This window comes from Lacticaseibacillus sp. 30, from assembly GCF_053819265.1.
The window spans coordinates 1-55,846 of record NZ_JBSOQX010000013.1 but is presented as its reverse complement, the minus strand read 5'-3'; the positions used below and the strand labels follow the sequence as shown (position 1 = coordinate 55,846).

Below are 55,846 nucleotides of genomic sequence, written 5' to 3'. Positions count from 1 at the left end.
ATGAAGATCGTCTCCTTAGCGCCCGAAGTACTTTAATCATTCTGACCAAATAGGAGGTGCGATACATGAAGTTCAAAACTGGTGACAAAGTGCGGGTCATGCGCGGCAAAGATGCCGGCAAAGAAGGCCAGATCACTAAAGTCTTGAAGGACGCTGATAAAGTTGTCGTTGAAGGCATTAACATGATCAAGAAGCACCAAAAGCCTAACAATGCTAATCCGCAAGGCGGTATTATCGATAAGGAAGCACCTATTCACGTGTCCAATGTGATGCTTCTTGATCCAGATACCAATAAGCCGACACGGATCGGTTCTGAAGTTAAAGATGGCAACAAAGTGCGGATTGCTAAGAAGTCTGGCACCGCAATCGATAAATAATAGGGAAGGAGGACAAACTTTTTCATGGAGAATCGTCTTGAAGAACGTTATAGCAAAGAAATCGCTCCTGCATTGGTAAGCAAGTTTAACTACAAGAGCACCATGCAGGCACCGAAGATCGAAAAGATCGTTTTGAACATGGGTGTTGGTGATGCGACTCAGAACGCCAAATTGCTGGATGAAGCAGTTGACGAACTGACCCTGATCTCTGGTCAACATCCACTGATCACCAAGGCTAAGAAGAGTATCGCTGGCTTCCGTCTGCGTGAAGGCATGCCAATCGGCGCAAAGGTTACCCTGCGCGGCGAACGCATGTATGATTTCTTGGATAAGCTGATCAATGTCTCCCTGCCGCGTGTGCGTGACTTCCATGGTATTTCCCCCAAGTCCTTCGATGGTCGCGGGAACTATACCTTGGGTGTTAAAGAACAACTGATCTTCCCAGAAATCGATTACGATAAGGTTAATCGTGTTCGTGGGTTGGATGTTGTCATCGTTACAACGGCAAATACTGATGAAGAAGCTCTCGAATTGCTGACGCAAGTCGGGATGCCATTCGCCAAATAAGGGAGGTCCGCTACTTGGCTAAGAAGTCAATGATCGCTAAGAACAATCGGCCTGCAAAATTTGCAGTCCAGGAATATACGCGGTGCCAACGTTGTGGCCGTCCACATTCCGTTTATCGTAAATTCAAACTCTGCCGGATTTGCCTTCGTGAGTTAGCACATGCCGGCCAAATTCCAGGCATGCGCAAAGCTAGCTGGTAATCACTAGACAAAGGAGGTTAAATCAATGGTCTTGACCGATCCAATCGCAGATTACTTGACCCGGATCCGTAACGCCAACATGGTGCGTCACGAATCCTTGGTCGTACCTGCATCTAAGATGAAAAAAGACATTTCTGAGATTCTGAAACGTGAAGGGTTCATCCGTGACTATGAAGTTATTGATGATGACAAGCAAGGCGTTATCCGCATTTTCTTGAAGTATGGTAAGAATAATGAACGGGTTATCTCTGGCTTGAAGCGGATTTCCAAACCGGGTCTGCGCTCATACGTTAAAAGTGATGCTGTTCCTAAGGTCTTAAACGGCTTAGGGATTGCTATCATCTCAACTTCCGAAGGTGTTATCACCGACAAGGAAGCTCGTGCCAAGAACGTCGGCGGCGAAGTACTCGCCTACGTTTGGTAATTCAATATATCAAAAAGGAGGTGCCGATAAGTGAGTCGTATTGGTTATAAAGTCATTAAAGTCCCAGCCGGTGTCACCATCACAAAAGATGGCGACAACATTACGGTTAAGGGCCCGAAAGGCGAATTGACCCGTCATTTTGCCCCGGAAATCGAAATGCACCAGGAAGGCGACGAGATCAACTTCACGCGTCCTGATGATTCCTACAAGGCTGTCCACGGAACAATGCGGGCCAACTTGAACAACATGGTCGTCGGGGTTACCGAAGGTTACAAGAAAGAAATGAAGTTGGTCGGTGTCGGCTATCGTGCACAAAAACAAGGCGAAAAGCTTGTTTTGAACGTTGGCTATTCCCATCCAGTTGAAATGACCGCGCCTAAGGGTGTCACTGTTGAAGTTCCAAGCACCACTCAGATCATCATCAGCGGGATCTCGAAACAGGTTGTTGGCCAGTTTGCAGCCGTTGTTCGTTCCGTCCGTGCACCTGAACCTTATAAGGGTAAGGGGATTCGTTACGTTGACGAACATGTCCGTCGTAAGGAAGGTAAGACTGGTAAGTAGTCTTAACCTTCAACAAATTTAACAAGAGGTGAACATTGTGATTTCTAAGCCAGATAAGAACAAGACTCGGCAACGGCGTCACGCCCGCGTACGAGGCAAGATTTCTGGTACGAGCGAGCGCCCACGCTTGAACATTTTCCGTTCGAATAAAAACATCTACGCACAATTAATTGATGACGTAGCGGGTGTGACGCTAGCAAGTGCCTCCACTCTTGATAAGGACATTAAAGATCCTGAAAACAAGACTGCTGCTTCTGCACAAGTTGGCGCGTTGATCGCCAAGCGTGCTGTTGCTGATGGTCATAAAGTTGTGGTCTTTGACCGTGGTGGTTATCTGTACCATGGTCGCGTTGCTGCGTTAGCTGAAGCAGCACGTGAAAATGGCCTCGAATTCTAGAAAAAAGGAGGATAACCAACACATGGCATCATTTATCGATCCAAACCAATTGGACTTAGAAGACCAAGTCGTTTCCATCAACCGTGTCACGAAAGTTGTTAAAGGTGGACGTCGTCTGCGTTTTGCTGCGATCGCGATCGTCGGTGATAAGAATGGTCACGTCGGCTTTGCAACTGGTAAGGCCCAAGAAGTTCCTGAAGCGATCCGTAAAGCTGTTGACGCGGCCAAGAAGAGCTTGATCGAAGTACCGATTGTCGGCACAACGATTCCTCATGAAGTTATCGGCCATTTTGGCGCCGGCGAAGTTTTGCTGAAGCCTGCTGAAGAAGGTTCTGGGGTTGCTGCTGGTGGCGCTATCCGTTCCGTCATGGAACTTGCCGGCATTGCTGATATTACCAGCAAGTCACTCGGCCGTAACACCCCGATCAACATGATCCGGGCAACGATGGACGGGTTGACACAACTGCGTACCCGTGAACAAGTTGCTGAATTGCGTGGCGTTTCTGCGTCATCATTAGAAGACTAGGAGGTAAACACATGGCTCAATTGAAGATTACTTTGACCCGTAGTGCTGCCCACCGTCTTCCTAAGCAACGTAAAATTGTGAAGGAATTAGGCTTAGCTCGAGTAAATAGCTCAGTGATCAAGCCTGACAACGCAGCCACTCGTGGTGCGATTTTCCAGATTTCACACTTGGTTTCCGTTGAAGAAATCAAGGATTAATAACATTATTTCGACAAGGAGGTGCCCAAGAGTATGCAATTGCACGAATTAAAGCCGAGTGTCGGCTCCCGTCATTCCCGCAAGCGTCTGGGCCGTGGTACTTCTAGCGGTCAAGGTAAGACAGCTGGTAAAGGGACAAAGGGTCAATTGGCACGTCAGGGCGGCAAAACGCGTCTTGGCTTCGAAGGTGGCCAGATGCCATTGTTCCGGCGTATGCCAAAACGCGGTTTCAACAACATTAACCGCAAAGAATATGCTGTTGTTAACCTTTCCGATCTTAACCGCTTCGACGATGGCGCCGAAGTAACCCCAGCAGCCTTGATCGATGCTGGTATCGTTAAGAACGAAAAGAACGGCGTCAAGCTGCTGGCAGACGGCAAGCTTGAGAAAAAACTGACCATTAAGGTAGCAAAGGCTTCTGCTGCAGCGAAGGCTGCTGTTGAAGCAGCTGGCGGTTCGATTGAGGTGATCTAATGCTGAGGACCCTGAAAAACGCGCTCAAGGTTAAAGACATCCGTAACAAGATCCTCTTCACTTTAGCGGTTTTATTGGTCTATCGATTAGGTACACTGATCGCAGTGCCCGGGGTCAATGCAAAGGCGCTGCAATCAATCGGTTCGACAGGCCTGATCTCACTGCTGGATACTGTCAGTGGTGGCGGACTGGCCCAGTACTCCATCTTCTCGATGGGGGTCTCACCGTACATTACGGCACAGATTGTGGTTCAGCTGCTGCAGATGGATATCGTTCCGAAGTTTGTTGAATGGAGCAAGCAAGGGGAAGTTGGTCGGCGTAAGCTGAATCAGGTGACTCGTTACTTAACCATTATCTTCGGGTTCTTTCAGGCAATTGGGATTACGGCCGGCTTTCAAACGTTAAGTTCGATGGGCTTGGTCAAAAATCCGTCTGTTAGCACCTATATCACGATCGGGATCATCTTGACCGGCGGCACCATGTTGCTGACTTGGATGGGTGAACAGATCACTGATAAAGGTCTTGGTAATGGGGTTTCCTTGCTGATCTTTTCCGGGATCATTGCTCGCTTGCCTTCTGGCCTTCAAGAGCTATACCGCGATAACGTTCAGGTATACTCTGGTGCCGAAATCTGGAAAGGGATTGCCTTCATGGCAGCCTTAGCCATTATCGTGATCCTAGTGATCACGTTTGTCACATGGGTACAGCAAGCGAATTACAAGATTCCGATTCAATATACCCGGCGTGTCACCAGCGCAGGCAGCAACAGCTACTTGCCTTTAAAGGTCAACGTGGCCGGCGTTATTCCAGTTATCTTTGCGAGTTCCTTCATCGTAACTCCGCAAACAATTCTGATGGCTTTTCAAAAGAATCATAGCGGTGATGGCTGGTATCAAGTCATGACCAACATCTTCAATATGCAAAAACCTGCCGGGACTGCGATCTACACGCTTCTAATCATTCTTTTCACGTTCTTCTATGCGTTTGTTCAGGTCAATCCCGAAAAGGTCTCTGAGAACTTAACCAAACAAGGCAGTTACATTCCAGGCGTTTGGCCAGGAAAAGAAACCGAGAATTATATCTCGCGTTTACTGATGCGGTTATCAACCGTCGGGGCATTGTTCCTTGGCCTGGTTGCATTGCTGCCACAGTTAGCTGCCAACATTTGGGGCTTGCCACAGTCAATCGGACTGGGCGGCACAAGTCTCTTGATTGTCGTCATGACAGCGATTGAATTGGTTCGTCAGTTAGACGGCTTACTCATGAAACGCGAGTATATCGGTTTCATTCGCGGAGACTTGATTAAAGGCGACAGTAAAAAATAAACGTCATTTAAACAGAACGTGAGTCAGCTTGATTAGAGTCCAATGTGTAAGCGAATCTGAGTATGATGACCGGGTTCGGTTATTGTGTTTAAGAGCGTTTATACGTCAGGTTCTAGTCTGGCGAGCGCGTTTAGAGGAGGATGCAACGTGAATCTCATTTTAATGGGACTTCCCGGTGCAGGGAAAGGTACTCAAGCAGAACGGATCGAAGACACTTATCCGATTGCACATATTTCAACCGGTGACATGTTCCGAGCTGCGATGGCTGCTGGTACCGCATTAGGTAAAGAAGCGAAAGGTTTCATTGATAAGGGTCAACTCGTACCGGACTCGGTCACGAATGGCATTGTCAAGGAACGACTCGCTGAATCTGATACCGATGCTGGTTATATGCTTGATGGCTTCCCGCGCACCATCCAACAAGCAGAGGCACTCGAAACGATTACAGCCGATCTGAAGAAACCGTTAGATGCTGTCATCAATATCGATGTTGCACCTGCAAAATTAGTCGATCGTTTGTCTGGCCGTTTTATTTGCAAGACATGCGGCGCGACTTATCACAAAATCTACAACCCGCCAAAGGTTGCCGGCACTTGTGATCGTTGCGGCGGTCATGAATTCTTCCAGCGTGAAGATGACAAACCGGCAACGGTTAAAAATCGGCTCAAGGTAAACATCGAAATGAACACACCGCTGTTGGACTTCTATGAAAAGAAGGGCCTGCTTCACACGGTTAATGGCGACCAGGACATTGATAAGGTGTTTGCCGAGATCAAAGCGATTTTGGCTGCTGTGGCAAAGTAAGTGCTTGGACGATTGCACGCCCCTCATGACTGTTTTCAAAGTCGAAGAATTATGGTACAATATCGCGGTATGCGGTGAGTGCCAATCGGCCTCACCCTTTTCGCGCGTTAATAGAACCAATAATTTTTAGGAGGAAACACTTCGTGGCAAAAGACGATGTAATTGAGATCCAAGGCACCGTGACGGATACCTTACCCAACGCGATGTTCAAAGTCAAACTTGAAAACGGCGCAGAGATCCTCGCCCATGTTTCCGGTAAAATTCGCATGCACTATATCCGGATTTTACCAGGAGATAAGGTAACGGTGGAGCTCTCCCCATATGATCTGACCAAAGGCCGAATCACTTACCGTTTCAAGTAGTTGCCAACTCAAGGAGGCTAAATTCTCATGAAAGTACGTCCATCTGTTAAAAAGATGTGCGAGCACTGCAAAGTGGTCCGTCGTAAAGGCCGGGTCATGATTATCTGCTCTGCAAACCCAAAGCATAAGCAACGTCAGGGATAATACAAACTAATTCAATAGGAGGTGTCATTGTACATGGCTCGTATCGCAGGTGTCGACTTACCACGTGGTAAGCAAATCGTCATTGCCTTAACCTATATTTATGGTGTTGGCAAGACAACCGCTCAAAAGGTCCTCAAGAATGCCGGTGTTCCGGAAAACGTTCGTCAAGATGACCTGACCCCAGAACAAGAAGACAAGATTCGTGCAGCCTTAGACTCCGTTAAGGTTGAAGGTGACCTTCGTCGTGAAGTAAACCTGAACATCAAGCGATTGATGGAAATCGGTTCATATCGCGGCATCCGTCATCGTCGTGGCTTGCCAGTTCGTGGGCAAAACACCAAAAACAATGCTTGCACCCGTAAAGGGAAGAAAGCAAGCATGGCAGGTAAGAAAAAATAATTAAAGGAGGTCATTGATCGATGGCAGGTAGAAAAACTACGCGGAAGCGCCGTGTCCGCAAGAACGTTGAATCTGGCGTGGCTCATATCCACTCAACATTCAACAACACCTTAGTAATGATCACGGACCCTCGCGGCAATGCGATCGCTTGGTCCTCTGCTGGTGCACTCGGCTTTAAAGGCAGTCGTAAGTCGACGCCTTTTGCTGCGCAGATGGCTGCTGAAGCTGCTGCAAAGGAATCAATGGAACATGGCATGAAGTCGGTTGAAGTTGCGGTTAAGGGCCCAGGCTCTGGCCGTGAAGCTGCGATCCGTTCACTTCAGGCAACTGGTCTTGAAGTTACTGCGATCCGTGATGTTACACCGGTTCCGCATAACGGTTCTCGTCCTCCAAAGCGTCGTCGTGTTTAATTGTTACCCTTCGGCCGCTTTAACGGTCAGGCAGACAAATCTTCACTTCTCGTTTTGAAAGGGGTACAAACTAGATGATCGAATTCGAAAAGCCGAACATTACCAAAGTTGACGAAAGCACCAACTATGGCAAGTTTGTGGTTGAACCGTTGGAACGCGGCTACGGTACTACTTTAGGTAACTCGTTGCGGCGGATCCTTCTTTCTTCATTGCCTGGGGCAGCTATCAGCAGCATCCAAATCGACGGGGTACTACATGAGTTCTCCACGATTGACGGTGTGCTGGAAGATGTGACCCAGATCATTTTGAATATCAAAAAATTGGCACTCAAAATGAACACTGATGAAGACAAGAACATCGAAATTGATGTCAACGGTCCGGCTAAGGTAACTGCTGCTGATATCGTCGCTGATCCTGATGTTGAGGTCTTAAATCCTGAACAGTATATCTGTACTGTTGCAGATGGCGGGCACTTCCATGTACGTATGACCGTTAAAAAGGGTCGCGGGTATGTGGCAGCTGACCAAAACAAGTCTGATGACATGCCAATCGGTGTTTTGCCGATCGACTCGATTTTCACCCCGATCAGCCGGGTTAACTATCAAGTTGAAAGCACCCGTGTTGGCCGTCGGAATGATTTCGACAAGTTAACGCTGGATGTATGGACTAATGGCTCAATCTCACCACGAGAAGCCATCAGCTTAGCAGCGAAGATCCTGACAGAACACTTGGACATCTTCGTCAATTTGACGGATGAAGCCAAGAACGCTGAAATCATGGTTGAAAAAGAAGAGACTCACAAGGAAAAGATGCTTGAGATGACTATCGAAGAGCTTGACTTGTCCGTTCGTTCTTACAACTGCTTGAAGCGTGCTGGGATCAACACAGTTCAGGAGTTAACCAACAAAACAGAAGCCGATATGATGAAAGTACGTAATTTAGGTCGTAAGTCACTTGAAGAAGTTAAAAACAAGTTGGCAGATCTCGGCTTAGGATTGCGTAAAGAAGACTAATTTCGAAAAGGAGGCCAATCCATGAGTTACCGTAAATTAGGGCGGACCAGCTCACAACGTAAGGCATTGTTGCGCGACCTGACCACTGATCTTTTGATCAATGAACGGATCGTCACGACTGAAGCCCGCGCTAAAGAAGTTCGTTCAACTGCTGAAAAGATGATTACTTTGGGCAAACGCGGCGATTTGCACGCCCGTCGCCAAGCAGCAGCTTACGTTCGCAATGAAATCGCGAGTGTCGAGGAACAAGATGACAACAGTGTTGTTGTGAAGTCCGCTTTGCAAAAGCTGTTCAGTGACTTGGCACCAAAATACGCAGATCGCAAGGGCGGTTACACCCGCATCTTGAAGACTGCGCCACGTCGCGGTGACGGTGCACCAATGGTTATCATTGAGCTCGTCTAAACACAGTTAAAAATGGATGGCCCACGCGGTCAACCAACTTTGATCATTTGATCGATGGAGCGTTACGATGATGGCAGGCCCAGTTCCTGCTTAGTCTAGCTTGAGAGCACCGGGCAACCGGTTGTCTCCATCATTAAATGATTTTTTTTGTGGAAGCGCGAGCCAGCCCGGGTAGAAACCGGAGTGTAAGTGGCTTTGGTCGTGATGGCTGGGTTTTGGCCATTGCGACCAAAGTCCTTACACGTAGGTTTCTGCGACTGCGAGCGCGTTATAGAACGCGCAGAAGCTCAATGGTATTGTCAAGGATAGAACATTCCTACAATAGCATGAACCACAGAAAACCTGAAAAACCTCGCAGAAAACCGCCAAAATTGGCGGTTTTTCCTGTATACTGCAAAATAACGGAGGTTAACAACATGCACAATTGGCTTAAACAAAGAGCACCATGGCAGATTGGATTATGTGTCATCGGCATTTGGTCACTGATTGCCATTGTTTGGGTTCTCCTGTTGGTCTTGTTAACACCACCAAATGGCAGCACAGGTGGTTTATTGATGCCGGGAGTGGATCACCTTGCTAACGGCAGCGTTACTGTGCAATGGCTGTCATATGCTTGGCTCATATCGATGTTAAGTGGTTATCTGACGGGACGACAATATCGCAAGCAAAAACTACCCCCTGCATTGCCCAAAACACTTATACCACTAACGATTTTCTGGGTCATCATTTTGCTTCTTGCTCAATGGTATCCACTGTCTTGGTTGACGAAACCACACTCACTTGACGGCTTTCTGCTGCTGGCAATGCTTAGTTTTGTTGTCATTATGCCAGTCGGGATCGGCGCCGCATATGCAGGACTGTTTGTGAACGGTTCTCGGTATTTAACAGTCATTTTCCTTGTGCTTTTGCTGATGACAATGCACACTAATCAATTGATCGTGAATGGTAACAGTCAATTTGGCATGGTGATGTTGAATGCGACTCCGATGCGTGTACAAGCTTGGATGTTATTAATAGGTGGTTTGATATTAAGCACTTTTTTTGCACTTCTAAGTACCAAGCTCGACATCGTTAAAAAAAGTTTCTAACAAACCTGTTTTTCATGTGTGTACGATTTTCACACATGCTGACATTGCCGAGTAACTGCAAGACAAGGGGAGCCTAACTCCCATCGGCTAAGTAAAATATGGTATCATTATCCGGTATACAAAGCGTAGGAAGAAGGGGCATCGTGGGCAACGTCATTCGTGTTCAACATTTGAATTACACTTATCCTGAAGCCAAACAGCAAGCGCTGACGGATGTTTCATTTGATGTGGCCAAGGGTGAGTGGCTGGCGATCATCGGGCACAACGGCAGTGGGAAGAGTACCCTTGCCAAAAATCTAAATGGTTTGCTGGCACCGGAATCCGGTACTGTGCAGGTAGCAGGCATGACGTTGAGTGAAGAAACCGTTTGGGATATTCGCGCCAAAGTCGGCATTGTTTTTCAGAATCCTGATAATCAGTTTGTCGGTGCGACAGTCGCAGATGATGTCGCTTTTGGCTTAGAGAATCGTGGCGTCCCGCGACCGGAGATGATTAAGCGAGTTGACGAGGCCTTGGATCGTGTTGGCATGACGGCTTTTGCCGATCGGGAACCGGCACGGTTGTCTGGCGGTCAAAAACAGCGGGTTGCCATCGCTGGCATCGTGGCTCAGCGACCGGAAATTATTATTTTAGATGAATCCACATCAATGCTGGACCCAGCTGGTCGGCAAGAAGTATTGGGTGTTATTCGGGAATTGAAAGACGAACTTGGGTTGACGGTTCTTTCAATTACACATGATATTGATGAAGCGGCGGAAGCGCACCGGATTATTCTCTTGAATGATGGCAAAATTAATGAGATTGGTACCCCAAGCGAGATCTTTTCGCATGGGATGGAATTATTACGACTGGGATTGGATGTTCCATACTCGGAGAAGCTGAAAGATGCTTTGGCCCAGCGCGGCATTGCGATGCCAAAAGACTATATGGACAATGAAAGGTTGGTAGACTACCTGTGGACATTACATTCGACCATGTGAGCTTTACCTATCAGGCAGGTACGCCTTTCGCTGGTGATGGCATTAAAGATGTGAGCGGGGTTATTCGAGACGGCAGCTATACGGCAATTATCGGTCACACCGGTTCTGGCAAATCAACCATTCTGCAACATCTGAACGCGTTGTTGAAACCAACTTCCGGCACGGTGACGATTGGCGACAAGGTCATTACCAATGAAACTAACAATAAGAACCTCAAGCCGCTACGGCAAAAAGTCGGGATGGTTTTCCAATTTGCGGAAAATCAGTTGTTTGAACAAACAGTCGCTAAGGATATCGCTTTTGGCCCCCAAAATTTTGGGGTTAGCGAAAAAGATGCCTTAGCTTTGGCCGATAAAATGGTCAAAATGGTTGGCTTACCGCATGATGTGTTGGAAAAGTCGCCGTTTGATCTGTCTGGTGGTCAGATGCGTCGTGTTGCGATTGCAGGCGTGTTGGCGATGCAGCCGGAGGTATTAGTACTGGACGAGCCAACGGCGGGCCTGGACCCCTCAGGACGCCATGAGATGATGCAAATGTTTGAACAATTGCACCGCGAGCAAGGACAAACGATCGTGTTGGTGACACATCAAATGGATGATGTGGCAGACTATGCGGATACAGTTTGGGTCATGGCAGAAGGCAAGTTAATCAAAACAGGAACACCGCGAGAGATTTTTGCTGACCCAGCTTGGTTAAAAGCTAATCAGCTAGGGCTGCCAAAGACGGCGCAACTGGCGCAACAATTAGCAGCTAAGGGGTTCCACTTTGATCCACAACCGCTAACTGAAAGCGAGTTGGCGGATCAATTGGTGCCGCAAATTGGAGGTGGCCAGCGTGGATAAATTACTGCTAGGCCGCTATATTCCCGGCGACTCGTGGGTTCATCGATTAGATCCGCGAACCAAACTTATCGCCAGCTTCTACTATATTGGGATTGTCTTTTTAGCCAATAATTGGCAGACATACCTAATGATGTTTGTAGCGACACTGTTCATGATTTGGCTATCAGGTATCAAAATCGGCTTCTTCCTTAAGGGGGTTCGCCCACTGATTTGGCTGATTTTGTTTACGGTTGTGCTGCAGGTGCTATTCGTTCGTGGTGGTACGGTTTACTGGCATTGGGGCTGGTTATGGATTACTGAATTTGGTCTGATAAACGGAGCCTTTATCTTTGTCCGGTTTGTGTTGATCATTTTCATGTCCACTTTGCTCACCTTGAGTACTCAGCCGCTGTCGCTAGCTGATGCGGTGGAAAGCCTGTTGAAGCCACTGCGCGTCATCCGCGTACCAGTAACCGAGCTGGCTTTGGTTTTGCAGATTGCCTTGCGCTTCGTACCCACGCTGATGGATCAAACGACCAAAATCATGAATGCGCAGCGTGCCCGTGGTGTTGATTTCGGTGAAGGTAACATTTTCCAGCAGATGAAGGCTGTTGTACCGTTGCTAATTCCACTATTTGTCTCAAGCTTTACGACTGCCGATGAATTGGCTACTGCTATGGAAGCGCGTGGCTACCAAGGCGGCGATGACCGAACGAAGTACCGTATCCTACGCTATCATCGGCGCGACTGGGTTGCAGCAGGCGGGATGCTTGCTTTAACCGGTCTGTTGCTGTTGTTGCGTGCTTAATAGAAGGGACATCATGACGCATTACAAGGTAACACTGGCCTATGATGGCACCAACTTTGCTGGCTATCAGGTTCAACCAAAACAGCGCACAGTCCAAGGTGTGCTGCAAAAAGCTTTAACCAAAATGACGAAGGGGCAGCTAGTGCATGTCGATGGTTCAGGCCGAACTGATTCTGGTGTTCACGCTTTAGGTCAGGTGATCAGTTTTGATTACCCGGGAAATATTCCGGCTGAGTCGATGCTGAAAGCGATGAATTCGTTGATGCCATTAGACATCGAAATTCTTAAAGCTGAAATCGTTGATGCCGATTTTCATGCCCGCTATTCCGCTAAAGGCAAACGGTATTTGTACCGAGTGGCTCGTGGTTACTATACAAATCCGTTTAACCGCCTATATACTGGTCATTATCCTTACAAACTTGATGTGCAACGAATTGAAGTGGCATTGAAGGACCTAGTCGGCACACACGACTTTACAAGCTTTGCGGCCAGTGGCGGCGTGATTGTCGATAAAGTTCGGACGATTTATGAGGCAACTGTTCGAGAAGATCCAGTGACAAACGAAATTATTTTTGAATTCTATGGCAATGGCTTTCTTTACAACATGGTTCGGATTCTCGTTGCGACAGCGCTTGAAATTGGTAATGGGCGGCGTGATGTTCACGACTTTCAGCGTTTGTTTGCAGTCAAAGATCGTCAACAAGCACGCGGCACCGCACCAGCATCAGGGCTGTACTTGAAGGAAGTTTATTATTAGAGGCTGACGCTGCGGCGTTGGCTTTTTTTGCTTTAGCTAGATAGCTTTACAACATAGTGAACACATGCTACTATCTAGTTAGTAAAACAACCTAGTTATGCGAGGTGTAAATTGAAGCAAAGCCAGTTATTGAAAGGTGTCCTCGAAGGATGTGTTCTTGCCATTGTGGCTAAAGGAGAGATATATGGCTACGAGTTGATTCAAGCGTTACAGCAGGTTGGATTCAATTCGGTTATGGGTGGTACAATCTATCCTTTGCTAGCAAAGCTTGAAAAAAATGGTGATCTAGCCAGTCGCATGCGTCCTTCGCCTGAGGGCCCAGACCGAAAATACTATCATGTCACTGAGCAAGGTAGAACAAGCCTTGCTGCCTTTGAGCGACAATGGCAGCAGTTGGTTGTGCAGGTGGCTACAGTTTTACATAAAGGGGATGACGCTGATGAGTGAACACAGTTCGCAGTGGTATCGTGATCAAACAAATCAATTAATACAGTCCTTGTCAAAAAATGATCAACAATACTTTGAAGATTTACAATTATATTTAGTCACTAAAAAGGCCTTTTCACGCGATGAGCTGGCAATTCAAAAATCACTTTATACAATGGCACAGGATCTGGTGGATGCTTCAAAAGATGGCATCTCAGCGTCAAATTTTTTTGGGAAAAAGCCCAAGAAAATGGCCGATGAGATGCTCACGCAAATGCCGAAGATTAGTTTGCGGGAGCGCCTTGAACTAATCGGGATTGTTGTCGGCATTTCTTGGCTATATCTCTTCTTGAGTGGCGGTAATGGGCGCGATGATCAAGCCATGATTCTGAACCCCTGGAAGTATTTGGGAGTTGCCTTTATTGAGGGAATCTGTTTAGCACTAATTTTATGGATAGTCAATTTCTACACCGTGTCGACAACTCATCGATCTTGGAAGCGATTCTCGGCTGGTATTTTAATGGCGTTGGTGTTTGCAGGTGGGGCCGCTGCTTGGATTTGGCTAGAGGAAATACCAAGTCAATTTGGTATCAAAATTTTATATCCATGGGATGTGGGGCTAATTGTTCTTATCACAATTCTTGGTGCATTGTATTTTTGGGTTAAAATGCCGTCAGAGTTTCGCTTAATCGCTTTGGTAACGGTGGTTATGGGGATTGGCGTGATACTTCAGCGATTGGCGTATGCAGGGGTTGTCGTCTACACAAAAATGGGACGTGTTATCTTCGCAGTGGCGGTGGTCATGACCATTGTGATATTAGTCGTATGGAATATTTATATCGTACGTAAAAAAGAATCATCCTAAATCTAAGCCAAAGAAAAAAGCATCAAAGCATGTAACACAAACGCTTTGGTGCTTTTTGACGAATCAATCAGGTAAGGCAGAACATCATTGTGATTACCGCGTATAGTGCCGCACAATCGCATTTAACGTTTCAGCCGCCCCGGCTTTGCCGGTGCCGTCTTCGTAATACTTGCTAAATCGTGGATCGGAAACATACATCGCAGCTAAACCGCGATGAGCTTTTTGTGAGTATTGTTCAGAAGGCCAGGTCATTTGTAGAAATTGTTTGTGCAATTTGAAGACGCGTTTTGCCTCCGGGGTATTGAAATCGGTGGTGCCAACTACCGGCTTTAAGGCATCCAAAATTTCCTGCTGTAGGGCAGTTAGTTGCGCGACCTGCGCCTGTGACATATCGCGGAACTTTTTGTTGCTGGCTTCGACAATATCATTCCCATATTGTTGCCGGATTTCTTCACCATATTGTTGTTCGTTTGCTTTGATGGATTGATCTTTAAAAGCGGCAAATTTTTCGTCATCAGTCATTGTATCGACTCCTTTTTCTAAAGTTTGATCAAGGGTAGTGAGCAGTAAGCTTAGTTGATCGCGTTTGGCAGTGATGCGTTTGCGTTGTTGCTTGAGAGCGGCGGTTAAGTTTTCAGCAGGACCGTCTAGCAGCACCTTCACTTGGGCAAGTGGCATCTCAAATAATTGTAAGAAGCGGATGGTTTGCAGACGATCAACCTCAGCCTGGGTATAAACGCGATACTGATTATCAGGATCACGTTGCGTTTTCAGCAAGCCAATCTTGTCATAGTAGCGCAATGTTCGTGGTGTCACACCAGCCAAATCGGCTAGTTGTTTTGTAGAATAGGTCATCACTTGCCTCCTAAACGCGCTCAACCAGACACTTCCAAGGGCAATGGCCAAGACCCGGCCGATGTCCTTGAAGTCGCTTATACGCCGGTTTCAAACCGAGTTGGTTCGCGCGCTCCCTTAATCAACTATAACAATAAACCGTGACGTAAGGTCAGGGTCAAGCGCAAAAGAAATTAATTATTTGGCGGGGAGGACTTCCTAAAATTTGCAAAAAAAGAACCGCGACCCGATAGTGCGATCCGCGGTTCATGATATTCAGTTGTTTGACGATGGTTACTTCTTGAGGACCTTTTCGGCCAAAGCTTTGACTTCGTCGTCGGACATATCTAAGACTGGCTTCATTTCTTCTTCAGTCTTAATGGTGTCGCGGCTGTTCTTTTCCATGTAATAATCCCACAGCGCATCACGTACAGGTGCTTCGCTGTCGCTCCAGTCAAATACCTTGTTCATTGGTTCATCGAGAAACAATGTCTTTTCAGGATCTACTGATGCCATAATGATTACCTCCATGATTTATACTCATTTTTGATACAAGTTCATTATAATCCTTTTACTAGGAGATGGTGCAAATTTTTAGCACTGTTTTTAATTGAGTGCTAATTTTTGGGGTGTTTCTTCGTTGCTAGCCGCTAGCTGGTAACAGTCAGCGCGTTTACGACATCACCTTTTAGATGGCACTTGCCTTTATTTTCCGCATTCCTTCGTCAGTTAACGTCTTTAAACGACCGTCGCGCATTTCATAAACGGTGTCGACAGCATCAAGTAAGCGTGTATCATGGGTAATCATCATAACGCCGCGTTGAGAATGGTGTGCGATATCTGCTAACAACTGAACGACCTGCAAAGCGCGCTTAGTGTCGAGACTGGCAGTTGGCTCGTCGGCGAGGATGATCGACGGATCGTTGTACAATGCTCGCGCGATGGCAACGCGTTGCCGTTCGCCGCCAGATAAAGCTGCAGGGTAACTAGTAACCAAGTCGCTAATGCCAAGCATGTCAAAAAGTGCCGACATGGTTGTTTCATGCTTATGATGATGATTGAACCGATCAACTAAGGTGAGCTGATCTTTGACGGTTAAAAAAGGAATCAAATTGCTAGCTTGTAGAATAAAACCAAACGTATTGAAGCGTAAATTGGTTCGTTGGCCTTCATTCAAATGGGTGGTGTCTTGATGATTGACGATAATCTGACCGTTGCTTGGGCGTTGCAGGTTGCCGATAATCGTCAGCAAAGTTGTTTTGCCTGAACCTGAAGGGCCAATGATGGCCGCAAATTCACCGGCCTTTAAAGTGAAATCGGTCGGGTACAGAGCTGTGACCGCGGTATGGCCAGTACCGTAAGTTTTACTAACTTGTTTCAACTGAATAAGAATTGCCATCTCATTCGCCTCCAATCGCTGCTAATGGATCAATTCGTAAAATGCGTCGAAGTGAAAATAGTCCACCAATAAGCGACATGACGATTAACGCCGTCGCAATGCTGAAAAAGAGGATACTATTGGCATAAAATGGCATTGTTTTGGGAAGTATCAGCTCAGTCAGCATCAACAAGCCTGCCCCCACCGCAACGCCTACCACAGCGAGCATTAGGATTTGCCAGAATAATGCGGCGATGATGGCACGCGTTCGGATACCTTGCGCCCGCATGACGCCATACATCGAGATTTTTTGGATCGTCAAGATGTACATGAAAATCCCGATAATGAGCAACATAATGCCAATCATGGCACCAATCATCAAGGCAAACGTCGAAGTTTCGGCGGTATAACCGGGGATGTTGTTAATCAACGTTGCCCGGGTGACTTGCTCCATTTTGGCGGGCACCTTTTTGAAGGCGTGCGGGCTAATCAAAACCGAAACGTTCTGGATACGACTTTGGCCGTATTTTAATTGCCGAAAAGTCGTTAAAGTTGTGTAGAATACAGGTACAGTGTAAAAAAGGCGATCATGGGTGAGCCCGACAATGTGATACTTTTGATCGCTGCCATTGAGCGTGATATGGTCACCTTGATGGAGGCCGTAATGAAGAACACTGTCGTCAGCCAGTACCTCATTGCTGTGCTCGGGCATTCGGCCGCTGGTGACAGGTGGCTTCAACTTGCCACTAAGATTGACACCAAAAATATTACTGTTCACCTTTTGATTCGTCTTGGTGTTTTCGGCGACAACGGACACTTGACCAAGCAGCGCTGCCTGATGAGTGTCTGCTTGGTCGACTTGTTGCTTAGTGACAGTCGAGCTTAACAGATTTTTATTTGCGTATTTTGACATGAGCACATAGTTACCTGCTAAGGCATCAATCGCGGTTCGGTTGTTCCGCGCTAAACCGGTTGCTAGGCCAGTCAGAAAGAAAACTAGGTAGGAAATCAGTACAAAGGTTACCACCACCAAAAGGTAACGGGCCTTGTTGTGCGTAATCTCTTTGTAGGCAAGGAACATCTTGTTCACCTCCAGATTTGATTTTGCACAATTATAATATCACTCATTTATCGAATGATAAACGAAAAGGACTTAAAAAATGAATCAACGTGAACTGCAGAAAAAAGCAACCATGCAACGCATTTTGACGACAGCACAAACTTTATTCATGACGCACGGTTATGCTGCGGTCACAACGCGGATGATTGCCGACGCTGCTAGTGTCCAGCAACCGTTGCTTTACCACTATTTCAAGACTAAAGAGGCCTTGTACCTTGCTGTTGTCATGCATGTAAGTGAAGCAATGGCCGCAAAAATCGTGCATGAACAAACAGATAGTCAACATTTTGTCGCCAACGTCAATCGGCTGGGCCATTTGTTAACCGACGACAATGATATGAACTTGCAGTTGGTGCTCCATGATATTGGCAACTTAAATGAAGCAGCGCGATTCAAAGTGTTTCAAGCGTGGCAAAAAGGCCTGTTGAATCCCTTAGACAGTTTCTTTACCGTTTTTAAACAACGACTCGCGCCGGATTACCAAATTCGGGAAGTGACGTTGTATTTTTTGACAGTCCTATCAATTTATCTCCAACCAAATGAGCGTCCGACTAGCAACCGGATAACATTCAAACGCCAATTATCGCTTGATCGCGCGTTGCAAATGTTTTGTACAGGGGTCCAACAGAAAGGAACTATCCAGCAAGACTGATAAGTGTGCTGGATGATGGTGCGTCCTTTCAAAAACATAGCATGAGAAAGCTGTTCCAGATAAGGCGGTTCGGCACTACTGGTTTGCTGAGCAGTCGACAGTTTCACGGCGATCGTTTTGCGATTTTTACATTGACTTAGACGCCAATCGTTGGTATTCTAGTAGCTGGTATTGTTTGCCCCACGATAAGCCCCGGAAACTTAACGTGTTCAAACAAGCACAGAATTATGGAGGAAACAAATCGTGCGTACAACATTTTTGGCTAAGCCAGGTGAAATCGAACGTAAGTGGTATGTGGTCGACGCAACGGATATTCCGCTGGGCCGTCTCTCATCTGTCGTTGCTTCGATCTTGCGTGGCAAGAATAAGCCGCAATTCACCCCAAACGTTGATACTGGTGACAATGTCATCATTATCAATGCTTCCAAACTGAAGTTGACTGGCAAAAAAGCCTCAGACAAGATTTACTATCACCACAGCCAGCATCCAGGTGGTTTGAAACATGAAATCGCTGGGGATCTCTTGCGGGATAACCCAGCTCGTCTCGTTGAATACTCTGTTAAGAAGATGCTCCCGACCAAGAATACACTTGGCCATCAGCAATTCTTGAAGCTTCATGTCTATGCTGGGGAGGAACACCCGCATTTGGCACAGAAGCCAGAAGTACTCGACATTTCAAACTTAATCTAAGGAGGCAATTACTGTGGCACAAGTACAATACGCAGGTACAGGTCGTCGCAAGAACTCCGTTGCGCGGGTCCGTTTGGTTCCCGGCACCGGCAAGATCACGATGAACGGTAAAGACGTTCGCGACTACCTTCCATATGAAAACCTGATCACTGATTTATCCCAGCCGTTCGGTATCACCGAAACAACTGGCAGCTATGACGTGCTCGTTAACGTCAATGGCGGCGGTTTTTCTGGTCAGGCCGGCGCCACTCGTCACGGCATTGCCCGTGCCCTGTTGACCGTCGATCCAGACTTCCGCGGCCCATTGAAGAAGGCCGGCATGCTTACCCGTGACCCTCGTATGAAGGAACGGAAGAAGTACGGTCTGAAGAAGGCTCGTAAAGCTTCACAATTCTCCAAGCGTTAATCATTCGATCAACATTTGGCGTCTCAACACTTTCCTGATTTTCGGGAAGGTGTTTTTTGTTGCGCTGAAAAAATAATCAGCTGATTTTGAAGTTAAAAAACGCATGTGATCATCTAGTCTGAACTAGTCTGTTCACATGCGTTTTTATTTAATGTGGGATTAAAATTAGTCACCTGTTTTTTCAATTCGATACTGCTTAGCAAACTGCTGCTTAGAGACGACGCGGTGATTTGTGACGTCCAAATAGTCACCTAGATAGCCAATGGTCACGACCCCAAACTGAACGCCTTGAACGCGAAAAACACTGGCTTTCTCATGCTGTAAGCTTTCGATCATTGGCGGAAATAAACCGGCCATTAGAATGCGAAGTCGGTCATCCAACCAAACAAGGTAGTTCTTTTCAAAAGCTTCTTTGACCCAGTCAGGGAATTCGTTGTTTTTACTAATTTCCCAAACTTCGGCGGATTGATCTTTATAAGTCGCTTTCATCAGTATCCTCACATTCGGATTGTCGGATTTATTTGTTTAAATAGTTGTGCTATTTTGAGGTTCCATTTGTGGAAGGAAGAATGACTGTGCTGTTTGTTAAATGAAAAAGCTCATGCTAGTACTCATCAAAAATGTATCACGAGGGCAGCAACTATGGCAAGCACTGAAGCATGCTGATTTCTGAAAGCAAGATTTATGGACGCCTATAACATTTTAAAACTTCACATGGTAGAATTAGTAAAAGAACTTTGCACAACTTGGGATTAAACCTATTTGGGTACTAACTTATTGGGGAATCGTTAAACTATAAAACTTTGGAGGAAAAAATAGATAGATCGCCGTGTGTGATCTACATATTTTGATTGAGTGATGAAAAGGAGAAAACTGGTCTTAATTAGTTTGGCCGTGGTCGTCGTGATTGCGGCACTCATTTTTGGGGTCGCAAGACATAACAAAACGCAAGCTGAACAAGCGATTCAAGCGCGCAATGCTAAGGTTGATCAAACATTAACCGCTATAAGAGCACAACATAAAAAGAATGTGGCGCTGAAGGATGATGCCAAACGATTGCAGGCACTGGCGAATCTTGAGACGCGTAGTGAGGCGTATTCGCTGCGTGCAGATAGAAAACAGCCGGTCATAGCGCTTTATAAGGAACTCATCAACAAGGAAAAGGCCTATTTTACTGACAAGAATCAAAAGAGCCTGAAGAAAAATAAGCTGACTGATGACCAATTGAAAGACATCAAGAAGAAAGACCTTCAGGCGAAGCTCGCTGGGTTAAATGCTTTAACCGATGTGCTTAATACACAGAGAGATATTGTCTACAATGATAAGAATTTTAAGACTTTAAGTACTGAGATTCAGCATCTGAGTGAACGCTATGCTGAACGCTTACGGCAGATGACGCAGGATGAAGGTCAGGCTAGTCAAACAGCTGAGAGTAGCAATACAGCTTCTGAGGTGCAAGGCCAACAGGATCAGACTGACCAATCAGCTAGTGGGCAATCTGCTGAAACCGGCCAGTCAGGTAACGTTGGTAACGGGCAGACAGGCACAGGTACAAGCTCTGGTGGATATGGGTATAACAACACTTGGAATAGTTGGTATGCGCCGAATAATAATGGCGGTAACTCCGGGTCAGTGACGGATAATAGCGGCGCAGGAACAACAACTACGCCGAATGCCGACAATAGTGGTACTGGTACTGGAGCGTCAGATCAAGGCTCGTCAACAGGAACTGACGGCGGCAATCAATCATCTAGTGCGACGGGTAATACTGGTATAGACGGGCAGGTAAGTTCCGGCGCGGACGGGACAAACCCATAACCTAATCGAGATAACCCATCTTCTGAAAATACTTTGTCACCAGCGGCAACAGTGTTGGCTGCATAGACGGTGCCATAAAATACAACGTCATCATCAGGCGCTTCCACGACGAGACGCGATAATAAGCTTCGTTGTTATGCGGATGCTCTGTATAATCAGTCCAGCGAATAATGTCGGTCTCGTTAAAAAAGCGGCTGATGCTGCCAGTTGCATGGTTTGGATTTTGACTAACACGTAAAACGATCATGGCTAACCTCTCTTCCTCATCGTCTAGGAAGGGCTTTTTTTGTTGAGCTAAGACATTAGCGACGACATCCAACGCCTGCTGAAGCTGCGCTGTGGTTATCTTAGGATGAGCGGCTGCCGCTGCAAGCAAATCACTGCCATGGGCAATGAATGCCATGCGCCCAGCCTTTTTATCGAAACATAACCGCGCCAATCGGTTTCGACCTGCAGATACTTGAGGACCCAATCTATCCAAGTTTGGATTTGTTTGTCAGTTAGAAATGGTTTGCTGCTATCGGTTTCTAACAAAATCACCTTTAATAAGGCGGTGAAGGTTCTAGTGAACACTTTTTCAGTAGTTAGATTTTTTTACTCGAAAATATGGGAGTGACATTTAAGTCGGGTAGTATTTTTCATTGAAAAATTAAAGTTAGAATTATACAACAGAAAAGTCTTGATATGAAAAATGTGATTAATTCATGTTAAAAACATTCTAAGCATAATAAACCGCCAATGTTCGCCTTTAATCGAGTGATTTTATTTGACGGCGCAAACAACGTTCTGTAATCTACTAAAGTACACATGTCAGGAGTTATTCTTTTAAAGCCTAAGGAGGAAGCACGATGAAGCTGAGCAAAAACGGACAAATGTCTTTATTGACACTAACATTGGGGTCACATGGATTTGAACGAAAGAAGGAGCTTCATGGCGCTTATCGAGGTAGACCATGTTACTAAACAATACGTAAAAGTAGCAAAAATTGGCGTTGTTAAAAAGAAACGTACACTTTTCACGGCGGTTGATGATGTCAGCTTTGCCGTTGAGCCAGGTGAAAAAGTTGGCATTGTCGGCTTAAATGGTTCGGGAAAGTCAACACTGATCAAGATGATGTTGGGGATTTTGCGGGCGGACAATGGGACACTTGCTACATTTTCGGGAGATCCGACAAAATATCGGCAGCGAAATGCGCAACACATTGGCATCGTGTTCGGGCAGCGCAGTCAGCTTAGGTGGGATCTCCCGGTTTATGATACGTTTTTATTAAACAAAGAGATTTATCGCATTTCAAAAGAAGATTTTTTAGCGCGGGTTGAGCATTTAACATCATTATTGGACGCAAAAGACTTTTTGCAGCAACCGGTTAGAACGTTAAGCTTAGGTCAGCGGATGAAAGCGGAGGTGATGGCATCGCTGCTTCATGATCCGGAGCTGATCATTTTGGATGAACCAACTATTGGCCTTGATGTGGTCACTAAGAAAAAAATCGTTAAGTTCCTACAACAAGTCGAAGGCAAGACCTTGTTGTACACCTCGCACGATCTTGAGGATGTTGAAAAAATTTGCTCACGCATTTTAATTCTTGATCACGGAAAACTGTTGACAGACATTTCCGCACAAGCTTTGGCAAAAATCGCGACGCCATCACAGATTGAATTTTCACTCGTTGATTCAGCTAATCTGCCAGCGGCTCTTGCTGACGTTGGGGTGCAGACACTACCCAATGGCAATTTTAGAGTTGCGGGACTATCTTCTAAAGAGGTTCAAGATTTTATGAGGCGACTCATCGCGACAACCGAGCTGGCTTCTGTGACGATTGCGAATAAACGCTTAGAATATGTCATTTCATCAGGACTGACAACAGGTGGCGGCCAATGACGTTAAGACTGATGATGATTCGAATTGGTTTGAAAAGGAGTGTCGCCAATCGCTATGCGTTTGGCTTCTACTTATTTGGCAATTTAATTTCGATTGCCGTGATGTTTTTTCTGTGGCAAAGTGTTTTACGGCATCGACCAAGTGCCGTTTTTGCCGAAACGATCACTTATTTGATTTTCATGCAACTATTGACGGCTGTCTTTCCGAAAACTAGCTTTGCTATCCACGACGATATCCGTACAGGTAATATCGCCCGCCTGTTATTGCGGCCAGTGCCGTTACTGACCCATTATTTTTGGGAAAGTGTTGGTTATTCATTTGGCAAGTTGATTTTTATCGGTATCCCTGATGTCATCCTATTGGTCGCGGTGAGGCAGTCAGCGCTTGCGTGGCAGACGCTACCGTTGTTGGTGATGGCGGTCATGCTTGGATATGTACTGTATTTTGAACTCGAGGCGATCATAGGGTTATTTTCTTTCTACACCTATAGCATTTGGGGTATCAATACGTTTAAAGCTGCTGTTCTGCTGGCCGTGTCGGGAAATGTTTTTCCAGTGAATTTTTACCCAGCAGCGGTGAAAACAATCGCACAGTTTTTGCCATTTCAATACGCGTTCGGTGCGATTGGTAAGTTGTTATCACAGCAGCAGGCTGCCGACTTTTGGCCGACATTGTTCATGCAGAGCCTCTATATTGCCACGTTATTTGGTGTCTATCACTTGCAGCTGAAAATAGCGATCCAACGTGTTGTGGTTCAGGGAGGTTAGCTGATGACGAGATATGCGCGCTTACTGTTAACCTATTTCAAAATTAATTTCAAATCATTAGCCATTTACGATTTTGATTTTTATTTTTCAATTGCTGGCATGATGATTCAAAATTTGATCAATGTTGCGGCACTTCGCTTTTTATATTTGTTAGTCCCGACGATTCAGGGCTATACGTTTACGGAACTGTTGACGACGTATGCCATTGCCAGCACCTCATTTGCGATTTTTCGCTGTTTTTTCATTAATACGCTGAATATTGCGGATTATGTGCGAAAAGGAAAGTTTGACGGCTTGTTGGTTAAACCTGTCAATCCGCTTTTCCAGTTGTTGAATGAAAGTTTTGATGAAGATGCTTGGGGTGACTTGGCGATATCCGTACTGATTTTGACCACGATTGCATTCAGCTCGCACATGCCTTTACTTATTTTCTTGCTGGTCCTGCTGATGTGCTGTGCCACTTCTTTAATCTTCTTATCCTTAACCTTACTAGGCGGGATGGTGTCGTTGTTGTCACAAGGGTTAGCAGATTTATCGGAGACAGTTTATGACTTTTTTGAATTTTCAAAATATCCGCTCTCCATTTACAATACGCCGTTAAAAATGATCCTCACTTGGTTTTTACCATTAGGTTGGGTGGCCGCTATTCCGCAATCAACGGTCATTGACGATGGCCGCTGGTATTTTGCTATTCTGGTTGTTGGCATCTCGGTTGCTTTCTTCACCCTCGTTTATCAACTATGGCGGCTTTTTCTGGTGAAATATCAAAGTACAGGCACGTAAAATAAGGCGAAAATCATTTGCGACATCCAACACCTGATGCCCGTTTTTAAATTTTGAAGTGACAGAATTAAGCTAAATGATTTAAAACTCAAATGTGCTCGCCATGTTATTGATTATGAATTCCTTTTGGTCAAGAACCATTTTAGACAAACTTTCGGTCCTTTCAGCTGATGATTCGTGCTGAAAGGGCATTTTTTTATGCTGATTAGGTCATAAACTCTTCAAATGGAGTTAAGTCAGCTTTAAGTTGCTCTCGTTAGTATGAACACCATCAACTTAAAGGAGATGGCCCTGATGCAAGAAGTCACGACACTCACGCAACGGCCAAAGCCGCGGACCAAAAGACATATCAATTGGTTCAAGGTACTGCCTTGGATCGTGCCGTTGGGATTACTGGCTGGATGGCAAGCCGCGGTCAGTTTTAACTGGCTCACGAGTTCCTTACTTCCGGCACCCTTAACGGTGATTCAAGATGGCATCACCTTGTGGCAAAGTGGCGAATTGCCAAAAAATATTGCGATTAGCCTGTATCGTGCAACAGCTGGGTTTGCGATCGGTGGCAGTATCGGATTTGTACTTGGCCTGATGAACGGTTTGGTCAGACCAATCCGAGCCTTATTAGATAGTCCGATTCAAATGCTTCGCAACATTCCGCATCTATCCTTGATTCCCTTGCTGATTATTCTGATCGGCATTGGCGAATCGGCCAAAATATCGTTGGTGGCAATCGGGGTCATGTTCCCGATCTACATCAATACTTATCAAGGTATAACAACGGCCAATCCAGAATTGCTTGAAATGGGGCATGCCTATGGTCTTTCAAAGCGCGACTTGTTCACGCGAATTATTTTTCCAGGGGCTTTACCCAACATTTTGATGGGTGTGCGGTACGCGCTCGGCGTGATGTGGACCACATTGATTGTCGCAGAAACCATTTCTTCGAGTTCCGGCTTAGGCTACATGGCAACGAATGCACAAGAATTTATGCGGATGGACACCGTCCTGCTTTGTATTTTGATCTACGCATTGCTCGGCAAGGTGTCCGACCTCATTGCGAAAAGTTTAGAAAAAGTCTTCCTTAGTTGGCGTCAAGGAGGTGTCGAGGCATGACTGATCCAATTATTAGTTTACGTCAGATTAAAAAAACCTATAACGATAAAACTGTCTTGCATGACATTCATCTTAATTTGTACCCTGGTGAATTCTTGGCACTGGTCGGCATGAGTGGCGGCGGCAAAAGCACCATTCTTCGCCTAATCGCAGGACTCGAGCCGCCGACTGCCGGTGACATCCAACGTCAAAATGGACTGGTCATGCGGATGATGTTTCAAAATGATCGCTTGCTGCCGTGGTTAACCAATTTGGACAACGTTTCTTTTCGGTCACACGATCCCGCTATCGTGCAACAAGCTAAGTCACTGTTAACAGCAGTTGGCCTTGCTGACAAAAGCGATGGTTATCCCGTGCAACTTTCAGGTGGTCAAAAGCAGCGGCTGGCGTTGGCGCGAGCGTTGTTAGCTAAGCCGCAGTTACTGTTGCTCGATGAACCGCTTGGCGCATTAGATGCCTTGACGCGGCAACATATGCAGGATCTGATCCTTGATATTTTCACAAAACAGCATTTAAGCAGTTTGCTCATCACGCATGATGTTAATGAAGCTGCACGCATGGCCGATCGCATTGTGGTTGTCAAAGATGGCAAGCTGGCATACGAAACAAGCGGTGCTCGTGGTCAATCACCAGAGAAAATTGCGAACACAGCGGCGCGAGTTTTGAACGCGATTGTGTCTGAGCCGGTGACAACATGAAGCAGGCGAATGACGGCGAGCGGCGCGAGCCGAAAAAAGTTAAGCATCCTTATCTATATGAAATTGATCTTATGCGTTTGATTTTTATTGCAGGGGTGCTGTTGAATCACACGACAACGGCATTTCAGCATCAAACATCCAGCGGTTTAATCAGTACTGGATTCTTAGCCACACATTTAATGATTCATTTTACGCGAATGGGTTTCATGTTTATGACCGGTTTGGTATTGACGATGGTGTATTACCGGCGTCAGCGCAATTGGCCGCTGTTTTACAAAAAACGCTTCACAACAGTCGGCGTACCTTACGTCTTGTGGAACACTTTATTATTGGCAGGTTCAGTACTGCTTGGTGTTGGCGGCTTTACCATCGCCAACTTCTGGCCAGACTATCTCAGTGCCTTGCTGCATGGCGATCAGTTTTACCTCTACTACGTTTTGGTCACCTTACAATTGTATCTATTGTTTCCAGCCATGCTGTGGCTATTTAAACGGACGGCTGGTCATCATATCAGGTTAGTCGTCGCTAGCTTCGGCGTTCAAATGCTGCTAGTCATCGGCATTAAGTATGGGTTGCCACATGTCAACACAAGCAACTGGTTATGGTGGTTTAAGGCCTATGGGGTCAATGTTTTCACCTATCAGTTCTTCTTCATTAGCGGTGGACTCGTCAGCATGCACTATGAAAAGGTCAAGCAATGGCTTCTTGCCCATCAGGTGTTAATCGGCTGGGGTGCTTTGAGTCTCAGTATTGGCACCATTGGTCTCTATGTTTTTAACAAACAAGTTCTGAACTTTGGTCACAACGCCGCTGTTTCGCCGCACCAACCTTATATGTTGATCTACGATGTCGTGATGATCGCTTTTGTATTCGTATTAGGCCAGCGATACGCGGTCTGGCATACGAAGCGACCCGAACATTGGTTGGCACGACTGATCGGTCATGGTGCCCAAGTTTCTTTCGGCGTTTATCTTTGTCAAACCATTGCTATTAGCCTGTTAGGCGGCTTGTTGAGTCTCGGTGGTTTTAGCAATGGCATGTTGATCTTACTACTACCAATCGGCTATATCTTTATTCTAGCTGTTTCATTTACCATTGCTTGGCTATGCCACCGGATCGCGCCGTTTGGGTGGCTGATTGGCCGTCCGCAGTCCTTGTCAGTTTCATCGAAAGGAGTCTTGAATCATGAGCAAACTCACCGATCTGTTGTCTCAGAATCTAATAAATGAGCGTGATTACCCAATTGTGAAATCAGTCGCTGCCGATACTTGGTATACTGGGCGCGATCTTGAAGAGGACGTCGCAGTCTTGCGTGACCAGTTGAATAAACTGAAAATCGGTGCAGGGGATCAGATTCTTGTCGCTTTGCCAAACGCTCCCGTCCATCTGGCGTTAAATCAGGCACTTTGGGAGATTGGTGCGGTTGTCCATCCGATTGCTGCCGCGACCCCGTTGCCAGAACTGAAGGCGGAATGGTCATTGTATCACTATCAGGCAGTTATAACCTTGCCTGATGTTGGCGAAAAGCTGGCAGAACCATTGGTGCCGTGCAGTCGGCTTCGTCTGCATACTATCGCAGCGCTAGCGATTTTAACTGATGCCAGTCAGCTTGCGTATCGCATAAACGCGCCGCAGAAACGGCCAAAAGAAGAGGATCTGGCTTTGATCCTCAACACTTCGGGCACAACTGGCAAGCCGAAACGCGTGGGCTTAACCCATCGCATGTTGTTGAATGCGGCCCAACACGATGCCAAAAGTCATGCCTTATCAGCTGATGATATCGCCATGGTCGTGATGCCGATGTTTCACATCAATGCGCAGGTGATTTCGGTTTTGGCTACCCGACTTTCAGGTGGCAAACTTGTCATCGCACCGAAGTTCTCCGCTAGCAAATTCTGGCCGCTCATCGCAGACAACCATGTCACGTGGGTTTCAGTTGTGCCGACAATCATTTCGATTTTGCTCATGAACGAAAACGCCTTGAAAGCTTATCACCCTGACATTCATTTGCGATTCGTCCGCAGTTCCTCGTTTGCATTGCCAGAAGATAAGTTGATAGCCTTTCAGACGTATTTTCATACGCAGATTCTCGAAGGTTATGGCATGACTGAGACGGCGAGTCAGAGTACCTTAAATCCAATTAATGCACCAAAAATTGGGTCTGCCGGCAAGCCGGTGGGTACAGAACTGCGACTGATGCTGGCGGACGGTTCTTTGAGCCAGCAACCGTATGTTGAAGGTGAAATTGCTCTTCGCGGCGATCACGTCATTCACGATTATCTCGAACCGCATCCTGAATCTTTCAAAGACGATTGGTTCCTCACTGGCGATCTTGGCTATTTAGACGAAGATGGCTATCTGTTTGTCAAAGGCCGTCGTAAGGAAATGATCAATCGCGGTGGTGAAAAGGTTGCCCCGGCAAAAGTCGAAAATATCCTTAATGAGTTAGACTGGGTTGCTCAAGTAGCGGTGATTGGTTTGCCAGATGCACTTTATGGCGAAGCAGTCACGGCGGTTGTCATTCGCCAAAACGTGACCGGCGACCCAATGAAAGCCAAAGCCGCCTTGATCGATTACGCTCGCCAGCATTTGGCAGCGTATGAATGTCCAACCGATGTCGTTTTTGTCAAAGCCTTTCCGGTCAATGCAACTGGGAAAGTAATCCGACCGAAACTGCGCAAACAGCTGATGCAAGGCGGACAAGCCTATGAAGCATAAAAAACACCTTTGGTTCTTGGTGATCGGCTTAATCATGTGGCTTAGTGTTGCCGTCTATGGCTATACGCAGACCACGACGGCGGCCAGTGATCTGGAAACAGTCACGATCGGCTACCAAAAGGCCGATCCTGTCGACATTGCCCGCCAGCACGGTGAGTTAATCAAAAAAATGAAAGCAAAAGGCTATCAAGTCGTCTTCAAGGAGTTTTCTGATGGTGCTGCGCTCATGACTGCTTTGAAAAGTGGGGCGATCGACTACGCTCGCGTTGGCGATACGCCGCCAGTGACAGCAAAAGCTGCTGGCACGGATATTGCGCTGATTGCTGCTGGTGCCACCAAGGAATATGGCAGCGGTATTCTTGTTGGTAAGAACAGCCAGATCACCAATCTCAAGCAATTGAAAGGCAAGACGATCGCCTATCAAAAAGGCACTGCCGCCCAATACTTGATTATTCAGGCCTTAAAAAGGCAGGTTTGTCCACCAATGATGTTAAATTAGTGAATATGGATCAAAGTTCAGCATCGGTCGCTTTTGCAAAAGGCAGTGTGGATGCTTGGGTCACTTGGGATCCGTATACGGCAACAGCACAAGTCAATCAAGGGGCCAAGTTGCTGACAAACGGCACCGGCTTGGCAAAGAATCGTGACTTCCTGATCTCAACCCAAAATTATGCCAAAACTCACACCGCGCTAAGCAAATTGCTGACAACCTATATCAACGATGATATGACGTGGGCCAATAATCACCACACACAACTCATTGCCATGCTCAGTAAAACCTTGAAACTATCAGACGCTGTGATTCAAAAAATGGTTGAACGCCGAACTTATGCCATGGCGCTCGTTAAAGCAGATAGCAGCATTGTCGATGAAGAAAATCAAATCGCGAATACCTTTTATCAAGAAGGTGTTGTGACCGAGAAGGTGGATATGAAGACAACATTAGTCAGTGGTAGCGACTGATCAGTTGCAGCCCGGGACTTGCTGGATAAAAAAGACTCCTTGAGATGAAATATCTCAGGGAGTCTTTTTTGATGGGACCATGGCATCATACAGCAATCACAACTATTTTTTTAACGGGACATTTTTCAATGCTGAGTGCTTCTGGCATTTTTCCAGCATCAATCTGTGGTTATGCATGAAAATGGCCTTGATGTACCTTTTCATTGTCTCTGAAATCAAAAACAGAATTAAGCGAACCTCGGCCTTGAAAATCCCTTTCCATCAAATCAATTGATCATTGAACGACTGCCGCTGAACAAAACAACCTCTCACTTTTGGTCGAAGAAGAGCGGACCTTCATCTGCAAGTGATCCGACATGTTAGGATTTCAACGAACTTTATACTAACCGTTTCCGCAGAAAACCAGAAAGCCAGTCGGTGAGGGTTACTAAAATGATAATGCCATACAGAATGATGCCCACTCTAGACCAAGAACGGGTTTGAATAGCGAAAATCAAAGGTGTTCCGACACCGCCAGCACCCACCATACCAAGAATCGATGCTGAACGAATGGCCAACTCAAAACGGTAGAGTGTATTAGAAACAAACTCTGGGATCAATTGTGGCAAACTGGCGATCACAGTGACATCCAATCGATTGCCACCAGCAGCAATCACGGCTTCTCCGGCACGATTGTTCATGTTTTCAATCGCTTCGGAAAAAAGCTTTGCGAGCATGCCAACACTATGAAAGCCAACTGCTAGTACGCCAGCAAAAGAGCCTGGACCAACGGCTTTGATAAACATTAACGCCAGGACAATTTCAGGAAAAGTTCGAATGGCAGTCAAGACAAATTTGCCAGAACGAGTCGTCAGCCAAAACTTGTGCTGTGTGTTCGCAGCCCAAAAAGCAAATGGCAGACTAATAATAGCTGAAATGAACGTCCCTAAAAAGGCGATCCCCAAGGTTTGCAGCAGCGTAGAAGTCAGATCTTCGCCATCACCTGTCCAAACATAGCTAAAATCGGGATGTGCCAACCCCGCAGCGATTGACTTGGTAACGACCCACGCATTGGGTTTGATTTCAAGACTTGGCATACCTGTGAATGACCAAACGATAATCGCTAAGGTGATTATTGTCAGTAACCAATTGCGCCAACGATGCTGCAGGGGGGCCTTTGGCAATGAAGCTGAGCGATTCATAGAAGCACCTCCCTAGCCTTACCGCTAATGTAGTCAATGACAAGTACAACAGCAAAGATAACTAGCACAATCAAACCGACCCGATCATACCGAAACATGGATAATGCCTGTTGCAAGTAAATACCGATCCCGCCAGCTCCCATATAGCCGAGCACCGTACTAGCCCGAACGTTAATTTCGAAAGCATACAAGACGAAGCTAACAAAATAATTTGCGATCTGCGGCAACACTGCAAAACGAATCATTTCAATTCGGCCTGCACCTGCTGCCTTAAGTGCTTCAAGCGGTCCAGGATCAATCGTTTCAACTGCTTCATAAAACAGCTTGCCAACCATCCCAAAAGTAAAGATCGCTAACGCAAAAATACCGGCCACTGGTCCGATTCCGACAATGGCGACAAAAAGTGCCGCTAACATGAGATCGGGGATGGTACGGACAATATTGAGCACAAAGCGAAAAATGCCTACCACAATTTTATTAGTCACAATGTTGCGCGAAACTAAAAGGGCATATGGAAAAGCAACGGCAGAGCCAATCAAGGTGCCAATGATTGCCATTTTCAGTGTCTGAATCATCGGATCGATTGTGTAATAAGCGTAACTCCAGTCAACATGCGCCATTTCGGTAAAAATGACAGTGAATTGACTGAAATTCTTAAAAAACAACCCGAGATTTGCATTGGTGATCCCAATCGACCAAATTAAACCAAGTACCATGATGCCAGTAAGCAGCCACTTGCGCCATTGCAGCTGACGTTTCGGTAACGTAGGAGCTGTCATTATGACACCTCCTGCTCATTACCGCTGTAAATACTAGCTATGATTTCATCAGTGGCTTCGGCAACCGGACCGTCAAACACTTTTTGACCCGCCCGAATACCGATAATGCGAGTAGCATAAGCTTGAGCAACCTCAACGCTATGTAGATTAGCCACGACAGTAATGCCCATTTCTTGGTTAATTCGCCGCAAGTCATCCATCACCCGTTTTGTGGTTTGAGGATCAAGACTGGCGATCGGTTCGTCTGCGAGAATAATCGTTGGGGTTTGCGTAAGGGCACGTGCAATCGCCACGCGTTGCTGTTGACCACCGGAAAGTTGGTCGGCACGGGTATAAACTTTATCTTCCAATTCTACTGTCCGCAAGGCATCGTAAGCACGTTGCTTGTCTTCAGCGGAAAATAAACCTAGTACCATTTTCCAAGTTGGATAATAGCCGACTCGTCCAGTTAAAACATTCTTCAAGACTGACGAGCGGTTGACTAGGTTAAAACTTTGAAAAATCATCCCGATTTTCCGACGAATATTCAATAGTTTCTTGCCTTTTGCTTTGGTAATGGAAACACCATCAATACGTACATCGCCTTCAGAGATGTCGTGAAGCCGATTGATGGCCCGCATCAGTGTACTTTTCCCGGCTCCTGACAAGCCAACGACAACTACAAATTCGCCGTGATTAATGGTTAAATCGATGTCTTTAAGGCCTACGACACCGTTAGGATAGATTTTTGAGACGTGGTCAAACTCAATAACTGGGTGGTTACTTTCTGACATGCAAACTTCCTCCATGTATAGCAAAAGCGCTAGGTGGCTAGCGCTTTTGCAACGTTGCTTTACTTGCTTTTTGATTCACCAGTGGCAATTTTGTCATACTTACGCACAATGTTGAAGGCACTATCTGTGGTTTTGACATAGCCCTCATGTGTATAAATACTTGAGATAATCGCATGACCTTCTTTTGTCTTAGCAATGTCGATGAAAGCCTTGCTAAGCTTTTTGCGGAAGGCGGCACTCATGTCCTGACGTACGGAAATCGTGTCATTAGGAATTGGCTTTGTGAAGTAGATGGGTTCAACCTTGTCCATAATGTCAGGAACATCTTTTTTGACAATATTGCGGGCATCCTCAAAAACAAAGGCGGCATCGGTATCACCGTTTAGCACGGACATGACACCTTGATCGTGACCTTTGACAGTAACCAAGGTATCTTGTTTAACAATGTCGAGACCCTTTTGGGACAGTTCGGCAATCGGCCAAATATAGCCAGCGGAACTGGTAACATCTTGAACGGCAATTTTTTTATTCTTGAGATCTTTCCAAGATTTGATGCTACTGCCTTTTTTAACAACAATCATCGAACGATATGAATCAACTAGTTTGTCGGTGCTTTTCCCACCCGGCTGTTTGATCCCAAATCGTTGCGCCATCAACAAAACGTCGGCTGCCTTTTGCGCGTGTGCCTGAACGTAACCATCAGGTGGTAAGAACCCAACATCGACTTGTTTACTCTTCATAGCTTCGACAATTGAGTTGTAGTCTGTCGAAACGGTGACTTTGACAGGGATGCCAAGCTCTTTCTTCAGCAAACTAGCCAGAGGTTTTGCTTTTGCTTCGATTGTATTGGCGTTGCTTGATGGTACAAACTGAATATTTAATGACTTGGGGGTGTAACTATTGCTTGTACTTGTGCTGCTAGAACTACTCTTACTACCACAAGCAGCCAGCGATAACGCAGCAATGGTTGCCATCCCAGCCACTGCAATTCTTTTCCAGAACTTCATCAGTTTTCCTCCATAAAAGTAGAATCAATCATTTGTAAGCAGAACCTTGCTTGTCTCGGCGACGCAAAAGAGTGAACTGAGACGAACAAGTCACTTGAACATTCAAATCATACTTTTTTATAATATCTGAATCAATAACTTTACAATAATTTTACATTTTATACATTTCGTTCGGATTTTACACAAACGGCCTGCTTTTTGATGACCGTTATACTTGGATTTAGTCTGGTGCAGAACGATAATGAGGTTAACCCGATACAACATTTCTGATTTTTTGAAAATTTCGGTGCCCGGATCGTGACGAAAAATAACGTAAATTATATAAAATTCATTAGACTAACTGCACTGTTATTACTTTTTTATTCTGCTTGGAAAACAATATTAGAGAAGTCGCCGCATCCTAGTTAATAGCACACCTGTTACCAGCGTGATGGCTAGAACCGCCGAAATTGTTGTTGCCCGAATAGCCACAATGCCCCAGCCGAGTAATGAAAGGGTGATTGTGAGGACGATATTAATCGTGATCGCCGTCATAACAGCGCGGCTTGGTTTGCTGCGCCAAAAGTTGCGATTGCTGCGGGTGATCAGGATGGTCAGCATGGCACTGAAGATCAGATAGTTGAAAATGATGGTGCTTATCTGACCTTGAGCTACGTGAAGGTTGGTGAGCAGCGTCAAGATGATCATCCCAACGAGCGTCCAGCCGATTGCGAGTGTGCCGCTGATAAAACCGAGTTTGCCTAAGTGCCAGTTTTCAGGATGGTGGGAGATGCTGGTGCGATCAGTACCAAGTACCAATGTCACGAGATCATTTAAGATGGCAACAAGGATCATCGCGTTTAATGACAACGGCAGAAAATGATTCAGTAAATAACCTAGCGTTAGGATGATCGTCAGTTCGGCGGTTCGCGATAACTTGGTGATGGTCCACGTCATCATGCGCTGATAAACGCGATGACCGCTATCAAGAATCTCAATAATGGAGGTTAAACCGGGTTCAAGCAAAATCATTTTAGCTGCTCGCTTGGCTAAATCCACGGCATTCTCAACTGCAATGCCGACTTCAGCTTGCCTGATAGCAGGGGCATCGTTCACGCCATCTCCGGTCATTCCAACGATGTGTCCACTGGCTTGCAATCGCTGGACGATAGCTAGTTTGTCCTCCGGTTTTACCTCGGCAATGCCAGCTAGATTCTGCAAAGAAAAGGTGGCGGGTAATTGTGAAAAGGCTACGATTTGACCTGTCAAACCGGCTTTCAAAGCAATGGGCTGCGCCGTTTTGACATTATCGCCAGTGAGCATGACCAGCTGCACACCGCGTTTTTTAATAGCTTCAATGGCTTGCCTACTATCGGCCCGAATAGTGTCTTCAAGAATGTAGACGCCGACAAGGTGCTCATTAATTGAGACAGCGACTGAGCGGCCTGCATCTAAGGCTAGGGGTGGTAGTTTTGGTGATTCAGGATCACGTGACTGTAGCACTTTTAAAGAGCCAAGACGAACTTTCAGCAAACGATCAGCAATTGTGATGGTTGCACTTGCATAGCCAGTTTCGGCAGTAAACGGTGTGAAGTTGCTCAGGGTTGCTTCAACATGATTGTTACTAGTGAATGTCAAAATAGCTTGATCGATGACACTAGGGTGTTGTTGGTCACAAGCAAAAGCACTGTAAGCTCGTACGGTTTCGTCAGGCAGGTCCGACAGATTTGTAAACGTCACAACGACAGGCTTGTTTTCAGTGATGGTGCCGGTTTTATCAACCAATAACACGTCAAGATTAGACGCTTCTTGAATGCCAGACAGATCACTAACTAAAACATGGTCACGACTAAGCACTTTTGCTTCAACTGAATTTGCCACCGCAAAGCTGGAAGGCATGGCAATTGGGATCGTTGCAATGAACAACATGGCCAAAAAGGGAAACATGCTGATCAAGTTTTCACCACGAATTAAAGCGGCAACGATCAGAATGATGGCTAGCACACTATCGAGAATCGCAAGGTCGTTGATGATTCGACCGAGCAGTTGCTGCAAGTGACCGGGTGCGGCTGATTGGTTGAGCAGGGTGATCGTTTTCCCTGAACGACTGTCTGCACCAATTGCTGTCACGACAGCAAGCGTGTGTCCAGTCAGCACTTCGGTTCCAGCATAAACAGTTTGATTGACCTGCCGATGAACCGAGGCAGCTTCGCCAGTGATACTACTTTCGTTGACTTGAATCGCGTTGTCCAGAAGGCGAGCATCAGCGGGGATGATATCGCCTTGACGCAGACTAATTAAATCGCCGACGACCAACTCTTTTGCGGGTTTTGTGACCCAATTGTCAGAACGTTTCACGGCCGCAAGCGGGGTCAATTCATGTGATAGCTTGCGTAAAACCGCCCGAGCCCGCGTTGATTGAATCGCGCCATTCACAGCCGCAAACAGCAACATCAGCACAATAAAACCTGCCTGAATACCTTTACCAAGAACGATTTCGACAACTAAAGCTGCCTCCAAAATCCAAGCGGAAGGTTCCCACAGACGCGCGAGTACGCCTTGAATAAAACTGACGGTGGGCTCTTTAACCTCATTGAAACCATCTGAATGTAAACGTGCAGTTGCTTCAGATTGTGAAAGACCGCCATATTGAGTCATTTCATCGACATCCTTTCAGAAAAAAAGATCGATCGTCGTTAAACGCTCGGTCTCGTCATTGATTATGCTCCGGTTTCTAATCGCGCCAGTTCACGCTCTGGAAACTTAGTCGAATTGAACGCTATCTGGAAAGTGTGCCAGTCGCGTGCCGACGTTTCCGAGTTCTTCTTCAATCCGCAGCAACTGGTTGTACTTCTCGACGCGCTCAGACCGAGCTGGGGCGCCGGCTTTAAGTTGGGCGGCGTTGGTGGCAACGGTGAAGTCAGCAACAAAGGTGTCGCCAGTTTCGCCAGAGCGGTGGGACATCATCGTGGTGTAGCCGTTTTTACGGGCTAAGCGAATCGCTTCGAGGGTTTCAGTAACAGTACCGATTTGATTGAGCTTAATCAGAATCGAATTAGCCATGCCTTTTTGAATAGCCTCTGTGATCAACTTCGGATTGGTGCAGACTGGATCATCAGCCACGATCTGGATACGCTTGCCGTACTTGGCGGTAAACTTGGCAAAGTTATCCCAGTCGTCTTCGCCGTAAGGATCTTCAATCGAAATGATTTCAGGAAATTGATCAAGCAGCTTGATGTAGTAAGCACCAAGTTCGTCTGGCGTGTAGGTTTTGCCTTCAAAATCATAATTTTTGGTGTCGTGGTTGTAGAAGTAAGAAGCCGCCGCATCAAAAGCAATCGCAATTTCCTTACCGGGGGTGTAGCCGGCTTGAAGAATCGCGTCATGTAGCATTTGCAAAGCATCTTCGGAATTCTTCAAGTCAGGGGCAAAGCCGCCTTCGTCACCCAACCCAGTCGTGTAACCAGCTTTCTCAATGACCTTTTTCAAGGTATGGTAGGTGTTCGTAATTTTCTCAAAACCATCACGAAAAGACGTGCGTTCAACTGGGGTGATCATAAATTCCTGAATATCAATACCATTATCGGCATGTTCACCGCCGTTGATCACATTGTGGAAGGTTTGTGGTAACTCTAGATCTGTCCCGCCTAGATAACGATAAAGTGGCTGATGGGTGGCCAAGGCAGCGGCCCGAGCCGTGGCCATTGAGACGCCAAGAATAGCATTTGCGCCAAGCTTGGCCTTGTTCGGGGTGCCGTCCAAATCAATCATGATCTGATCAACGTGAGCCTGATTAAAAGGCGAAACACCATGCAAGGCTTGATTAATCGCCGTGTTGACATGATTGACCGCCTTCAGCACACCTTTACCGCCCAGTCGATCACCGCCATCGCGCAACTCAACCGCTTCTTTTTCACCAGTAGAAGCCCCTGAAGGTACCTCGGCTCGACCAAGGGTGCCATCAGATAAAACGACATCAGCCTCCACTGTTGGGTTGCCGCGTGAGTCGAAAATTTCGCGAGCTTTCACTGTATCAATAAAAAGTGCCATCATAATATCTCTCCTTTTGGTAACAACGAAAAAAACGCCTACCGAAGCGACATAAAAGTCGTTTCAGTAGACGTCATCAGATTGCTACACAATCATTTGCGGCGAACATCATCGCCTGTTCTTCTATACGAATAGAGCGTACGCTTTTTTCTTTTTGGGTGCAAGAGGGAGATTAACTTGAGTGCGAAAGACCAATTTTTCTTATTGACCGCATTCGGGAAAACCTATAGACTGAAAGCAAGCTTAGAGAGAGGACTAATTACCCTTTTTCTTAGTCCAGCAGATTGGATGGCACACACCCCTCAACATTTTTTGAAGTGCGGAGGTGATAGCCATGCCAAAATCAGGAGACGAAAGGGGTTCGCCGCGTTGGATGTGGCGTCGATTATCGTTGCGCTTAGCATACTGATTACCAGTATGGCCAAAGCGTACGCGATTATCAAAAAAGCTAACCTCAAGGATTAGCTTTTACCAAATCGTCATCTGAACTGCGTCGAGGTCATCGGGTCGCACCCCGGTGGCCTCTTTTCAACTCCTTAATTATACCTTAGAGGTCGTGAAGCGGTCAATATACTTGTGCAGTGCAACTAATTGAACTTGATCCAGCAGTAGCGCGGCTGTTGATGTGAAAAAGCGATCATCAGTTGGCTTGTAAGTGCGACTAGGATGAACCCATTACCATTGAGAGACCAATTAGATTTCAGGAGAATGTTCTTATCTACGCATTGTTTTAATATATCACGTATATACGAACAAAATAACAACTCGTTTTGTGTGTGTCAAGATATGCACAAACCACGTTCATTGTTGTTGATGTTCGGACCAAACATTTGCTATACTTTCAATAAATTAAATGGCGATGGTGTTCGCCTATACGCAAGTTGATGACACCTACCTTGAGCAAATCAGGGTAGGTGTCTTTTTTCTGAGTATGAGCTGGTGCTTTTAAAAATTGCAGCATAAATGGCCTCAGGACAAAGTGACAGATCTTAGCCTGATATGTTTATGCAGAGGTTTCTGCGTCAGCGAGTGCGTTCCCACGAAAGGAGATCATGATGCAGCATCGTGAAAAAATACATGTTAGTTGGTTGTTGGCCGTCTTTGCTGGCGGTTTTATTGGTGGCATTTTGCGATATGTCATCAGTGGCGTGACCCACGATGGCACAACCATGATGGGGACAAGCATTGTGAACTTAATCGGCAGCTTTTTACTGGCCTTCACCACTTATGGCTTGGATATGAAGTTCGATCTGCCTGAATGGCTGTTGCTTGCCCTCGGGACAGGTGTCATCGGTGGTTTCACGACATTCTCCACGCTCATGCTGGACTTTGCGACCTTGGCACCAAGGCATGCGATTTATGCCACACTACTGTTGATGCTCAATCTGCTGGGCGGACTGCTAGCAGCAACAGCCGGATTCTTGGCCTCGAAACTCGTTGGAAGAAGGGACAAAAAACAATGGTGATCTTAATTGGTATCGGAGCCGGTCTCGGCGCTGTTTGCCGGTACGGTATAACCGTATTAGGGAAAATGCTCTGGCCCGGCAAGCCGTTGGCGACGCTACTCATCAATGTGCTGGGTTCATTGCTGGCAGGACTTTTAGTTGGCTTACCAACGCTCTCAGCGTTTCGACTGTTCCTACTGCCCGGTTTTTGCGGCGGCTTTACGACCTTTTCAACGTTCATGGCAGACGCGTTTATCCTGATTAAAAATCGGCGGTGGTCAATGGCGATCTTTTATTATGTTGGCACGGTGGTAGCGGGGATGGTAGCCGTGGTTGTGGGGATGATGACTTCAGGGATACTTTTTGCCTAACTGGCAAGTGTGCCTGCCGATCACCGCTATAGTGCAGTTTAACAGCTTCTTTTTCCAGTAGAAACCCCTAAAGGTATCACGTCTTGGTCAACGGTGTCGCTAGACAAAATGATATCAACCCCACTGTTGGGTTGTCGCGTGAGTCGAAAATTTTGCGAGACTTCACCTTATCAATAAAAAGTGCCATCGCACATCTTTTCTTTCGTTAACAACAGAAAATCAAAGCATAACCATACATGTGTTTGAGACAGAAGGTACACTTTTCCCGCAAAATAACAGCCTCTGCTTTGCTTGCGAATTGCTGCAAAGTAGAGGCTGTTGTTAGCGGCAAGGTATTTAATTTGTGAAATTCTGAGAGAGTGGAACTTTATTAAAAATTTGTCTTAGCATTCTCGACTATAGTTATCAATAATCATTGTTGCTGAGACTGTCAGAATAAACACATTCAGTGCCATACTGTCGTATTTTGGAATGGAAATGATGGTGATGACTAAAATAACGCCTGACAAGGCACTGACGATATGAGCAATCTTGGAAAGAGTTTTCAAAAAATCAGTCCCCTTTGTGGGCTAGCACCGACTCCTGCAGCACAGTCAAGAGCGTTACTACCACCGTTTACCTTGCAGAGTTCAGTATTCGTTAATAATTGAATGTTAGACAAATCACCTCGTGTTTGTTTTCGACATAATGCTCACAACACAGAGGGCTAGCTTCCTACAAACAATGTACACAAAAATATCGAGCTTTTGTTATTATTTTTTAAACGCCGTACAATTACCGGTAAATGTTGAAATTTTTCAAGATTTATCTAAAAAAGCAGCGTTAATCCTGCATTTCATGGCGGTTATTTTTAAGGATGTCATAGTGCTAATTGTTAGCCGCAGCAATTTATTGATTGACAGCCGCTGAACTGAAACGAGCTGCCACTCTTATGTCAAAATGTGATGGGCAGTTTCTGGAAAGCTTAGTTAATCAAAATAGAAAAAATGTTGTGAGGGTTGAAGAAGTGATCGGTAATATCGCCTCGTCTGGGGAAAATCTGAAACTTGCCAAGCGTGATCACTTTCAGTTATATTCAAAGCTCTATCTAATCATCTCAACGGATCAAGGACTCCAGTCCAGACTTGGAACTTCAACAAAGATGCCGGTATGTTTGTTTGCCCTGCAGATTTTATGGACTCGCGAGTTACGAGAAACGGTAAAAAAGATAAGAGCTGCGATCAAGGCAGGACTTATTACTTTGACACGCATCATTGTCATGAATGTCCACAGCAGCTATGTTGGCACGGTGGTAGCGGGGATGATAGCAGTGGTCGTGGGGATGGTGATTTCCAATACTTTTTTTGATGAAGGTGGTGAAGGCTATTATGCGAGCAGAAACCTCTTGAGTAGGCATTCTGTGAGCGACACTTTAAGTATGCAAGTTACTTTAAATAACAATCGATTCTAAATGGATCAATGAAGATACGGATTATATAAGTTTGATGCTGGCCTGCCTCAGTATACTAGCTTATCAAGCAGTACCTCTCATTTCGAAAAAGTTATTTATGGGATGAAGATTTAAAGGCATTCACTTTTTTAACATTCTTTTTACTTAGTTTTTCTTGCATCATTTTTGCAGTTCCAAAATCGTTTCCTGTTCTTTTTCTTAAAGAAACTGAACCTTTCATCGGGGCATTTAAGCCCAGGTAAGTTATTTTTACAATGTTATTTTTTAAAATCTGAAACTCTATTTTTCGAACATTATTTTTGTTGGCAGCTTTGGAAGCTAATTCATCCCCAGATACAACTGAGTATATGTCAGGAGCCTTACCTTCTTCAAGCGAGCGATACTGAGTTTGTTTGGCATGCTGATAGGCAAAAGCGGTTGCATTTGTTAGAGTTCCTGTATATGTGTCACCATTATCAGTCTTTGCTGAAATTTTATAATCAAAAAGCACAGGGCCTATCAACCAAGATGGAGGTGCTAGAAACGTTGCTTCTTTTCGGTTTCCGGAAACTCGAAGAGCGACATAAGTCATTGAGTCAATGTCCTCTTTTTTTTCCGGTTTGGCGTCAGGATTAGAATTAGAATACCAAATAGTGTTGACTTGATTACTGTAGTCTAAAAATGCTTTTCCACCAATAATAGCTAGTATAACAGCCACGACCCCTATGGCTGTTATGAGTAATGGCTTCCAGCGCACTTTACGCAGTCGATTCGGATTGGCAGCTGATTTCATTTCTAAGCGATTGTTTGTTGCAGTATTTGAATTTCTTTCTTTAGAGTTCTTTGCCGCTGTGTTGCTTTTAAAAGAAGTGCCGGTCTTTATATTTACAAGCGAATGTCCACAGTGAGTACAGAACTTAGCTCCAATCAAGTTCTTTTCACCGCAATGTGGACAGAAAATAAAGTTCCTATTTGAGCTATCCATTTTCCCAACTCCCCTAAACAATATCTTAATGTCAATCTGTGACTGTAATGTAAAAAATCAAGTTGCACATAATATTGAAACGAAAATCTGAACAAAAAAATTAAGCCGAGTTCTCTGTACTTTTTGCTTTTAAATTCGAGGACGCTTATTTCAAGCTTGTTGTTGAATTAATTTTGGTTTGGCGGTGTCCCTTTGTAATATTTGAATTTGATTGTTTTTAAAGCTTTAACACCACCTTGGGCATTGCAATAGTTATCAACGTCACTAACGTTTACAGGCGATCCAGCATCTGGGGTAAATGCACCGGGACCGGCCATTCCAAAGTAGACAATGGTTTTCTTTCCCTTTTTATCTTTAGTTGGCACCTGAACAATTTGGATTTCTGGTGAACCACCAGATCCAGTTCCGTAAGGCATGACACTATATGAGGTATGACTAACAGCAACAACTGAAAGATCTAGACGAGGAGCGCTATACATGATTGAAGTATGTAATTTCTGAAATGTTTTACTATTCCCGTATCCATATAAAACTAACTCCCGCAATTGATCTTTTCGACTCAGGGTTTCAAATGACAATTGATTTGGATCGGTTATCTGAGATTGTTTCGAAGCTTGGTGAGATGTCGGAGACAAGGCGGAGAATCCTGCCATGCCGAGTAGCAACAAAATACTCATTCCGGAAGTGATTGCAAAAGCTATGTAAGCGGGGTGTCTCTTCTTAACAATTTTTGGAAGCAAATTCAGCTTGGCTCCACAGACGGTACAAAACTTCGCATCTGGTAATACTTTTGCGCCGCAGTTTGGACAAAATAGGTCTACTGAGGATTGAGACTTAAATTTTTGACGACTCATTATCACGGATATGATGGCCCACAAAATTAAAAAAACAAGTATGAATGCGATGGTACCGACAATTTTTCCTGACATTTACCTTCTCCTTAGAAACGGGCGCACCTAAAAAATACTCGCCCAACTTTTAAACTGTTCTAAGTATAAAAAATTCGATAGGCAGGATATGCCCAGCAGGCAAACTCTGCGTAGAAAATTTTAGTCAACAAAATGCGGCTTCATATTTCCTATATAGTCAAGGGAGTATGAAAGTCGCTATTTTTCTGGCCGAAATGTCAGTTGGCTCATATTCAAATTCTGTGAAAACTTACAGTTGAGACTTTCCTAGGCACAATATACCTAATCGCTAAATATAATAAATTTTGTACCTAGTTCCATCGGGCATAATTTGATGTTATTGGAGGAGAAGACATGTTATATAACCGATTTACAGAACATGTAGTCAATGATAGGAAGAAAATGTATAAACGAGGCAGTCAATGGGTCGTTGCCTCGGCATTCGTACTTTTGTTTGGTGGCGCTGCACTTAACTTTCCCGCGCAAACAGTTGATGCGGCAACACTAACCGTTTCTCCTGTGACACTAACGAAACAGCCAAATGGCACTGTATCTGCTTCTAGCACGCAGAGTAGCTCAGCAGCTTCTGCGCAAACGACACAAGTTGCACAACCGACTTCAAATAACCAAGAAGAGGCAACAACGGCTAAGCCAGATGCAGTAACAACTACACAAACCGGATCTGCAAAACAAGCAGCCGCTGCAAATCAGACGACTCAAGTAGCCGATTCGGGTGCACAAGCGTCAGCCGCTTATCAAGCAGCTAGTCTTGCAGCCAATGCAAATACCAGCATGCCTGCAGCGGCACCATCAAGCATGACTGATGAACAGTGGCAGGCTCAAAAGGCTAAGTACGAACAAGCTAAGTCAGCCGCAGCGCAAAGCGAAGCTGCAGCTAAGGCTCAAGCCGAGGCCGCTAAGAGCTCGTATGCAGATCAAGCTACGCAACAAGCTGAAGCACAAAAGGAAAAAGACGGGAATGCTTTTGATCAGCTTCAAGCCAGTGGCTCTGCAAGCTTAGCAGCAATGCAATCGTCACAAGCAAGCAGTTATGCGGCTGCTAGTCAGGCAGCAGATAAAACAATTGCTGATTTGAATAGTCAGAGACAGACACCAGATATTCCTGTTGGGGACGGCGGCACGTTTGACTATGTGGCTAAGACAGGTTCTTGGACCAATATTGCTACAGCGAATGATGCAAAGCAAAAGACTTGGAATGGAAACTTTTTACTTCAAAATTTACCAGTATTCAGTAATGAAAAGTCTAATAGTGTTGCCAACATGACTGATAAGGAAGAAATGGCTTATTATGATGAAGGTGGATTACTAGACATTAGCGATTATCTTGACAACATAAATACGCCAGCCTGGGCTCTGACTGATACGGTCAAGAATAACACACTCAGCGATGCTCAAAAGCAGGAAGTCAATCAGTATGCAATGATGTTGGTGAATAACTATCGGAAAGCATTGGGCATGAGTCCGGTAGTGTCCCCAGCAGATTTTCTGGTTCTGGTACAAGCACGTGGGGACTCAATGTTAGGCGACATTGACATGCATCATGACACGGCAATTCTAAACCGTATTTTTGATAATAAGTGGGCAGGAGAATGTTTAGCGAGCGGAAATCCGGCTAGTTATCAACAAAATTATAAAGGGAAACGTTCCGGCGATCCCACTATGATTGAGGTGCTTCAGTCAGTATCAAGTGCTGTAAATGGCTTATTCAATGATGATACAGATCAAAATCAAGGGCATCGAAACATCTTATTAAGCGATGGCGCTCAAGCAGGCGGTTTTTCTTATCAGAAAACTGCTGGCAACGGTTGGGTTCTTAATTACAACGATAGCTACTATAACTTTTCAGGAGAAAACACCGCCACCGTTCCTGATGAGATCAGCGGTGCGACTGATAACAATCAACAAATCGATCTCAAAATTTCAAACGTCAAAGATAGCCTAGATGATCTCAAAACTCAGCAAAGTAAGGATTATCAAACCGCTTATTCTGCCTATGTTGATGCACAACAGGCCCTTTACAACAAAATCGCCGCAGATGATTCCGCATTGATTGATCTTCCTAAAAAGATTCGTGCGTACAATGCCCAGCAGGATGCTGCCGTTCAGGATCTTATTAAAGCTCTGACGGCACAAGTTGCTCAACTAGATCCAGGTCCTGAACCAACAAAGCCATCAAGTGGTAGTAGTTCTTCAGGATCGAGCGCAGGTAGCTCGTCCTCGTCAAGTGCAGCAAGTTCCTCAGCGTCGAGTGCTGGTAGTTCCGCAGCATCCAGCGCTGCAAGCTCCTCAGCTTCAAGTGCAGGCAGTTCCGCAGCATCCAGTGCCGCAAGTTCCTCAGCGTCGAGTGCAGGCAGTTCCGCAGCATCCAGTGCCGCAAGTTCCTCAGCTTCAAGTGCAGGCAGTTCCGCAGCATCCAGCGCTGCAAGCTCCTCAGCTTCAAGTGCAGGCAGTTCGGCAGCATCCAGTGCCGCAAGTTCCTCAGCTTCAAGTGCAGGCAGTTCCGCAGCATCCAGCGCCGCAAGTTCTGCTGCTTCAAGTGCTGGCAGCTCAGCAGCATCCAGTTCGGCAAGTTCGGCAGCATCCAGTGCCGCGAGTTCCTCAGCGTCAAGCGCGTCAAGTTCCGCAGCATCCAGCGCAGGCAGTTCAGCGGCATCCAGTGCTGCGAGTTCGGCAGCCTCAAGCGCAGCTAAACGAGCAGCATCCAGTGCAACAGTCACACCAATCGCGGCAAAGCAGCCTTCCAGCGGTCAGCCGATGAGTCGTGTGGCTCAGAAGAACGGTAAACATGCTTATCCAGCGACTGGTGAGAGCCAGACAGGGGCCATTTTGGCAGAGGCTGGCGCAGCAGTCATTGCAGTTCTTGGCTTTGCAGGCATCAGAAAGTATCGCCATGCAAAGTAACATTCTCATGATTCAGGCGCAACATCGAACTGCAGAGGTTATGACTCACCTTTCAAGTAAGAGTTTTTCGACAAGTCACGTGGGGTGACTTGTCGAAAAAGAGTTTGAAACGTGAAAGTTTAACAATTAGATCGTAGCTTTCATCGGGATTGCTATTGTCTTGGATTCTCGGTTCTATCTATTGTGACAGCATAATGCGCGGTGGCAATGGGGTGACGGGAATGAATGAAAATGAGCTAGGTAAAAAAGGATTTAGGAATCAAATAAGGTGAGTAGTGATGAGGGTAGACACAGTCGGATGATAGAAGCAATCATGAACAAAAAATTGTATTAGTTTTTTCGGTAAAGCAGATGCAAGTTTTCAAATGAGATTGATTGCTCAGTGGACAAGTAAGCAACAGTTGTGACCATTAGTAACTAACATGATCGTGGGGATTACGTTGTACTAATGGCAACATTGAAAATGGGGAATGGCCTCAGTCTGTAGTTTGCTTGTCAAAAAATATTCAGGGTTACTTGGAAAGGTTTGGCTTGGCATTGCAAACTCGGCCTTTTAGGCTTAAGACTTCAATGATTAAACCAAAGAAATCCCTTATTCCAACGGCTTAGCAAGGAGGTGGTTTGTCCGCCAACAATTGCATCAACATCATAAAGGAAAGCTAAAACAAGCCAAATAAGCGTTACGACAATAACAATGTAATTTGAAGTAGTCATCTTGTGTGTCTGTGGATTTACGAGATGGCTACTTTTTTGGACTAGAAATTCAACTTGGAGTGTGAATGATATGAGAAGTCGTCAACATCATGGTGTTGTCATTTTATTGGGTAGTCTTGTAGTGATTTTAATCGCCGTTATCGGCCTTCTAGTCTTTAAGTTAGGGGAACGGCAGGAGCAATCGGTGAGCTCAAGTAGTCGTCAAGTGTCAAGCTTAAGCAGTCATCGGTCAGCGGTCTCCTCCGAACCGAGTGTCGCATCCAGCACGGTCACTAGTTCATCAAGCTCGCCGACACCGAGTTATGTTGGCAAGACCTATACAGCAACTGATGGGGATGTGACCTATGCTGTACAATTTAATGATGATCACACACTGACACAACAACTCATTAATAACTCCAACAACAATGCCAATATTCAGAGTCAAACAGATGATTGCCTTGTGGGCGAGGACGGTCATATTTCTTTGACAAAATGTATTGCTAATTTGAATGTTAGCTATGAGGATGATACACAGTTGAAGCAAAATGCTGCGCCTGAGTCTTGCGATTTTACAGGGAAAGGTTCTGCTCGATCAGAAACTCCTGAGAAAGGGTGGCTATATATCTGGCGCTTTCGAAACACTGATTACTCGCAATTAGCAGGTACTGATGTTGGTCTTTATGCGAAACCAACAGTAACACCCATCAAAACAACTTGGGATTTAGGCGCACCTATCAATGATTTGTATGAAAAGTCTTTGCATTCGTAAAATTTTCATTGCAGCAACAAACAGCTTGATCACGCAGTCAGTAGCACTATCGGCAGTAACATCATAGGGGGATTGATAGGATGACATCAGCAAAGTTTTGTCCTAATTGTGGCTTAAAGTTGGACGGCACGGAAAAATTTTGTCCAAAATGTGGGTTTGACTTAACAGGTAACAATAAGACTGGTTCAGCAACGATAGAAGCCCATGCAGCAGCTGCCGCTGGACAATTGACCAAACTCGTACCGAGCCGCAAACATTTCATTACAGCATTAACTTTCTTAAAAAATAATGCGCTGACACTTTTCGTTTTATTTATACTGGGGACCTTTTTACCGCTTAACGGTACTTGGCGTTTTGGTCTACTCATGATTTATTTACTATTTGTCTATTGTTACCCGTTGTTAACTGGGAAAAAACGAGTAGCGTGGGACAAAAAATTGGATGATTGGCTACAGGATAAGGACAATCTCAAGCAATTGAATGCTAGCATCAACAAGGGGTTGAATCAATTACATCATGCTATGCCGACAGTTAATCAGAAGACACAGCTTGAACCAAAGACGCAGGTTAAGTCATCTCAAGCAAATGAGCCTTTACCACGGTCTTCTTCAGCTGTATCTGGTTTTCGGCTGAATGGCGAGTTGATAACTGGCATCATTGCGCTGATTGCTGGTTTCTTCATGTATCAAATGGGTAAGCAAAGTGTTGGATCGTTGAGTTCTCAAGCTATGTCACTTTTTCAGAGTGGCTCATTGAGTACGAGTGGCTATTTATATATTTGGGGTGTTTGTCTCTTGGGAATAGGTGTTGCCATGACGTTGGGTGGCATTATCAAAGGCATCCGGCGGCAGTTGCAAGGCGGTGGGGTGCTCAAGTTTCTAGGTATTGCAATTTGCGTTGGGGCGGCTATTGCTGCCAGTTATGTTTACGCTAATCCAGTTTCGTCATCACTGAGAGCAGCAGAAGCAGCGTATAGCTCGGGAATGAGTTACAGCGATATTCAAAATCTGATTGGCGTTATCAAAGCACTTCCATATGTGGCTGCTATCATTTATGGCCTAGGTATCTTTGTGAATGCAACACGATATCGCCAGCCTTGAATCTCTCAAATATTGCAACCTGAACTTATTCACTTCAAATGAATTAAGTTTGGCAAAGCACTGGATTCAATTAATACAAGTTCAAACATTAAAAAACCGTCTCAACATGCCGTTGAGGCGGTCATTCACTTCATATCTATTCAATCAAAACTTAGCGTTCGTTTTTGGTTGCAGACTACTGAGGTTCGTATAGAACAGGTTTTCTTGAAGACGGGCTTGTTCTTCTTCGTGGGGATCGCGTGGTGCTGCGATCATGTGCTCAACGCGTTTAAAAGTATGCTTAATCAGTGACATTTAAAACATCTCCCCTATTAGTTGTTCCTGTTTACAACTACATTGTAAGAGTCGCCAAGCAAAACTTCAATTGGTATAGGGCTTTTGAAAACGAATTCATTGCAAAAATTTTACGAAAAGATGTCAGTTGTCACAAAATGAACAGCAGGCCATGCATTTTTCACCTTCTTTTAGAGAGGTATCCGTTGATGCAAGTTGCGATTTTTGAAGACGAAGTGGTTTTTGGGGGGTAGGACAGAGAGACTAGTTTGTTTTGTCGGCCTTTGCTTGGATTTTTTCTAACTGTTGGTATTGACTGGTCATCCAAGTGCGATAATTTTTGCCCTTTGGCAGGGTTTCGGAGACGTTGAGCACAGGGACATCGTGTTGCTTAGCTAATTTGACGAGACCGTCGACGATTTTCGAGCTGGCTTGGCTGTTATTCACGAAGAAGGCGATTTTCTTTTCTTTAATGTCGTCTTGAACACCGTTGATGTCTTTGGCACTGTAATCGGTGCCTTCTTCGGTAGCTTGGGCGAAGTGGGTGTTGTTAACCTTATAGCCTAGATAGTCCAGCGCATAGCCGAAGACAGGTTCGGAGACGTCGACTTTTTGATCGTGAACGTTTTGCTTGAGTTTCTGAATCAAAGCATTGAGGTTATCGAGTGAGGCAATGTACTTCTTGGCGTTGGCTTTGAAGATGGCCTTTTTGGATGGGTCCTGTTTGGCAAACTTGTCTGCCAAGGCATTGGCAAGTTTAGGCATGGTGCGTGGGTCATACCAAATATGTTCGTTATCGCCTTCGTGTTTGCCCATGAGGTCATCGGCCACACGTAAGTATTGTTTGGACTTGCTTTCGGATTTCACGAGTTTGTCCATCCAGCCATCATAGCCGATACCACTGGCAACGATGAGGTTGGCGGTGGCCACTTGTTTACCGACTTTAGTGGTGGGTTCGTAGTCATGGGGATCAATGGCGGGATTGTCGATGATCGATTGGACACTCACCTGATCGCCGCCGACTGCTTTAGCTACTTCACCGTAAAAATCGACGGTAGCCACAACTTGAATCTTTTGGTTGCTGCCAGATTTGGCGCTGGTGCTGCAAGCGACAGCAAGGATTGCCAACAACATGACGCTGAAGGCGGTCAATAATCGTTTGAACATGGGCAAAAGCTCCTTTGTTGGAAAGCGTAATGGTTACGGTTGTAAGCGTAGCGTATTCATGGCGTACACGCAAGCAAAATTTAAAGCAGCAAAAAACTGCAGCAGGCGATGGCTTCATTTCATCGTCATGCTGCAGTTTTTGAAACGCGCTTATTGATAATCTTTAATCAATAGAAGGATACCAGTAATTGATAAAAGACTTCCTATTGCAATGGCTAGCCAGCCTAAAACACGCTCACCTGTGTCAGGTAGATGATGGGTGTTGTTGTGGCTTGGCGTGACAACTTCTACGTTTGCGGAAGAATCGCTTTCTGAAGAGGATGAAGGGATCACATCACTGCTAGATACGGAAGATGAGCTTTCCTGATGGCTAGGGGTGGATGAAGCAGCCGGCTTTGAAGGCTCGCTAGATGAAGACGACGGTTTAGACGGCGGCGTTACTGAGCTAGAAGGTGACGACGGCTTAGACGGCGGTGTCACCGAGCTAGAAGGTGTTGATGGTTTAGACGGCGGCGTCACTGAGCTAGAAGGTGACGACGGTTTAGACGGCGGTGTCACCGAGCTAGAAGGTGTTGATGGTTTAGACGGCGGTGTCACCGAGCTAGAAGGTGTTGATGGTTTAGACGGTGGTGTCACTGAACTAGAAGGTGTTGATGGTTTAGACGGCGGTGTCACCGAGCTAGAAGGTACAGACGGTTTGGAACTGGAAGCTGATGATGGCTTCGACGGTGGTGTCATTGAACTGGAAGATTCAGAAGATGGCGTCGACGGCGTTACCGGTGGCGGCGTCAGGTTCTCGTCATAGGCCTTGACCGTCACTTGCGGTTTATCAAGGGTAATGGTAAACGGCAAGTGAGTCGCATTCAGCTTGTATCCTTTAGGCGCCTTTGTTTCGACAAAATAGTATTGGCCGACTAAGAGTTGGGTAAAGGTTAACTTGCCCTTCGTATCAGTCGTGAGGTCGTCATGTACCAAGGTTCCATCGGCACGGTAGAGTGAGAAAACAGCGCCGGCGAGAGCCTGCTGATGTGTTTTTTGGTCTTGTTTAATTAGCGTGACCTGTCCAACTTGACCGGTGCCACTACCGCCGTTACGCCAAGTGATTGTGCCGTTTGCATGCGCTGGAGCACCGGTACCGCCTTGCTTGCCTGAAGCAACGACTGAATTCGTCCAAGAATCTGTGGTTTCGAAACTTGCAGAGGTGGGATTAGTCCACAAATCAATTTGAATGGCGGTTGTGATCGTTCCCAGCGATATTTTGACTTGGTTAACATTCACTTGATAGCTTGGGGTGATGGTACCGGTAGCATGGAACCAGTTGTCATCGTAAGTACCAGTGTGGACGACCAGCCCACGACTTGTATCAAAATGCTGCCCGGGACCAAGTGTATCAGTGAGCACCACATTGTCGACATGCTCCATATTTGGATTAATCGTAATCTCCCACTGGAAAATTTTGGGTCGACCAAGATCATCAACATACTGCGCTTTTTCTTCTGGAGTTGCACCTGTTGGCGGATTGACAACCCACCCGGCTTTGTAGATATACCATCCTGGACGTTGATGACCACTATCATCATAGCGGCCACTTACCATGAATTGAAGCTCACCTTGGCGGCCGACTGTTGAATGGCTGAAGAAGTCCGTGAAGGTCAAAATACCGGTTGAACTACCTGCTTTGGAAAAGAAATGGCCAATCGTGGCGCCAGTTGTGGGATCAACCACTGCAAAGTCCACATCGGCTCGCGATACAACCGTTGCTGGCAGGGAAACTGTCGCGGTATCACCGGCTTTGACGACCACTTCGTCAGGAATTCGCCAGTGATAGGTTAATGTGTACACGCTATACATCGAAAGATTGGGTGCGTGGGTGAAATCTTTCCCAGTGGTGTCAGTAATCGTAGCATCTTGACTACCAAAACCGGTGACCGCGATATTCTGGCCAGCACCGACACTGATCGGCTTGCTTATGAGCGGTGGGATTAAGGCAACCAGAACTGACAGCAACAAGGTGATAAGTAAAAGGACTGAAGCACGCTTTTGTGAGTGGCGGCGCTTTTGCATCTCGGCACTTCCTTAGTCATAATTTAACAAAATAATTATAACATAAAGATATTTATTCGGATTAACAAATATAATGAATATTCCCTTGCTTAGTAAGGCGATTTTTGTGAGATAATACTTACAAAAATAACGAAACAATGATGCTTAGCTTATTTGATTAAAGGGATCAAATAACTGGTGAAATGTTTGACATCTCGAACGGCTTATGTTTGAATTAATTTAATGATGCGGTTATTCGTCATCATGTTGGGGAGGGATCAAGTTGCGAAGGTGGCTTGTTATTGCAGTATCAGTGATGGCTATGATCGGTGTAACTGGTTGTCAGTCAAAAAGTTCAAAGTCGTCTAGCTCGACTGGGTCGACGATGATTAAGGTGAACCATTTTACCAAGCAGACTTTGCAGAAACGGTATACGACCATTTCTGACTTGGTGATGAAAACGATGACAGAGGTCTCACTGCAAAGTGATAACAAAACCCTCAGTCAGTCGGCTAAAGCCAGTCTCTCTAAACTTGATAAGATCCGGTTGGAATTGGATAATAACAAGTCACAGGATTCAGGTGATGATGCTTTGGCAAAGACATTGGTTGATTATGCCAAGCAATCAAGTGACGTGTTGACAGCCGTTATTAACAATGATGGGAAAGGCTATCAGTCAAGCACTCAAGCTTTCTTTAAGCAGGCCGTCAGTATTGGTCAACAGTCTTTCGGCGGTCAAGTTCCGGAATCCGTGCGCAACTATGCGAACAATCAGCAAGCGGTGACAAATAGCGGAAGCTCGAAGTAACAATCAAGTTACATAGGATCGCAAAAGGCAGTTGATGACTGCTTTTTTTGTTACACAGCGTCAGGCGACCTGAAACGTAAGACTTTTTCAAATTGACGGGGTTTGTGATAGGTGATGGCGCGCTGATTTGTTAGGTTGGACGTGAGGAGGCGATCGTTTGGCACCCTATCAAGATGATTTGAATACTTTGCTGGCCAAGTTGCAGGCAATTGCACAGACGGGTAACTATTACGCAAAGGATGTTTTTGATCAGCAGCGTTATACAGAACTGGCTGACGTGACGACTAAGCTGGCAATAAAGCTTGGTGCCAGTGACCAGCAAGCAAAGTTATTTGTCGATGCGGATTTTGGCTATGTGACGCCCAAAGTTGATGTTCGTGCGGTTACCTTTATTGAGGATCAACTATTGCTGGTTCAGGAACGAGCGGGCGGTACATGGTCCATCCCCGGTGGTTGGGCGGATTTGGGTTATAGTGCGGGTGAAATTGCTGTAAAAGAAACCCGTGAAGAGGCCGGCTTAACCGTGAAACCGCAACAATTACTGGCAGTTCGGGCACTACGTAAGCACGCCTATGCCAAGCAAAGTTCGCAAGATGTGTACAAAATGTTCATTGCTTGTCTACCGGAGAATCGTGCGTTAAAAAGCGGGATCGAAACTGCAAAGGTTCAACTTTTTACGCGAGAACAAGCGCTTCAGGTGCCCTTATCGCTACAACGCAATTTGCCGGCCGACATTGAGATGGCATTTGACGCACATACGGCTAGTCACTGGATGACAAAGTTTGATTGAGTTTAAAAAGATAATACTTTGATAGCCAGGTAAAGGGCATGGCAACAGAAAAGAGTTTATTTCCCAATGATGAACACGGAAATAAACTCTTTTTGATTTGGCCGATGACTGGTTACTTTAATAGAAGGAAGGCTTATCGCCTTGGGTGTTAGGTTGGTCAACGCCAAGTGAAGCACCGATGTGTTTGCTTGGATCGTTAATCAGCTTGACGACGAAGTCAGCGATGCTGCGCCGAGAGACTTCTGTGCCCTTAAATGGCTCGCCTTTTTCCGTTAATTCATAACTGACAATGTTTTTATTGGAAAGCCAAGCTGGCCGAATGATCGTATATTTTAAGTCAGAATTTTCAATGACTTTGGCGGCTGCGGCGTAGGTTTCAAGATAACCACCATCAAGCATTTGATGATTCCACTTGCCAAAAGCGCCGGGGACTTCATCGTAAATTCCCAACGTCGAAATCCAAATCAATCGACTCACACCTGCAGCATCCATCGCCTTCACGACAGATTTTGCCTGATCTTCAATTCCCTTGTTGCCAAGGTTGGCATAGACAACGTCAATGCCAGCAAGCGCCTTGGTCAACTTGGCGGTGTCGGTGACATCCCCGTCAATCACCGTCTCCCGTTGCGGATTGACGTCTTGCAGTCGCCCGGCATTGCGTAGAAACAAACTCAGGTGATGATCGGTTTCTTTCAGCAACTGATGCCGCGCCAACGTTGCAATTTGCCCGTGTGCGCCTAAGATCATGACATTTGCCATTTGAATCTTCCTTTCTTGTTCCCAATACAGTTTTATTGTAACACCGGTATTTGTGGGCGGAACGATCAAAAAAGCCCGCGAATTTCTTCGCGGGCTTCCTTCTGGTCAAGTGCTGTCCGGTGTTGTTGGCCCGGGCATATGGTTTATCTTGTCATCAAAGCAATTAACGAAACTTCGACAGAGGGTGAGCTTTGCCGAAACATTGGGGGAATGATAAACCCCTGTGACCAGAAGTGATGCTATTTTGCGCTGTTCGTTGCTTGATCCTGAATTTTTTCAAGTTGCTGGTATTGGCTGGTCATCCAAGTCCGATAGTTTTTGCCCTTAGGTAATGTCTCGGTCACTTTCAAAACCGGCACATTATTTTGTTCAGCTAATTTGACGAGTTGATTGACAGTCTTTGAGCTTGCTTGGATGTTATTGACAAAGAAGGCAATTTTCTTTTCCTTAATATCGGTTTCGATACCATGGATATCTTTTGCGCTGTAGTCTGTGCCGTCTTCGGTTGACTTCGAGAAGTGATCGTCATTGACTTTGTAGCCCAGATAATCGAGCGCGTAGCCAAAGACAGGTTCGGAGACATCAACGAGTTGGCCATTTACTTTCGACTTCAACTTGTTGATCAAAGTATTGAGATCGTCCAGTGAAGCGATGTATTTTTTTGCATTCGCCTTGAAGGTCGCTTTGTCAGCTGGATCTTTCTTGGCAAACTTATCAGCTAACGTATTGGCCAGTTTTGGCATGGTTCGCGGATCGTACCAGATATGTTCGTTGTCGCCTTCCTTTTTATTCATCAAATCGTCAGCGACACGTAAGTAATTTTTGGATTTGTCCGCTGATTTCACGACCTTATCCATCCAGCCGTCGTAACCAATGCCACTAGCGACAACAAGATCGGCAGACGCAACTGATTTCCCAACTTTGGTAGTAGGCTCATAGTCATGGGGATCAACCGCCGGATTGTTGATAATCGACTGCACCGACACCTTGTTACCACCCACAGCTTTGGCAACCTCACCATAAAAATCAAGACTGGCAACAACTTGAATCTTGCTGCCATTCGAGCTGGATTGCTTTGCGGCACCGTTACTACCGCATGCGACTGCAAAAATTGCCAGCAATGCGACACTGATACCTGCAAGTAATCGCTTCATCATAAATTCCCGCTTCCTTCCAAAACGTAATAATTACGATTTAAACCATAAAGCAAAGTGAGCGGTCTGGCAAGGAAAATTTTCAAAAAAATTGAGAAAAGTGTCGTTCTTAAATTCTAATTGACAGATAAATCGCAGTCGTGATACGGTTACTGCCGTTGCTTAAATAGTAATGATTACGAATTAAAAAGAGGTGATCATTTTTGGAAAAGACAGATCTTGCCAGTGCACGGCGGCGTATGAAGAGTCCCAACATTAAGACCCGAAAACGGGCGTTAAAAGTTTTGCACGATGCTAAGCGTAAGCAACA

67 protein-coding genes, 1 pseudogene and 2 riboswitches (1 of these 70 cut by a window edge) are annotated in these 55,846 nt (G+C 45.6%); of the genes and pseudogenes, 47 read left to right on the top strand and 21 right to left on the bottom strand.

Annotated features, from left to right (window positions below; all coding sequences use genetic code 11):
• From rplN to ACWPAB_RS09615, 25 genes are all read left to right on the top strand, one after another.
• On the top strand, positions 1–36 hold the end of the coding sequence (gene rplN, locus ACWPAB_RS09735) for a 50S ribosomal protein L14 (RefSeq protein WP_003567546.1). Its footprint begins 333 nt before the window's first position; 36 of the gene's 369 nt are visible here — the last part of the coding sequence; the start codon falls outside the window, past its left edge; its stop codon occupies positions 34–36.
• A 29-nt stretch (positions 37–65) separates the two neighbouring features.
• Positions 66–377, top strand: a complete 312-nt coding sequence (rplX, locus tag ACWPAB_RS09730) for a 50S ribosomal protein L24 (protein ID WP_003567544.1) — start codon at positions 66–68, stop codon at positions 375–377.
• Positions 378–401: 24 nt separating this feature from the next.
• Complete coding sequence (rplE, locus tag ACWPAB_RS09725) at positions 402–944, top strand: 50S ribosomal protein L5 (RefSeq protein WP_003567542.1); 543 nt, start codon at positions 402–404, stop codon at positions 942–944.
• 14 nt (positions 945–958) lie between these two features.
• Positions 959–1,144 carry a type Z 30S ribosomal protein S14 gene (locus ACWPAB_RS09720; RefSeq protein WP_003567540.1) on the top strand — a complete coding sequence of 62 codons (186 nt, stop codon included), beginning with the start codon at positions 959–961 and terminating at the stop codon, positions 1,142–1,144.
• 25 nt (positions 1,145–1,169) lie between these two features.
• Positions 1,170–1,568 (top strand): 30S ribosomal protein S8, encoded by a 399-nt coding sequence (gene rpsH / locus ACWPAB_RS09715; RefSeq protein WP_003567538.1) that lies wholly within the window; start codon positions 1,170–1,172, stop codon positions 1,566–1,568.
• Positions 1,569–1,598: 30 nt separating this feature from the next.
• Positions 1,599–2,129, top strand: a complete 531-nt coding sequence (gene rplF / locus ACWPAB_RS09710) for a 50S ribosomal protein L6 (protein ID WP_003567536.1) — start codon at positions 1,599–1,601, stop codon at positions 2,127–2,129.
• Positions 2,130–2,166: 37 nt separating this feature from the next.
• Positions 2,167–2,526: a 50S ribosomal protein L18 gene (gene rplR / locus ACWPAB_RS09705; protein WP_003567533.1), complete on the top strand. Its 360-nt coding sequence runs from the start codon at positions 2,167–2,169 to the stop codon at positions 2,524–2,526.
• 22 nt (positions 2,527–2,548) lie between these two features.
• Positions 2,549–3,052 (top strand): 30S ribosomal protein S5, encoded by a 504-nt coding sequence (gene rpsE / locus ACWPAB_RS09700; protein ID WP_003567531.1) that lies wholly within the window; start codon positions 2,549–2,551, stop codon positions 3,050–3,052.
• 11 nt (positions 3,053–3,063) lie between these two features.
• Positions 3,064–3,249 carry a 50S ribosomal protein L30 gene (gene rpmD, locus ACWPAB_RS09695; protein ID WP_003567529.1) on the top strand — a complete coding sequence of 62 codons (186 nt, stop codon included), beginning with the start codon at positions 3,064–3,066 and terminating at the stop codon, positions 3,247–3,249.
• A gap of 33 nt (positions 3,250–3,282) precedes the next feature.
• A complete protein-coding gene (rplO, locus tag ACWPAB_RS09690) occupies positions 3,283–3,723 on the top strand; it encodes a 50S ribosomal protein L15 (RefSeq protein ID WP_003567527.1) in 441 nt (146 codons plus the stop codon).
• Complete coding sequence (gene secY, locus ACWPAB_RS09685) at positions 3,723–5,048, top strand: preprotein translocase subunit SecY (RefSeq protein ID WP_003567525.1); 1,326 nt, start codon at positions 3,723–3,725, stop codon at positions 5,046–5,048. The genes rplO and secY overlap by 1 nt, the downstream gene beginning before the upstream one ends.
• A gap of 147 nt (positions 5,049–5,195) precedes the next feature.
• Positions 5,196–5,852 carry an adenylate kinase gene (locus tag ACWPAB_RS09680; RefSeq protein ID WP_003567523.1) on the top strand — a complete coding sequence of 219 codons (657 nt, stop codon included), beginning with the start codon at positions 5,196–5,198 and terminating at the stop codon, positions 5,850–5,852.
• 143 nt (positions 5,853–5,995) lie between these two features.
• Positions 5,996–6,214, top strand: coding sequence for a translation initiation factor IF-1 (infA, locus tag ACWPAB_RS09675; protein WP_003567521.1), 219 nt, complete (start codon positions 5,996–5,998; stop codon positions 6,212–6,214).
• A 27-nt stretch (positions 6,215–6,241) separates the two neighbouring features.
• Positions 6,242–6,358 (top strand): 50S ribosomal protein L36, encoded by a 117-nt coding sequence (gene rpmJ / locus ACWPAB_RS09670; RefSeq protein WP_003567518.1) that lies wholly within the window; start codon positions 6,242–6,244, stop codon positions 6,356–6,358.
• Between the two features lie 33 nt (positions 6,359–6,391).
• Positions 6,392–6,757 (top strand): 30S ribosomal protein S13, encoded by a 366-nt coding sequence (rpsM, locus tag ACWPAB_RS09665; protein ID WP_016382008.1) that lies wholly within the window; start codon positions 6,392–6,394, stop codon positions 6,755–6,757.
• 20 nt (positions 6,758–6,777) lie between these two features.
• Entirely contained in the window at positions 6,778–7,167 is a 390-nt protein-coding gene (gene rpsK / locus ACWPAB_RS09660) for a 30S ribosomal protein S11 (RefSeq protein ID WP_003567514.1), read from the top strand.
• Positions 7,168–7,241: 74 nt separating this feature from the next.
• Positions 7,242–8,180, top strand: coding sequence for a DNA-directed RNA polymerase subunit alpha (locus tag ACWPAB_RS09655; RefSeq protein WP_003567511.1), 939 nt, complete (start codon positions 7,242–7,244; stop codon positions 8,178–8,180).
• 21 nt (positions 8,181–8,201) lie between these two features.
• Complete coding sequence (rplQ, locus tag ACWPAB_RS09650; RefSeq protein WP_003567509.1) at positions 8,202–8,585, top strand: 50S ribosomal protein L17; 384 nt, start codon at positions 8,202–8,204, stop codon at positions 8,583–8,585.
• 416 nt (positions 8,586–9,001) lie between these two features.
• Positions 9,002–9,673 (top strand): hypothetical protein, encoded by a 672-nt coding sequence (locus tag ACWPAB_RS09645; protein WP_003585653.1) that lies wholly within the window; start codon positions 9,002–9,004, stop codon positions 9,671–9,673.
• A 143-nt stretch (positions 9,674–9,816) separates the two neighbouring features.
• Positions 9,817–10,653 (top strand): energy-coupling factor ABC transporter ATP-binding protein, encoded by an 837-nt coding sequence (locus ACWPAB_RS09640; RefSeq protein ID WP_003580999.1) that lies wholly within the window; start codon positions 9,817–9,819, stop codon positions 10,651–10,653.
• Positions 10,629–11,495, top strand: a complete 867-nt coding sequence (locus ACWPAB_RS09635; RefSeq protein ID WP_003567503.1) for an energy-coupling factor ABC transporter ATP-binding protein — start codon at positions 10,629–10,631, stop codon at positions 11,493–11,495. Before ACWPAB_RS09640 ends, ACWPAB_RS09635 begins: the two co-directional genes overlap by 25 nt.
• On the top strand, positions 11,488–12,282 hold the full coding sequence (locus ACWPAB_RS09630) for an energy-coupling factor transporter transmembrane component T family protein (protein ID WP_016380500.1): 795 nt from the start codon (positions 11,488–11,490) through the stop codon (positions 12,280–12,282). The genes ACWPAB_RS09635 and ACWPAB_RS09630 overlap by 8 nt, the downstream gene beginning before the upstream one ends.
• Positions 12,283–12,295: 13 nt before the next feature.
• A complete protein-coding gene (gene truA / locus ACWPAB_RS09625) occupies positions 12,296–13,039 on the top strand; it encodes a tRNA pseudouridine(38-40) synthase TruA (protein WP_003585649.1) in 744 nt (247 codons plus the stop codon).
• A 111-nt stretch (positions 13,040–13,150) separates the two neighbouring features.
• Positions 13,151–13,486: a PadR family transcriptional regulator gene (locus ACWPAB_RS09620; protein ID WP_003585647.1), complete on the top strand. Its 336-nt coding sequence runs from the start codon at positions 13,151–13,153 to the stop codon at positions 13,484–13,486.
• Complete coding sequence (locus ACWPAB_RS09615) at positions 13,479–14,330, top strand: DUF1129 domain-containing protein (protein ID WP_016380499.1); 852 nt, start codon at positions 13,479–13,481, stop codon at positions 14,328–14,330. Before ACWPAB_RS09620 ends, ACWPAB_RS09615 begins: the two co-directional genes overlap by 8 nt.
• 93 nt (positions 14,331–14,423) lie before the next feature.
• Here the strand turns inward: ACWPAB_RS09615 and ACWPAB_RS09610 are convergent, their stop codons facing one another.
• From ACWPAB_RS09610 to ACWPAB_RS09595, 4 genes are all read right to left on the bottom strand, one after another.
• Positions 14,424–15,185, bottom strand: a complete 762-nt coding sequence (locus ACWPAB_RS09610; protein WP_003585642.1) for a MerR family transcriptional regulator — start codon at positions 15,183–15,185, stop codon at positions 14,424–14,426.
• 273 nt (positions 15,186–15,458) lie between these two features.
• Entirely contained in the window at positions 15,459–15,680 is a 222-nt protein-coding gene (locus ACWPAB_RS09605) for a P8 family protein (protein WP_003567496.1), read from the bottom strand.
• 172 nt (positions 15,681–15,852) lie between these two features.
• On the bottom strand, positions 15,853–16,563 hold the full coding sequence (locus tag ACWPAB_RS09600) for an ABC transporter ATP-binding protein (protein WP_003585641.1): 711 nt from the start codon (positions 16,561–16,563) through the stop codon (positions 15,853–15,855).
• A 1-nt stretch (position 16,564) separates the two neighbouring features.
• Positions 16,565–17,623: an FtsX-like permease family protein gene (locus ACWPAB_RS09595; protein ID WP_016368159.1), complete on the bottom strand. Its 1,059-nt coding sequence runs from the start codon at positions 17,621–17,623 to the stop codon at positions 16,565–16,567.
• A gap of 79 nt (positions 17,624–17,702) precedes the next feature.
• Between ACWPAB_RS09595 and ACWPAB_RS09590 the strand changes: the two genes are divergently transcribed.
• The 3 genes from ACWPAB_RS09590 to rpsI all read left to right on the top strand — a co-directional run bounded on the left by ACWPAB_RS09590 (position 17,703) and on the right by rpsI (position 19,410).
• Positions 17,703–18,314 carry a TetR/AcrR family transcriptional regulator gene (locus ACWPAB_RS09590; protein WP_003585637.1) on the top strand — a complete coding sequence of 204 codons (612 nt, stop codon included), beginning with the start codon at positions 17,703–17,705 and terminating at the stop codon, positions 18,312–18,314.
• 243 nt (positions 18,315–18,557) lie between these two features.
• On the top strand, positions 18,558–19,004 hold the full coding sequence (gene rplM / locus ACWPAB_RS09585) for a 50S ribosomal protein L13 (RefSeq protein ID WP_003567485.1): 447 nt from the start codon (positions 18,558–18,560) through the stop codon (positions 19,002–19,004).
• 13 nt (positions 19,005–19,017) lie between these two features.
• Positions 19,018–19,410, top strand: a complete 393-nt coding sequence (gene rpsI, locus ACWPAB_RS09580) for a 30S ribosomal protein S9 (RefSeq protein ID WP_003567483.1) — start codon at positions 19,018–19,020, stop codon at positions 19,408–19,410.
• 165 nt (positions 19,411–19,575) lie between these two features.
• On the opposite strand, the gene ACWPAB_RS09575 is transcribed toward rpsI, so the two are convergent.
• Complete coding sequence (locus tag ACWPAB_RS09575; RefSeq protein ID WP_003585634.1) at positions 19,576–19,899, bottom strand: hypothetical protein; 324 nt, start codon at positions 19,897–19,899, stop codon at positions 19,576–19,578.
• 369 nt (positions 19,900–20,268) lie between these two features.
• Between ACWPAB_RS09575 and ACWPAB_RS09570 the strand changes: the two genes are divergently transcribed.
• Positions 20,269–21,228 carry a hypothetical protein gene (locus ACWPAB_RS09570; protein ID WP_003585632.1) on the top strand — a complete coding sequence of 320 codons (960 nt, stop codon included), beginning with the start codon at positions 20,269–20,271 and terminating at the stop codon, positions 21,226–21,228.
• A gap of 1 nt (position 21,229) precedes the next feature.
• On the opposite strand, the gene ACWPAB_RS09565 is transcribed toward ACWPAB_RS09570, so the two are convergent.
• Both ACWPAB_RS09565 and ACWPAB_RS09560 read right to left on the bottom strand, forming a co-directional pair.
• Positions 21,230–21,631: a DUF2785 domain-containing protein gene (locus ACWPAB_RS09565; RefSeq protein WP_016382009.1), complete on the bottom strand. Its 402-nt coding sequence runs from the start codon at positions 21,629–21,631 to the stop codon at positions 21,230–21,232.
• Entirely contained in the window at positions 21,571–21,768 is a 198-nt protein-coding gene (locus tag ACWPAB_RS09560; protein WP_235714073.1) for a DUF2785 domain-containing protein, read from the bottom strand. The genes ACWPAB_RS09565 and ACWPAB_RS09560 overlap by 61 nt, the downstream gene beginning before the upstream one ends.
• A gap of 390 nt (positions 21,769–22,158) precedes the next feature.
• Between ACWPAB_RS09560 and ACWPAB_RS09555 the strand changes: the two genes are divergently transcribed.
• From ACWPAB_RS09555 to ACWPAB_RS09520, 8 genes and pseudogenes are all read left to right on the top strand, one after another.
• Positions 22,159–23,109 carry an ABC transporter ATP-binding protein gene (locus ACWPAB_RS09555; protein ID WP_003585630.1) on the top strand — a complete coding sequence of 317 codons (951 nt, stop codon included), beginning with the start codon at positions 22,159–22,161 and terminating at the stop codon, positions 23,107–23,109.
• On the top strand, positions 23,106–23,876 hold the full coding sequence (locus tag ACWPAB_RS09550; protein ID WP_003585628.1) for an ABC transporter permease: 771 nt from the start codon (positions 23,106–23,108) through the stop codon (positions 23,874–23,876). The genes ACWPAB_RS09555 and ACWPAB_RS09550 overlap by 4 nt, the downstream gene beginning before the upstream one ends.
• Positions 23,877–23,879: 3 nt before the next feature.
• On the top strand, positions 23,880–24,659 hold the full coding sequence (locus ACWPAB_RS09545) for an ABC transporter permease (protein WP_003585626.1): 780 nt from the start codon (positions 23,880–23,882) through the stop codon (positions 24,657–24,659).
• Between the two features lie 294 nt (positions 24,660–24,953).
• Entirely contained in the window at positions 24,954–25,769 is an 816-nt protein-coding gene (locus ACWPAB_RS09540) for an ABC transporter permease subunit (protein WP_003596135.1), read from the top strand.
• Positions 25,766–26,467, top strand: a complete 702-nt coding sequence (locus ACWPAB_RS09535; protein WP_003567460.1) for an ABC transporter ATP-binding protein — start codon at positions 25,766–25,768, stop codon at positions 26,465–26,467. Before ACWPAB_RS09540 ends, ACWPAB_RS09535 begins: the two co-directional genes overlap by 4 nt.
• A complete protein-coding gene (locus ACWPAB_RS09530) occupies positions 26,464–27,696 on the top strand; it encodes an acyltransferase (protein WP_003585621.1) in 1,233 nt (410 codons plus the stop codon). Before ACWPAB_RS09535 ends, ACWPAB_RS09530 begins: the two co-directional genes overlap by 4 nt.
• Complete coding sequence (locus tag ACWPAB_RS09525; protein ID WP_003585619.1) at positions 27,653–29,185, top strand: AMP-binding protein; 1,533 nt, start codon at positions 27,653–27,655, stop codon at positions 29,183–29,185. Before ACWPAB_RS09530 ends, ACWPAB_RS09525 begins: the two co-directional genes overlap by 44 nt.
• A pseudogene (locus ACWPAB_RS09520) lies at positions 29,175–30,148 on the top strand (aliphatic sulfonate ABC transporter substrate-binding protein). The gene ACWPAB_RS09525 and the pseudogene ACWPAB_RS09520 overlap by 11 nt, the downstream one beginning before the upstream one ends.
• Positions 30,149–30,525: 377 nt before the next feature.
• Here ACWPAB_RS09520 and phnE (ACWPAB_RS09515) read toward each other — a convergent pair.
• From phnE (ACWPAB_RS09515) to eno, 6 genes are all read right to left on the bottom strand, one after another.
• Positions 30,526–31,329, bottom strand: a complete 804-nt coding sequence (gene phnE, locus ACWPAB_RS09515) for a phosphonate ABC transporter, permease protein PhnE (protein ID WP_003567453.1) — start codon at positions 31,327–31,329, stop codon at positions 30,526–30,528.
• On the bottom strand, positions 31,326–32,108 hold the full coding sequence (phnE, locus tag ACWPAB_RS09510; protein ID WP_003576383.1) for a phosphonate ABC transporter, permease protein PhnE: 783 nt from the start codon (positions 32,106–32,108) through the stop codon (positions 31,326–31,328). Before phnE (ACWPAB_RS09510) ends, phnE (ACWPAB_RS09515) begins: the two co-directional genes overlap by 4 nt.
• Complete coding sequence (gene phnC, locus ACWPAB_RS09505) at positions 32,108–32,881, bottom strand: phosphonate ABC transporter ATP-binding protein (RefSeq protein ID WP_003585615.1); 774 nt, start codon at positions 32,879–32,881, stop codon at positions 32,108–32,110. The genes phnE (ACWPAB_RS09510) and phnC overlap by 1 nt, the downstream gene beginning before the upstream one ends.
• A gap of 59 nt (positions 32,882–32,940) precedes the next feature.
• The gene (locus ACWPAB_RS09500) at positions 32,941–33,888 is read right to left on the bottom strand and encodes a phosphate/phosphite/phosphonate ABC transporter substrate-binding protein (RefSeq protein WP_003567447.1); all 948 of its coding nucleotides are present in this window, start codon (positions 33,886–33,888) and stop codon (positions 32,941–32,943) included.
• 381 nt (positions 33,889–34,269) lie between these two features.
• Positions 34,270–36,525, bottom strand: coding sequence for an HAD-IC family P-type ATPase (locus ACWPAB_RS09495; RefSeq protein ID WP_016382268.1), 2,256 nt, complete (start codon positions 36,523–36,525; stop codon positions 34,270–34,272).
• Between the two features lie 105 nt (positions 36,526–36,630).
• Positions 36,631–37,917: a phosphopyruvate hydratase gene (gene eno / locus ACWPAB_RS09490; protein ID WP_032786947.1), complete on the bottom strand. Its 1,287-nt coding sequence runs from the start codon at positions 37,915–37,917 to the stop codon at positions 36,631–36,633.
• A 60-nt stretch (positions 37,918–37,977) separates the two neighbouring features.
• Positions 37,978–38,042, bottom strand: a riboswitch (Fluoride riboswitch).
• 52 nt (positions 38,043–38,094) lie between these two features.
• Here eno and ACWPAB_RS09485 point away from each other — a divergent pair.
• The 3 genes from ACWPAB_RS09485 to ACWPAB_RS09475 all read left to right on the top strand — a co-directional run bounded on the left by ACWPAB_RS09485 (position 38,095) and on the right by ACWPAB_RS09475 (position 39,733).
• Positions 38,095–38,382 (top strand): hypothetical protein, encoded by a 288-nt coding sequence (locus ACWPAB_RS09485; RefSeq protein WP_013246073.1) that lies wholly within the window; start codon positions 38,095–38,097, stop codon positions 38,380–38,382.
• 381 nt (positions 38,383–38,763) lie between these two features.
• Positions 38,764–38,818, top strand: a riboswitch (Fluoride riboswitch).
• A 154-nt stretch (positions 38,819–38,972) separates the two neighbouring features.
• Complete coding sequence (locus ACWPAB_RS09480; RefSeq protein ID WP_003591860.1) at positions 38,973–39,383, top strand: fluoride efflux transporter FluC; 411 nt, start codon at positions 38,973–38,975, stop codon at positions 39,381–39,383.
• On the top strand, positions 39,377–39,733 hold the full coding sequence (locus ACWPAB_RS09475) for a fluoride efflux transporter FluC (RefSeq protein WP_003576372.1): 357 nt from the start codon (positions 39,377–39,379) through the stop codon (positions 39,731–39,733). The genes ACWPAB_RS09480 and ACWPAB_RS09475 overlap by 7 nt, the downstream gene beginning before the upstream one ends.
• Before the next feature lie 383 nt (positions 39,734–40,116).
• Here ACWPAB_RS09475 and ACWPAB_RS09470 read toward each other — a convergent pair whose 3' ends face one another.
• On the bottom strand, positions 40,117–40,281 hold the full coding sequence (locus tag ACWPAB_RS09470) for a hypothetical protein (RefSeq protein ID WP_003576369.1): 165 nt from the start codon (positions 40,279–40,281) through the stop codon (positions 40,117–40,119).
• 347 nt (positions 40,282–40,628) lie between these two features.
• Between ACWPAB_RS09470 and ACWPAB_RS09465 the strand changes: the two genes are divergently transcribed.
• On the top strand, positions 40,629–41,183 hold the full coding sequence (locus tag ACWPAB_RS09465) for a hypothetical protein (RefSeq protein WP_016367859.1): 555 nt from the start codon (positions 40,629–40,631) through the stop codon (positions 41,181–41,183).
• 91 nt (positions 41,184–41,274) lie between these two features.
• Here the strand turns inward: ACWPAB_RS09465 and ACWPAB_RS09460 are convergent, their stop codons facing one another.
• Together ACWPAB_RS09460 and ACWPAB_RS09455 are read right to left on the bottom strand one after the other, a co-directional pair.
• Positions 41,275–42,147 (bottom strand): zinc ribbon domain-containing protein, encoded by an 873-nt coding sequence (locus tag ACWPAB_RS09460; RefSeq protein WP_016367858.1) that lies wholly within the window; start codon positions 42,145–42,147, stop codon positions 41,275–41,277.
• 167 nt (positions 42,148–42,314) lie between these two features.
• Positions 42,315–43,076, bottom strand: a complete 762-nt coding sequence (locus ACWPAB_RS09455; RefSeq protein ID WP_016367857.1) for a zinc ribbon domain-containing protein — start codon at positions 43,074–43,076, stop codon at positions 42,315–42,317.
• A 333-nt stretch (positions 43,077–43,409) separates the two neighbouring features.
• Here ACWPAB_RS09455 and ACWPAB_RS09450 point away from each other — a divergent pair, with 333 nt between their 5' ends.
• From ACWPAB_RS09450 to ACWPAB_RS09440, 3 genes are all read left to right on the top strand, one after another.
• Complete coding sequence (locus ACWPAB_RS09450) at positions 43,410–45,977, top strand: SEC10/PgrA surface exclusion domain-containing protein (RefSeq protein ID WP_052916113.1); 2,568 nt, start codon at positions 43,410–43,412, stop codon at positions 45,975–45,977.
• A 784-nt stretch (positions 45,978–46,761) separates the two neighbouring features.
• On the top strand, positions 46,762–47,442 hold the full coding sequence (locus ACWPAB_RS09445; protein WP_016382208.1) for a hypothetical protein: 681 nt from the start codon (positions 46,762–46,764) through the stop codon (positions 47,440–47,442).
• An 80-nt stretch (positions 47,443–47,522) separates the two neighbouring features.
• On the top strand, positions 47,523–48,542 hold the full coding sequence (locus tag ACWPAB_RS09440) for a zinc-ribbon domain-containing protein (RefSeq protein WP_016367420.1): 1,020 nt from the start codon (positions 47,523–47,525) through the stop codon (positions 48,540–48,542).
• A gap of 144 nt (positions 48,543–48,686) precedes the next feature.
• On the opposite strand, the gene ACWPAB_RS09435 is transcribed toward ACWPAB_RS09440, so the two are convergent.
• The 3 genes from ACWPAB_RS09435 to ACWPAB_RS09425 form a co-directional block, all read right to left on the bottom strand.
• Positions 48,687–48,836, bottom strand: coding sequence for a hypothetical protein (locus tag ACWPAB_RS09435; RefSeq protein ID WP_003567431.1), 150 nt, complete (start codon positions 48,834–48,836; stop codon positions 48,687–48,689).
• Between the two features lie 243 nt (positions 48,837–49,079).
• Positions 49,080–49,982, bottom strand: coding sequence for a metal ABC transporter solute-binding protein (locus ACWPAB_RS09430; RefSeq protein WP_003585593.1), 903 nt, complete (start codon positions 49,980–49,982; stop codon positions 49,080–49,082).
• A 150-nt stretch (positions 49,983–50,132) separates the two neighbouring features.
• Positions 50,133–52,046, bottom strand: a complete 1,914-nt coding sequence (locus ACWPAB_RS09425) for a SpaA isopeptide-forming pilin-related protein (protein WP_016367419.1) — start codon at positions 52,044–52,046, stop codon at positions 50,133–50,135.
• A gap of 262 nt (positions 52,047–52,308) precedes the next feature.
• Between ACWPAB_RS09425 and ACWPAB_RS09420 the strand changes: the two genes are divergently transcribed.
• Together ACWPAB_RS09420 and ACWPAB_RS09415 are read left to right on the top strand one after the other, a co-directional pair.
• Positions 52,309–52,833: a hypothetical protein gene (locus ACWPAB_RS09420; protein WP_016367418.1), complete on the top strand. Its 525-nt coding sequence runs from the start codon at positions 52,309–52,311 to the stop codon at positions 52,831–52,833.
• A gap of 157 nt (positions 52,834–52,990) precedes the next feature.
• Entirely contained in the window at positions 52,991–53,623 is a 633-nt protein-coding gene (locus ACWPAB_RS09415; RefSeq protein WP_003567423.1) for an NUDIX hydrolase N-terminal domain-containing protein, read from the top strand.
• 117 nt (positions 53,624–53,740) lie between these two features.
• Here ACWPAB_RS09415 and ACWPAB_RS09410 read toward each other — a convergent pair whose 3' ends face one another.
• Together ACWPAB_RS09410 and ACWPAB_RS09405 are read right to left on the bottom strand one after the other, a co-directional pair.
• Positions 53,741–54,382, bottom strand: coding sequence for an SDR family oxidoreductase (locus ACWPAB_RS09410; RefSeq protein ID WP_003567422.1), 642 nt, complete (start codon positions 54,380–54,382; stop codon positions 53,741–53,743).
• Positions 54,383–54,621: 239 nt separating this feature from the next.
• Positions 54,622–55,539 (bottom strand): metal ABC transporter solute-binding protein, encoded by a 918-nt coding sequence (locus tag ACWPAB_RS09405; RefSeq protein ID WP_003576335.1) that lies wholly within the window; start codon positions 55,537–55,539, stop codon positions 54,622–54,624.
• Positions 55,540–55,739: 200 nt separating this feature from the next.
• Here ACWPAB_RS09405 and ACWPAB_RS09400 point away from each other — a divergent pair.
• A partial coding sequence (locus tag ACWPAB_RS09400) for a putative metal homeostasis protein (protein ID WP_016382207.1) occupies positions 55,740–55,846 on the top strand: 107 nt, incomplete at its 3' end.

Bases quoted from the DNA above. Each gene is read 5' to 3' on its own strand.
- rplX (WP_003567544.1), top strand. From the start codon at position 66: ATGAAGTTCAAAACTGGTGACAAAGTGCGGGTCATGCGCGGCAAAGAT.
- rplE (WP_003567542.1), top strand. From the start codon at position 402: ATGGAGAATCGTCTTGAAGAACGTTATAGCAAAGAAATCGCTCCTGCA.
- rpsH (WP_003567538.1), top strand. From the start codon at position 1,170: ATGGTCTTGACCGATCCAATCGCAGATTACTTGACCCGGATCCGTAAC.
- rpsE (WP_003567531.1), top strand. From the start codon at position 2,549: ATGGCATCATTTATCGATCCAAACCAATTGGACTTAGAAGACCAAGTC.
- rpmD (WP_003567529.1), top strand. From the start codon at position 3,064: ATGGCTCAATTGAAGATTACTTTGACCCGTAGTGCTGCCCACCGTCTT.
- rplO (WP_003567527.1), top strand. From the start codon at position 3,283: ATGCAATTGCACGAATTAAAGCCGAGTGTCGGCTCCCGTCATTCCCGC.
- secY (WP_003567525.1), top strand. From the start codon at position 3,723: ATGCTGAGGACCCTGAAAAACGCGCTCAAGGTTAAAGACATCCGTAAC.
- rpmJ (WP_003567518.1), top strand. From the start codon at position 6,242: ATGAAAGTACGTCCATCTGTTAAAAAGATGTGCGAGCACTGCAAAGTG.
- rpsM (WP_016382008.1), top strand. From the start codon at position 6,392: ATGGCTCGTATCGCAGGTGTCGACTTACCACGTGGTAAGCAAATCGTC.
- rpsK (WP_003567514.1), top strand. From the start codon at position 6,778: ATGGCAGGTAGAAAAACTACGCGGAAGCGCCGTGTCCGCAAGAACGTT.
- ACWPAB_RS09655 (WP_003567511.1), top strand. From the start codon at position 7,242: ATGATCGAATTCGAAAAGCCGAACATTACCAAAGTTGACGAAAGCACC.
- rplQ (WP_003567509.1), top strand. From the start codon at position 8,202: ATGAGTTACCGTAAATTAGGGCGGACCAGCTCACAACGTAAGGCATTG.
- ACWPAB_RS09645 (WP_003585653.1), top strand. From the start codon at position 9,002: ATGCACAATTGGCTTAAACAAAGAGCACCATGGCAGATTGGATTATGT.
- truA (WP_003585649.1), top strand. From the start codon at position 12,296: ATGACGCATTACAAGGTAACACTGGCCTATGATGGCACCAACTTTGCT.
- ACWPAB_RS09615 (WP_016380499.1), top strand. From the start codon at position 13,479: ATGAGTGAACACAGTTCGCAGTGGTATCGTGATCAAACAAATCAATTA.
- ACWPAB_RS09610 (WP_003585642.1), bottom strand. From the start codon at position 15,185: ATGACCTATTCTACAAAACAACTAGCCGATTTGGCTGGTGTGACACCA.
- ACWPAB_RS09605 (WP_003567496.1), bottom strand. From the start codon at position 15,680: ATGGCATCAGTAGATCCTGAAAAGACATTGTTTCTCGATGAACCAATG.
- ACWPAB_RS09600 (WP_003585641.1), bottom strand. From the start codon at position 16,563: ATGGCAATTCTTATTCAGTTGAAACAAGTTAGTAAAACTTACGGTACT.
- ACWPAB_RS09595 (WP_016368159.1), bottom strand. From the start codon at position 17,623: ATGTTCCTTGCCTACAAAGAGATTACGCACAACAAGGCCCGTTACCTT.
- ACWPAB_RS09590 (WP_003585637.1), top strand. From the start codon at position 17,703: ATGAATCAACGTGAACTGCAGAAAAAAGCAACCATGCAACGCATTTTG.
- ACWPAB_RS09575 (WP_003585634.1), bottom strand. From the start codon at position 19,899: ATGAAAGCGACTTATAAAGATCAATCCGCCGAAGTTTGGGAAATTAGT.
- ACWPAB_RS09570 (WP_003585632.1), top strand. From the start codon at position 20,269: ATGAAAAGGAGAAAACTGGTCTTAATTAGTTTGGCCGTGGTCGTCGTG.
- ACWPAB_RS09565 (WP_016382009.1), bottom strand. From the start codon at position 21,631: ATGGCATTCATTGCCCATGGCAGTGATTTGCTTGCAGCGGCAGCCGCT.
- ACWPAB_RS09555 (WP_003585630.1), top strand. From the start codon at position 22,159: ATGGCGCTTATCGAGGTAGACCATGTTACTAAACAATACGTAAAAGTA.
- ACWPAB_RS09550 (WP_003585628.1), top strand. From the start codon at position 23,106: ATGACGTTAAGACTGATGATGATTCGAATTGGTTTGAAAAGGAGTGTC.
- ACWPAB_RS09545 (WP_003585626.1), top strand. From the start codon at position 23,880: ATGACGAGATATGCGCGCTTACTGTTAACCTATTTCAAAATTAATTTC.
- ACWPAB_RS09540 (WP_003596135.1), top strand. From the start codon at position 24,954: ATGCAAGAAGTCACGACACTCACGCAACGGCCAAAGCCGCGGACCAAA.
- ACWPAB_RS09535 (WP_003567460.1), top strand. From the start codon at position 25,766: ATGACTGATCCAATTATTAGTTTACGTCAGATTAAAAAAACCTATAAC.
- ACWPAB_RS09530 (WP_003585621.1), top strand. From the start codon at position 26,464: ATGAAGCAGGCGAATGACGGCGAGCGGCGCGAGCCGAAAAAAGTTAAG.
- ACWPAB_RS09525 (WP_003585619.1), top strand. From the start codon at position 27,653: ATGAGCAAACTCACCGATCTGTTGTCTCAGAATCTAATAAATGAGCGT.
- phnE (WP_003567453.1), bottom strand. From the start codon at position 31,329: ATGAATCGCTCAGCTTCATTGCCAAAGGCCCCCCTGCAGCATCGTTGG.
- phnE (WP_003576383.1), bottom strand. From the start codon at position 32,108: ATGACAGCTCCTACGTTACCGAAACGTCAGCTGCAATGGCGCAAGTGG.
- phnC (WP_003585615.1), bottom strand. From the start codon at position 32,881: ATGTCAGAAAGTAACCACCCAGTTATTGAGTTTGACCACGTCTCAAAA.
- ACWPAB_RS09500 (WP_003567447.1), bottom strand. From the start codon at position 33,888: ATGAAGTTCTGGAAAAGAATTGCAGTGGCTGGGATGGCAACCATTGCT.
- ACWPAB_RS09495 (WP_016382268.1), bottom strand. From the start codon at position 36,525: ATGACTCAATATGGCGGTCTTTCACAATCTGAAGCAACTGCACGTTTA.
- eno (WP_032786947.1), bottom strand. From the start codon at position 37,917: ATGGCACTTTTTATTGATACAGTGAAAGCTCGCGAAATTTTCGACTCA.
- ACWPAB_RS09480 (WP_003591860.1), top strand. From the start codon at position 38,973: ATGCAGCATCGTGAAAAAATACATGTTAGTTGGTTGTTGGCCGTCTTT.
- ACWPAB_RS09475 (WP_003576372.1), top strand. From the start codon at position 39,377: ATGGTGATCTTAATTGGTATCGGAGCCGGTCTCGGCGCTGTTTGCCGG.
- ACWPAB_RS09460 (WP_016367858.1), bottom strand. From the start codon at position 42,147: ATGGATAGCTCAAATAGGAACTTTATTTTCTGTCCACATTGCGGTGAA.
- ACWPAB_RS09455 (WP_016367857.1), bottom strand. From the start codon at position 43,076: ATGTCAGGAAAAATTGTCGGTACCATCGCATTCATACTTGTTTTTTTA.
- ACWPAB_RS09450 (WP_052916113.1), top strand. From the start codon at position 43,410: ATGTTATATAACCGATTTACAGAACATGTAGTCAATGATAGGAAGAAA.
- ACWPAB_RS09445 (WP_016382208.1), top strand. From the start codon at position 46,762: ATGAGAAGTCGTCAACATCATGGTGTTGTCATTTTATTGGGTAGTCTT.
- ACWPAB_RS09440 (WP_016367420.1), top strand. From the start codon at position 47,523: ATGACATCAGCAAAGTTTTGTCCTAATTGTGGCTTAAAGTTGGACGGC.
- ACWPAB_RS09435 (WP_003567431.1), bottom strand. From the start codon at position 48,836: ATGTCACTGATTAAGCATACTTTTAAACGCGTTGAGCACATGATCGCA.
- ACWPAB_RS09430 (WP_003585593.1), bottom strand. From the start codon at position 49,982: ATGTTCAAACGATTATTGACCGCCTTCAGCGTCATGTTGTTGGCAATC.
- ACWPAB_RS09425 (WP_016367419.1), bottom strand. From the start codon at position 52,046: ATGCAAAAGCGCCGCCACTCACAAAAGCGTGCTTCAGTCCTTTTACTT.
- ACWPAB_RS09410 (WP_003567422.1), bottom strand. From the start codon at position 54,382: ATGGCAAATGTCATGATCTTAGGCGCACACGGGCAAATTGCAACGTTG.
- ACWPAB_RS09405 (WP_003576335.1), bottom strand. From the start codon at position 55,539: ATGATGAAGCGATTACTTGCAGGTATCAGTGTCGCATTGCTGGCAATT.